The organism is Paenibacillus sp. FSL R7-269 (assembly GCF_000517865.1).
Lineage (GTDB): Bacteria > Bacillota > Bacilli > Paenibacillales > Paenibacillaceae > Paenibacillus_AQ.
Genome location: NZ_ASPS01000147.1, coordinates 57672 through 115342, shown reverse-complemented (window position 1 = coordinate 115342; position 57671 = coordinate 57672). Strand labels below are relative to the sequence as shown.

Annotated in this window: 54 protein-coding genes and 1 tRNA gene (1 of these 55 only partly in view); 47 read left to right on the top strand and 8 right to left on the bottom strand. The window is 54.5% G+C overall.

Annotated elements, in window-relative coordinates; genetic code table 11:
• The 7 genes from C162_RS33485 to C162_RS33455 all read left to right on the top strand — a co-directional run.
• On the top strand, positions 1-383 hold the end of the coding sequence (locus C162_RS33485; RefSeq protein ID WP_036702324.1) for a nucleoside hydrolase. It extends 574 nt beyond the left edge of the window; only the last 383 of its 957 coding nucleotides appear in the window; its start codon lies off the left edge, out of view; its stop codon occupies positions 381-383.
• 141 nt (positions 384-524) lie between these two features.
• Positions 525-1775: a stalk domain-containing protein gene (locus tag C162_RS33480; protein ID WP_036702323.1), complete on the top strand. Its 1251-nt coding sequence runs from the start codon at positions 525-527 to the stop codon at positions 1773-1775.
• 160 nt (positions 1776-1935) lie between these two features.
• The gene (locus C162_RS33475) at positions 1936-2889 is read left to right on the top strand and encodes a radical SAM protein (protein ID WP_036702321.1); all 954 of its coding nucleotides are present in this window, start codon (positions 1936-1938) and stop codon (positions 2887-2889) included.
• A gap of 79 nt (positions 2890-2968) precedes the next feature.
• Positions 2969-4003, top strand: coding sequence for a bile acid:sodium symporter family protein (locus tag C162_RS33470; RefSeq protein WP_051494125.1), 1035 nt, complete (start codon positions 2969-2971; stop codon positions 4001-4003).
• Between the two features lie 252 nt (positions 4004-4255).
• The gene (locus C162_RS33465) at positions 4256-6289 is read left to right on the top strand and encodes a methyl-accepting chemotaxis protein (RefSeq protein ID WP_036702320.1); all 2034 of its coding nucleotides are present in this window, start codon (positions 4256-4258) and stop codon (positions 6287-6289) included.
• A 360-nt stretch (positions 6290-6649) separates the two neighbouring features.
• On the top strand, positions 6650-6925 hold the full coding sequence (locus tag C162_RS33460; protein WP_036702318.1) for a CD3324 family protein: 276 nt from the start codon (positions 6650-6652) through the stop codon (positions 6923-6925).
• 393 nt (positions 6926-7318) lie between these two features.
• A complete protein-coding gene (locus tag C162_RS33455; protein ID WP_051494124.1) occupies positions 7319-8308 on the top strand; it encodes a phosphotransferase enzyme family protein in 990 nt (329 codons plus the stop codon).
• Here C162_RS33455 and C162_RS33450 read toward each other — a convergent pair.
• Positions 8287-9567 (bottom strand): histidine--tRNA ligase, encoded by a 1281-nt coding sequence (locus C162_RS33450; RefSeq protein ID WP_036702315.1) that lies wholly within the window; start codon positions 9565-9567, stop codon positions 8287-8289. The genes C162_RS33455 and C162_RS33450 overlap by 22 nt on opposite strands.
• 286 nt (positions 9568-9853) lie before the next feature.
• Here C162_RS33450 and C162_RS33445 point away from each other — a divergent pair, with 286 nt between their 5' ends.
• From C162_RS33445 to C162_RS33430, 4 genes are all read left to right on the top strand, one after another.
• Positions 9854-10507, top strand: a complete 654-nt coding sequence (locus tag C162_RS33445) for an HD domain-containing protein (protein WP_036702313.1) — start codon at positions 9854-9856, stop codon at positions 10505-10507.
• A gap of 90 nt (positions 10508-10597) precedes the next feature.
• The gene (locus tag C162_RS33440) at positions 10598-12049 is read left to right on the top strand and encodes a DEAD/DEAH box helicase (protein WP_036702312.1); all 1452 of its coding nucleotides are present in this window, start codon (positions 10598-10600) and stop codon (positions 12047-12049) included.
• Positions 12050-12247: 198 nt separating this feature from the next.
• A complete protein-coding gene (gene catA / locus C162_RS33435) occupies positions 12248-12907 on the top strand; it encodes a type A chloramphenicol O-acetyltransferase (protein ID WP_036702310.1) in 660 nt (219 codons plus the stop codon).
• A gap of 1 nt (position 12908) precedes the next feature.
• A complete protein-coding gene (locus tag C162_RS33430; protein ID WP_036702308.1) occupies positions 12909-13310 on the top strand; it encodes a hypothetical protein in 402 nt (133 codons plus the stop codon).
• A gap of 73 nt (positions 13311-13383) precedes the next feature.
• Here the strand turns inward: C162_RS33430 and C162_RS33425 are convergent, their stop codons facing one another.
• Positions 13384-15099: an ABC transporter ATP-binding protein gene (locus tag C162_RS33425; RefSeq protein WP_036702306.1), complete on the bottom strand. Its 1716-nt coding sequence runs from the start codon at positions 15097-15099 to the stop codon at positions 13384-13386.
• A 220-nt stretch (positions 15100-15319) separates the two neighbouring features.
• On the opposite strand from C162_RS33425, the gene C162_RS37270 reads away from it, so the two are divergent.
• From C162_RS37270 to C162_RS33380, 10 genes are all read left to right on the top strand, one after another.
• Positions 15320-15424 (top strand): YjcZ family sporulation protein, encoded by a 105-nt coding sequence (locus C162_RS37270; RefSeq protein WP_218639650.1) that lies wholly within the window; start codon positions 15320-15322, stop codon positions 15422-15424.
• Between the two features lie 253 nt (positions 15425-15677).
• Positions 15678-16898, top strand: coding sequence for a CynX/NimT family MFS transporter (locus C162_RS33420; protein ID WP_036702304.1), 1221 nt, complete (start codon positions 15678-15680; stop codon positions 16896-16898).
• Positions 16899-17225: 327 nt separating this feature from the next.
• Positions 17226-17309, top strand: a tRNA-Leu gene (locus C162_RS33415).
• A gap of 502 nt (positions 17310-17811) precedes the next feature.
• A complete protein-coding gene (locus C162_RS33410) occupies positions 17812-18441 on the top strand; it encodes an RNA polymerase sigma factor (RefSeq protein ID WP_036702302.1) in 630 nt (209 codons plus the stop codon).
• The gene (locus C162_RS33405; protein WP_036702300.1) at positions 18404-18697 is read left to right on the top strand and encodes a hypothetical protein; all 294 of its coding nucleotides are present in this window, start codon (positions 18404-18406) and stop codon (positions 18695-18697) included. Before C162_RS33410 ends, C162_RS33405 begins: the two co-directional genes overlap by 38 nt.
• A 31-nt stretch (positions 18698-18728) precedes the next feature.
• Positions 18729-19604 carry an ABC transporter ATP-binding protein gene (locus C162_RS33400; RefSeq protein ID WP_036702299.1) on the top strand — a complete coding sequence of 292 codons (876 nt, stop codon included), beginning with the start codon at positions 18729-18731 and terminating at the stop codon, positions 19602-19604.
• Positions 19601-20833 carry an ABC transporter permease gene (locus C162_RS33395; RefSeq protein ID WP_036702297.1) on the top strand — a complete coding sequence of 411 codons (1233 nt, stop codon included), beginning with the start codon at positions 19601-19603 and terminating at the stop codon, positions 20831-20833. The genes C162_RS33400 and C162_RS33395 overlap by 4 nt, the downstream gene beginning before the upstream one ends.
• On the top strand, positions 20830-21462 hold the full coding sequence (locus C162_RS33390; protein WP_036702295.1) for a hypothetical protein: 633 nt from the start codon (positions 20830-20832) through the stop codon (positions 21460-21462). Before C162_RS33395 ends, C162_RS33390 begins: the two co-directional genes overlap by 4 nt.
• A gap of 373 nt (positions 21463-21835) precedes the next feature.
• Entirely contained in the window at positions 21836-24919 is a 3084-nt protein-coding gene (locus C162_RS33385; RefSeq protein WP_036702293.1) for a PAS domain S-box protein, read from the top strand.
• Between the two features lie 146 nt (positions 24920-25065).
• Complete coding sequence (locus tag C162_RS33380) at positions 25066-25461, top strand: NusG domain II-containing protein (RefSeq protein WP_036702292.1); 396 nt, start codon at positions 25066-25068, stop codon at positions 25459-25461.
• Here the strand turns inward: C162_RS33380 and C162_RS33375 are convergent, their stop codons facing one another.
• From C162_RS33375 to C162_RS33365, 3 genes are read right to left on the bottom strand one after another with little or no spacing between them, the layout of a single operon-like run.
• Positions 25462-26319, bottom strand: a complete 858-nt coding sequence (locus C162_RS33375; protein WP_036702290.1) for a TIGR03943 family putative permease subunit — start codon at positions 26317-26319, stop codon at positions 25462-25464.
• Between the two features lie 37 nt (positions 26320-26356).
• Positions 26357-27346, bottom strand: coding sequence for a permease (locus C162_RS33370; protein WP_036702288.1), 990 nt, complete (start codon positions 27344-27346; stop codon positions 26357-26359).
• Positions 27347-27377: 31 nt separating this feature from the next.
• Positions 27378-28418 (bottom strand): CobW family GTP-binding protein, encoded by a 1041-nt coding sequence (locus C162_RS33365; protein WP_036702287.1) that lies wholly within the window; start codon positions 28416-28418, stop codon positions 27378-27380.
• Between the two features lie 215 nt (positions 28419-28633).
• Between C162_RS33365 and rpmG the strand changes: the two genes are divergently transcribed.
• The 8 genes from rpmG to C162_RS33325 all read left to right on the top strand — a co-directional run bounded on the left by rpmG (position 28634) and on the right by C162_RS33325 (position 34797).
• Positions 28634-28783, top strand: coding sequence for a 50S ribosomal protein L33 (gene rpmG, locus C162_RS33360; protein ID WP_036702285.1), 150 nt, complete (start codon positions 28634-28636; stop codon positions 28781-28783).
• Between the two features lie 48 nt (positions 28784-28831).
• Positions 28832-30040: a GTP-binding protein gene (locus C162_RS33355; protein ID WP_036702283.1), complete on the top strand. Its 1209-nt coding sequence runs from the start codon at positions 28832-28834 to the stop codon at positions 30038-30040.
• 525 nt (positions 30041-30565) lie between these two features.
• Positions 30566-31273, top strand: a complete 708-nt coding sequence (locus C162_RS33350; protein WP_036702282.1) for a metal ABC transporter ATP-binding protein — start codon at positions 30566-30568, stop codon at positions 31271-31273.
• Positions 31219-32079 carry a metal ABC transporter permease gene (locus tag C162_RS33345; protein ID WP_036702281.1) on the top strand — a complete coding sequence of 287 codons (861 nt, stop codon included), beginning with the start codon at positions 31219-31221 and terminating at the stop codon, positions 32077-32079. Before C162_RS33350 ends, C162_RS33345 begins: the two co-directional genes overlap by 55 nt.
• The gene (locus tag C162_RS33340; protein WP_235218605.1) at positions 32076-33260 is read left to right on the top strand and encodes a metal ABC transporter substrate-binding protein; all 1185 of its coding nucleotides are present in this window, start codon (positions 32076-32078) and stop codon (positions 33258-33260) included. The genes C162_RS33345 and C162_RS33340 overlap by 4 nt, the downstream gene beginning before the upstream one ends.
• Before the next feature lie 21 nt (positions 33261-33281).
• A complete protein-coding gene (gene rpsN, locus C162_RS33335; RefSeq protein WP_036702280.1) occupies positions 33282-33551 on the top strand; it encodes a 30S ribosomal protein S14 in 270 nt (89 codons plus the stop codon).
• Positions 33552-33703: 152 nt separating this feature from the next.
• A complete protein-coding gene (locus C162_RS33330) occupies positions 33704-34123 on the top strand; it encodes a DUF6157 family protein (protein WP_036702279.1) in 420 nt (139 codons plus the stop codon).
• A 50-nt stretch (positions 34124-34173) separates the two neighbouring features.
• A complete protein-coding gene (locus C162_RS33325; protein WP_036702277.1) occupies positions 34174-34797 on the top strand; it encodes a class I SAM-dependent methyltransferase in 624 nt (207 codons plus the stop codon).
• 115 nt (positions 34798-34912) lie between these two features.
• On the opposite strand, the gene C162_RS33320 is transcribed toward C162_RS33325, so the two are convergent.
• Positions 34913-35497: a helix-turn-helix domain-containing protein gene (locus C162_RS33320; protein ID WP_036702276.1), complete on the bottom strand. Its 585-nt coding sequence runs from the start codon at positions 35495-35497 to the stop codon at positions 34913-34915.
• A 199-nt stretch (positions 35498-35696) separates the two neighbouring features.
• On the opposite strand from C162_RS33320, the gene C162_RS33315 reads away from it, so the two are divergent.
• The 17 genes from C162_RS33315 to C162_RS33235 all read left to right on the top strand — a co-directional run bounded on the left by C162_RS33315 (position 35697) and on the right by C162_RS33235 (position 53750).
• Positions 35697-35984, top strand: coding sequence for a Dabb family protein (locus C162_RS33315; protein WP_036702274.1), 288 nt, complete (start codon positions 35697-35699; stop codon positions 35982-35984).
• Positions 35985-36203: 219 nt separating this feature from the next.
• Positions 36204-36644, top strand: coding sequence for a DUF86 domain-containing protein (locus C162_RS33310; protein WP_036702273.1), 441 nt, complete (start codon positions 36204-36206; stop codon positions 36642-36644).
• Between the two features lie 44 nt (positions 36645-36688).
• Complete coding sequence (locus C162_RS33305; protein WP_036702271.1) at positions 36689-37354, top strand: helix-turn-helix transcriptional regulator; 666 nt, start codon at positions 36689-36691, stop codon at positions 37352-37354.
• 99 nt (positions 37355-37453) lie between these two features.
• Entirely contained in the window at positions 37454-37933 is a 480-nt protein-coding gene (locus C162_RS34920) for a YtxH domain-containing protein (RefSeq protein ID WP_084649125.1), read from the top strand.
• A 224-nt stretch (positions 37934-38157) separates the two neighbouring features.
• The gene (gene racE, locus C162_RS33295) at positions 38158-38964 is read left to right on the top strand and encodes a glutamate racemase (RefSeq protein WP_036702270.1); all 807 of its coding nucleotides are present in this window, start codon (positions 38158-38160) and stop codon (positions 38962-38964) included.
• A 253-nt stretch (positions 38965-39217) separates the two neighbouring features.
• Entirely contained in the window at positions 39218-40426 is a 1209-nt protein-coding gene (locus C162_RS33290; protein WP_036702268.1) for a M14 family metallopeptidase, read from the top strand.
• A gap of 466 nt (positions 40427-40892) precedes the next feature.
• On the top strand, positions 40893-42269 hold the full coding sequence (locus tag C162_RS33285; protein WP_036702266.1) for an FAD-dependent oxidoreductase: 1377 nt from the start codon (positions 40893-40895) through the stop codon (positions 42267-42269).
• The gene (locus C162_RS33280; RefSeq protein ID WP_036702264.1) at positions 42266-43204 is read left to right on the top strand and encodes a carbohydrate ABC transporter permease; all 939 of its coding nucleotides are present in this window, start codon (positions 42266-42268) and stop codon (positions 43202-43204) included. The genes C162_RS33285 and C162_RS33280 overlap by 4 nt, the downstream gene beginning before the upstream one ends.
• A 25-nt stretch (positions 43205-43229) precedes the next feature.
• Entirely contained in the window at positions 43230-44066 is an 837-nt protein-coding gene (locus C162_RS33275) for a carbohydrate ABC transporter permease (protein WP_036702263.1), read from the top strand.
• A gap of 102 nt (positions 44067-44168) precedes the next feature.
• Complete coding sequence (locus C162_RS33270) at positions 44169-45548, top strand: ABC transporter substrate-binding protein (protein ID WP_051494122.1); 1380 nt, start codon at positions 44169-44171, stop codon at positions 45546-45548.
• A gap of 82 nt (positions 45549-45630) precedes the next feature.
• Complete coding sequence (locus tag C162_RS33265) at positions 45631-47379, top strand: sensor histidine kinase (protein ID WP_036702261.1); 1749 nt, start codon at positions 45631-45633, stop codon at positions 47377-47379.
• Complete coding sequence (locus C162_RS33260; RefSeq protein WP_036702259.1) at positions 47360-48964, top strand: helix-turn-helix domain-containing protein; 1605 nt, start codon at positions 47360-47362, stop codon at positions 48962-48964. The genes C162_RS33265 and C162_RS33260 overlap by 20 nt, the downstream gene beginning before the upstream one ends.
• Before the next feature lie 154 nt (positions 48965-49118).
• The gene (locus tag C162_RS33255) at positions 49119-50471 is read left to right on the top strand and encodes an FAD-dependent oxidoreductase (RefSeq protein WP_036702257.1); all 1353 of its coding nucleotides are present in this window, start codon (positions 49119-49121) and stop codon (positions 50469-50471) included.
• A gap of 24 nt (positions 50472-50495) precedes the next feature.
• Positions 50496-52637, top strand: coding sequence for a family 16 glycoside hydrolase (locus tag C162_RS33250; RefSeq protein ID WP_084649123.1), 2142 nt, complete (start codon positions 50496-50498; stop codon positions 52635-52637).
• A 151-nt stretch (positions 52638-52788) separates the two neighbouring features.
• The gene (locus C162_RS33245; protein ID WP_036702253.1) at positions 52789-53040 is read left to right on the top strand and encodes a hypothetical protein; all 252 of its coding nucleotides are present in this window, start codon (positions 52789-52791) and stop codon (positions 53038-53040) included.
• 125 nt (positions 53041-53165) lie between these two features.
• Positions 53166-53468, top strand: a complete 303-nt coding sequence (locus C162_RS33240) for a HesB/IscA family protein (protein ID WP_036702251.1) — start codon at positions 53166-53168, stop codon at positions 53466-53468.
• A 42-nt stretch (positions 53469-53510) separates the two neighbouring features.
• Positions 53511-53750: a DUF1450 domain-containing protein gene (locus C162_RS33235; protein ID WP_036702250.1), complete on the top strand. Its 240-nt coding sequence runs from the start codon at positions 53511-53513 to the stop codon at positions 53748-53750.
• Positions 53751-54434: 684 nt separating this feature from the next.
• Here C162_RS33235 and C162_RS33230 read toward each other — a convergent pair.
• Complete coding sequence (locus C162_RS33230; protein WP_036702248.1) at positions 54435-55568, bottom strand: THUMP domain-containing class I SAM-dependent RNA methyltransferase; 1134 nt, start codon at positions 55566-55568, stop codon at positions 54435-54437.
• 170 nt (positions 55569-55738) lie between these two features.
• On the opposite strand from C162_RS33230, the gene C162_RS33225 reads away from it, so the two are divergent.
• On the top strand, positions 55739-56368 hold the full coding sequence (locus C162_RS33225) for an O-methyltransferase (protein ID WP_036702246.1): 630 nt from the start codon (positions 55739-55741) through the stop codon (positions 56366-56368).
• A gap of 19 nt (positions 56369-56387) precedes the next feature.
• On the opposite strand, the gene C162_RS33220 is transcribed toward C162_RS33225, so the two are convergent.
• Positions 56388-57608, bottom strand: a complete 1221-nt coding sequence (locus C162_RS33220; RefSeq protein WP_036702244.1) for an MFS transporter — start codon at positions 57606-57608, stop codon at positions 56388-56390.
• Positions 57609-57671: the final 63 nt, after the last annotated feature.

The following is a 57671-nucleotide window of genomic DNA, read 5'->3' as shown; positions in this document are numbered from 1 at the left end:
TGATCGGGCTGGATGTGACACTTCAGACGCGGATCACTTCAGAGCATGTGGAGCTGCTGAGGCGGCATGGACGGGAAGAGAATAAGGCGGTCATTGACTTTATGGAAGAGTCGCTGGCGTATTATTTTAAATTTTACCGCGAGGCGAACTATCTCATTAACAGCGCTCCGCTGCATGATCCGCTGGCCCTGATGGCTGCCTTGCAGCCGGATCTGGTAACCTGCCGCCGGATGAAGGTCCGTGTAGAGCATCAGGGGGCGTTCACCTCCGGTATGGTCGTAGCAGACTTGCGGGCACAGCCCAAAGAAGGAGAATTCATCGAAGTGGCTGTAGAGGTGGATGCTGAACGGGCTGTTGGTGTCTTTTTGGGCGTGTTCATGTAGGTGTAAGGAGAACCCCGGACGGGTGAATCTGCAATGGTTACAATCTCTTCATTTGCTATATTTATCTAGTTTGCTAGAATAGTAGGGGATGTAAGGTTGAGAGATTCACAATCTATCTAAGAGGATGGGGAACTTACTTATATGAAGCATTTGGCCAAAATAGTATTATGCGCAGCGATCTCACTCGGCAGCCTCTCGGTACTTCCGGCAAGTGCGGTCCATGCTGCACCTGCGGGTGTCAGTATCATGCTGGACGGTTATCCGTTGCCGTTCCCGGTAGAGCCGGTGATGATGAACGGAACGACCATGGTGCCCTTCCGCGCCATCTCTGAAGCCCTGGGCATTCAGGTGGAATGGGATCAGAAGGCCCGCAAAATCACTGCCACCCGGAAGGCCGCAGCTGGTGCCGCTCCAACTGTAGTCGTCCTGACGCTCGGCAGCAAAAATGCCGTCGTGAACGGGGCGGTAGTGAAGCTGGAAGTAGCGCCGCAGGATATCCGCGGAACGACGATGCTGCCGCTCAAATTCTTCAGCCAGCAGTTCGGGGCGGCAGCCTCCTGGGATCAGGCGTCCAAGACCGTGTCCATCACCTCCCCGAAGCGGGACATGTATACCTTAGGCTTCTACGCACAGAAGGCGTACAGTGAGGTCTCGCTTATTCCAAGCTTTGATGCGGTTGCTTTTGGCTGGGCGCGGATTGACAAGGACGGCCAGTTCACCACCACAGGCAAGGATTTCTGGTGGCCGGAGGCGGCAGGCGAGGTTACGCCGGAGTCGATTGTGCAGAATGCGGCGGCGGGAGGGACCGCTCCCTACCTGATGGTCTATTCCAGTGACTCAACACTTGAGCTGAGCAAGAATCTAGAGGACCCGCAGCTTCAGCAGCAGACGATTGCCAGTATTGTCGATTTGGCCTCGCAGAAGGGATTTAAGGGCATCGGACTGGATCTTGAAGGACTGGGGCTGACGGGGGATAAGGCCCTGGTGCAGAGTCAATATAACGCTTTTGTCAAAAATCTCTCCACAGCCGCCCGCGCCGCCAGCCTCAAGCTGACCGTCATTCTGCATCCGCTGAACAGCTCCTACAAGGGGTATGATTATAAGACGCTGGGGACACTTGCGGACGATCTGGTTATCATGGCTTACGCCTATGAAGGGGAGACTGGGCCGGAGCCGATGAATAAGGTCGATGAGAGCATCCGCCTGGCCTTGAAGCAGGTCAGCAAGGAGAAGCTGATTCTCGGGATATCGGTCTACAGTGAGAACGAAGCCTCCGTCAATGCCAAGATCGGCCTGGCTAAGCGTTACGGCCTTAAGGGAATTGCGATCTGGCGTCTGGGGATCATCGGCCAGCCGGTGCTGAGCCGGATGGGAGAAGCTATCGAGCTGTAATAGGTACATCTATTAATGAAGACTGCCGTATGGTGAGCCTTAACCCATGCGGCAGTCTTTTTGCAAATATCAAATGTCACATTAACCTCGCGGGCTTACCTGTATAATTCTATAGTTAACTTATTGCGAATGTTTGCACATCCAAGGAGGACTATAGAATATGAGTACAAAATATAAAGCACTGGAACTGGATAAGCCGATGACGTATGAGCTGGAAGGGCTGGAAGTCGGCGTGACCTCGAACTGCAATTTCCGCTGTGATTACTGCTGCGCTTACAATAGAAATGACGGCCAGACCCTTGACGGTAAGGAGGTCATCCGCATTCTGGAGGAGCTGCCTAATCTGAAGCGTGTGCGCCTGTCAGGCGGAGAGGTTACACTGAAGTTTCAGGATTGCGTGGAGATTGTCGCCTACTGTACCTCCAGGGGCATTCAGACCCAACTCAACTCGAACGGCAGTCTGCTGAATGAGCAGCGGATCGGACAACTGGTGGACGCAGGTCTGACGACGATTCATATTTCTTTTAATTTCACCACGGCTGAGGGCTTCTCGCGGTATTATAATATTCATCCGAGTATCTACCACAAAATTAGAGAGAACATCACCATGTTCGCCAAAACAAATGTGAATGTCGTCCTGGAGACGCTGCTGTTCAATGAGACGCAGGACCATATGCAGGAAATCAGCGAGCATGTCTACTCTATGGGCGTAAGAACGCATGAAATCCAGAATAGTATTATCATGGGACATACCGGCTGGAAGGCGATTGCCGCCCGGGAACAGCTGAAGAATGCCGTCAATGAGCTGATTGCGCGGAAGCCGGCGGATACCACCCTCTACTTCACCTGTATGGACCGGTTCATGGACGCAATGGGCTTCGAGGAGCAGCCGGGCGTCTATTTCCCGCATTGCATTGAAGGGATGAAGCAGCTTCATCTGCACGGCAACGGCGACATTCTGATCTCCGAGCTGTGCCACCCGGTCATTATCGGCAATATCTATAACGGAACGTCACTGAAGGACTTGTACAGCAACATGCCGGCACCGCTGTCGGACTATCTGGAGAAACGGCCTTGCCCGGCGCTGGACGCTTTGTTCCCGCAAGGAGTATAGCTCATTTACCGGATCTGGCAGCAGAGAGAGTCAGTGCAGCGGTGTATGATGGCATAGTTAACATGGAGGGATGAGAACCATGCTTGGTGCAGTAAGACGCGGATTAATATCATCCAACCGTGTGCTGGAGCGGATCATGCCGCTGCTAACACCCGCAGCCATCGTAGTTGGCGTGCTTAATGAGGTGTCCCTGCTTCCTTTAACGTGGCTGGTGCCTTGGATCTTCGCCGGTATGACGCTGATCGGCAGTTTGAAATCGAATTTCCGGGATCTGCTAGCCGTGCTGGTCAAGCCGCAGAAGCTGATTATTCTGCTGGTTATCCTGCACGTTGTAATGCCGCTGATCGGCTGGCTGGCCGCGATGCTGTTCTTCCCGGGCGATCCTTATACGGTTACAGGGTATGTGCTGCTGTTCGCGATTCCAACCGGGGTGGTCAGTGTAGTCTGGGTATCCATGCATGGCGGGAATATTGCACTTACGCTGGCTCTGATCCTGATTGATACGCTGTTATCGCCATTGATTGTACCGGCTACCTTATATGTCCTGATGGGGGCAAGCGTACAGATGGACGCCGGTGAGATGATGCGGGGCCTGCTCTGGATGGTGGTGCTCCCCTCCGTAGCGGGAATGCTGCTGAATCAATTCAGCAAAGGCAAGATCAGTGCTGCCTGCGGGCCACCGCTGGCCCCGTTCGTCAAGGTGGGCTTGTTCACGGTGGTGTCAATCAACGGTGCCAGCATTGCCCGGTACCTGAAGCATCCGGACGGCAAGCTCGTTCTAATTATCGCGGTTACCTTCGTTACGGTTGCGCTCGGCTATGTTATTGGAGCATTCGTCTCGCGCCGCCTCCATTATGACCATGAGAGCTCCGTGGCCGTGCAGTTCAACTCCGGCATGCGTAATCTCAGTGCAGGCGCAGTATTGGCTGTTAGCTACTTCCCGCCAGCCGTGGCGCTGCCTGTGATCTCCGGTATGCTGTTCCAGCAGATTCTGGCTGCCTGTACCGGCATGTTCATCCGCAGCAGGGTGAGACGGCGGCAGCAGGCTGATCTGCTGGCTGACGGGCTCGTCGCTCCAGCTTCATCCGACATTCGCAGATCTCTTACTAAATAGAATGTGTGTATATGAACCCGCTTTTCCTGTTTATGCCGTAGTCTGCGGCGGTACCGGAGGGCGGGTTTTGTAGTGTTTGGAATGAAATGTAATTTTCATGCTGTCATTCGACAAAAAGTGATAATATTACTGAAAATGCTACAAGGAATATTCATTATTTTCGAGGGAAATCCGATAATAATTGTAATAAAGTAAGCTATTTGGCTGATTAGAAGCTAGAGGATAAGAAAAGGGTGGAAGGAAGTAGAAATCATGAAGATTCGTATGAAGCTATCGGTTATGATGATTGTCGTTACACTTATTTCTACAGCATTAATGGGGATTTTTACGTACACTAAATCCACGGGCACCATCATGAATCTGACCGAATCCTCCATGGAGCAGGCTAACACCAACAAAGCGCAGACCATTGCCGCCATGATTGATAAAGAGAAGCGGAGTATGCAGCTGGTTGCCGGGGACAGCGAGATTGTGCAGCTTCTGACCCAGGCTGGTAATAACGGCTTGAGCGGCGGGAATCCCCTGCAGAGTCAAGTGAATGTGAAGCTTCAGGGTCTGGTGAAGGATGCAGGCAACCTGGAGCATATGTTTGTGGTTGATCTGAAGGGAACGGCGGTAGCGGACAGCGATACCAAGCTGGTCGGCGCCAACTTCAGCGATAGAAATTATACGAAGAATGTCTTGAAGACCGGGATGCCTGTAATCAGCGAGACGCTGAAGTCTAAGTCAACAGGGGCCTATATTCTGGCTTTTGTCCATCCGGTGATGAGTGGGGAGAAGATGGTCGGATTCGTCGCTTCGGCAGTCAGGGCGGACAGTCTGGTGACTTATCTGGCAGATGCCAAGGTGGCGGGTGCGCCTTCCTCTTATGCTTACTTGGTGGATGAAACGGGGAATACGCTGTATCATCCCAACGAGAAGAAGATAGGTTCACTGGTGGAGAACGAATCCATCAAAGCCGTGGTCGAGCGGGTGAAGGCGGGGGAGAGCGTTGCGGATGGCATTGTGGAATATACCTTCAATGGGGCCAAGAAAAAAGCGGCCTACACCGTGCTCCCGGAGACGAAATGGACCTTGGTGCTGAGCGGAGATGTGGACGAGGTGCTGCAGCCGGTGAACGAGATGACGAACTTCATTATGCTGCTCGGCCTGGGAAGCCTGCTGCTCACCCTGCTGATTGGGACTACAGTGGCTACCCGTATCTCCTCGCCGATCATCAAGCTCACGGAGCTGGTGAACCGCACGGCAGAGCTGGATCTCAAGTATGATAATCAATATGAATATTTGACTAAAAATAAAGACGAGACAGGAACTATCGCCAAGGCTATGTTCCGTACCCGTGCGGCGCTGCGTGAGATGGCGGGCAGTCTGATTGCAATCTCCTCCAAGGTGCTGGATAATGCCGAGACGCTGGAGAAGCTGTCGAACGAGGTCAGAGAGAATGCGCATGATAATTCAGCCACGGCAGAAGAGCTGTCCGCAGGGATGGAGGAGACGGCGGCTTCTACCGAGGAGATGACGGCGGCCATTCACGAGACCCTGAGTAATGTCAGAGTGATCAGCGCTAAGGTAAAAGAAGGCTCCGGGGTATCGGGCCAAATTACGCAGCGGGCCCTGGAGCTTCAGCATGATGCAGTGACGTCCACAGAGAACGCGAAGCAGATCTACAGCTCCGTCCGTAGTGAGATGCAGCAGGCCATTGAGCAGTCAGAAGCGATCCATGAGATCAACGTATTGGCCGATACGATTCTCTCTATTACAAGCCAGACCAACCTTCTGGCCCTGAATGCAGCGATTGAAGCCGCGCGGGCAGGTGAGGCGGGCCGGGGCTTCGCTGTGGTGGCCGGGGAGATCCGCAAGCTGGCAGAGAAGTCCTCCGAGACGGCCTCAGGCATTCAAGAGGTTGTGCGGAATGTGTATGCCTCCGTGGAGCAGATGACCCGGCATTCCGAGGCCGTGCTGAGCTTCATTGACCGCAATGTGCTGGGCGATTATGAGCGCCTGACCGAGGTCAGCCAGCAGTACAATGATGATGCTTCCACGATTAACGGGCTGATGAACCAGTTCGAGGCGGCGGCCGATCACCTGAACGAGACCGTCTCCAGCATCGCCATCGCTGTCAATGAGGTGGCGGCTACCGTGAACGAGGGAGCCATCGGGGTGCAGGATATCGCCGAGAAGACGGCGGATATTGTGGAGAAGACCTTCCATGAAGCCACAATGGCCGACGAGAATACGCAGAGTGCTAAGGAAATGCAGCAGCTGGTTGAGAAATTCAAAATCTAAAATTCGTTTCAGCAGATCTTTATCTGGGCTTCATCTGTTTTTAAGCTTGAGGGGGTATAGTACTCACATACCCCCCTTTAATATAACTTTTGGCCCCGCCGGACGCTGGCGGGGTCCCTTTTTTTTGAAAGACCGGAGACTGGTATGCTATAGTCAATATAAGCTATGTTAGATACTGGAAGGAGGACGCATCATGACAAGATTAATGCTCAGCTCTACGCAAAGTCTATGGATCAACAGACAGCGGTTATTGTGTAGAGCGGATAGCTATTCTCCGCTGCAACGTTTGGCCGGATAAGGTTCTGTGCTATAGACTTTGCTGCCTTGATAAGTTGAATAACTTAAGAGGAGCGGAGCTATATGAAATATGTAAATGCAGACCTGGTATTACCACAGCAGCTGCTGCAGGAGGTTCAAAAATATATGCAGGGCGGGATGCTCTATATCCCTAAGCCCCAGGGACAGCGCAAGCGGTGGGGGGAGAATTCAGGCGGCAGATCCTACTTAAGCGCCCGGAACCAGTCCATTCGTGAGCATTATGCCAGCGGACTAAGCGTAACCGAGCTGGCGGAGCAATTCTGCCTGTCGGGCGACAGCATCAAGAAGATTGTGTATGGAAGCAAGCAGAGAGGATAGAGGTCTTAGGGCGCGCAACCTTAAGGCCTATGATGTTCACCCCGAGAGCTGGCTTCGATTGCATTATGTACACTAGATTCCTCTAAAACCCCTCGAAAAATAGCATCTGCTGCACTCTGTACAGTAGAATTTTGCACAGGCGGAATTTTGGAGCATAAATGCAGAAATCTAGTGTATGAAATACAATCGCAGCGTTCATAGACAAGCGCCCACGCCTGGCACTCAAGCTGATCCACACTTAACAAAGAAGGCTGTCCCAAGAAGTCGTGTCATGACTCTTGGAGCAGCCTTTTCTTTTTGTGCAAAAGTCAGGTTATACCTGTCTATTATCTATGTCCGCCGCCTCCGCCGACCCTATAATGAATGTAGACATTCATAGGAGGAGACAGGCAGATGACAATAGAAACAGCAACAAGAAATATAGTATTCCGGGCGCTCAAGGCATACGAATTAGTTTGGACAAAAATTGAATATATAAAGGAATCCGATAGTATCACGTTCAAGATAGAGACGGAAAACAAGCAGAAGCTGCTGCTGCGGATTCATGGCGGACGGTGCAGCCGGGAGGAGATTCTGTCGGAGCTGGAATGGCTCAGACATCTCAGTCAGACAGCAGACCTGATTGTTCCTGAAGGGCTGCCCGATTCAAGCGGCAGTTATATTCTGGAGACTAGAAGTGAAGCTGGCGGTGAAGCACAGCCACTTAACTATGTTACCCTCATGCGCTGGGTCGAAGGGGAGCATTCAGAGGGCAATCTGCTGGATGAGCAGCTCTACGCTGTAGGCGTTATGCTGGCCGGGATACATGAGGCGGGCAAACAGTTTGTTCCCTCTGGAGAGTTCACCCGTCCGGTATGGGGAGCAGACAGCTTTCGTAAGGAGTGGGACAAGCTGGAGAAGCACCATGAACTTATGGTCCCGGAAGCTTGGTGGAAGCTTTATCAGGCGGCTGCCGTGAAGATCCCGGGTGAACTCAATGCTATGGCGCCGGACCCCGGTAACTATGGTCTGATTCACGGTGATTTGCACGGCGGGAATGTGGTGTTCGCTGCAGGCAAGCCGCGTGCCATCGATTTCGGCCGCTGCGGCTACGGCTTCTACCTCTATGATCTGGCAGCTGCTCTGCTGGAGCTGTCCCCGGAGCAGCGCAGGAGCCTGATCGGGGGCTATAGCAGCGTCCGTGCGCTGGAGCCGGATTACGAACGGAAGCTGGAATGCTTCTTCATTATGATCATGATCGGGAACTACAGCCACCACATCTCTAATCCAGACGAACTCCCCAGCTTGAGGGAGGAGCAGACGTATGCACTGGCCTATCTTAGAGAGTATCTGGCGGACTCCAGGTTTCTGTTCGATAGAATTCAGCCCATCGAAATCAACTGAACCGCCTCCGCCGCTGTAACCAGTTCCTCGCTCCCCAGCTCCATATCCTTCAGCCGCAGCTTCTGCACTGCGGCTTCGCTCTCTCCGACCATGATCACGTAGCGGATGCCTTTGGCTGAAGCTGCGGCCAGCGTTTTTTTGAGCCTGCGCAAGCCGCTGTCTACGGTGGTGCGGATGCCGGCGGACCGCAGGCTAGCTGCAGCGATGAGAGCCTGCGGCATATACCCGCCTACAGGAACGACCAGAACGCCGGAGCGGTCTGCCGGTTCTGCCGGGCGCTCGTCCAGTAGGGCCATGATCGACTCCATTCCGAAGGAGATCCCCACGGTAGGATATTCTATATCATCACGCCCCACAAGCTTGCCGATGATCGCATCATATCTGCCTCCACCGCCCAGACTGGACGTATAACTGCCTGTGGCATCGAAGATTTCATAGACCGTTCCCGTGTAGAACGACAGCCCGCGTGACAGAAAAGGATCGAAGACGCACACATCCGCAAGTCCAACTGCATCAATCAGCTGCTGCAAGGCAAGCACTTCGAGCGTGCCGGGCTGCCCTTCCAGCTTATGCCGCTCCACCAGTTCCGCGAATCCCGGGTTCGCCAGCTCAAGCAGCTCCGAGATTAGCGTAACCGTCTGAGCGGTTAGCTGTTTGTCCGTCAGCTCAGCCAGCACCCCGGCGCTGCCGATCTTGGCCAGCTTGTCGAGGGTCAGCATCACGGAGAGCTGCTCCTGCTGCGGAACACCGACTGCACCCAGAATCTCGCCGAGGAAGCGGCGGTTGTTCCACTTCAGCATCACTGGAATTTCCAGTCTGCGGAACACCTCTGCGACGAGCTGCATCAGCTCTGCTTCCGCCTGCGGTCCGGCAATGCCGACGACATCGGCGTCACATTGCAGGAATTCGCGCAGTCGGCCTTTTTTGACCGGACCATCCCGGAACACCTTGCCGATCTCATACCGCCGGTAGGGGAATTCAATCCCCGGATTTAAGGCAATCACCTTGGCAAAAGGAATCGTCAGATCGTACCGCAGCCCCAGCCTGCGCCCGCCCTGATCGGCCAGCTTGTACATTTCGCGCAGAATCTCATCGCCTCCGGCGTATTTGGAGGTCAGCAGCTCCAGCTCATTCAGCAGGGTCGTCTCCATCGGCTCGAAGCCGTACAGCTCGAACAGCTCCTGCAGCGTAGTCCGTACCTTCTGGCGGATGGCTTGTTCCCGGCCGAAGTAATCATAAGTTCCTTTAATATTTTGCATCCTAAGCAGCTCCCTTGAATATGAATTCGGTGAAAATAAAAAACGCGCCGGACCTCATGGTCCCGCGCGCTTATCTATGCCGCAGGGAGGTCAAACGCGAAATGCGTTAGCCCGCCCTGAATCAATTCAGGTGTGCTAACGCTGCTTGTGATGATGAAGTTGATTCGTTATGATGGACAAGCGGTTCATGTGAATCAATTCCTTTCCATCTGGATTACAGCACATTATAGCGGATCAGGAGCAGCGGCGCAAGACCTGCATTATTTATCACGAAGGAGCAAACCTAATGAGTGATACACAGCTGATCACAGCAGCGGAGAATTTCGCCAAAGAACAATTAGGAAGGGACACCACCGGACATGACTGGTTTCATACCAATCGGGTGCGGAATACGGCAGCCCTGATTGCCGGAATGGAAGGGGCGAATGTGGTGATCTGTTCGATAGCCGCCCTGCTGCATGATGTAGCAGACGAGAAGCTGAATCCTTCCAAGGAGGCGGGGCTGCTCAAGGTGAGTGACTGGCTGGACAGACATCTGCCGGATGAAGCTGCTCGTAAGCATATTATGGAGATTATTGCCACGATGTCCTTCAGCGGCGGCGGGGGCGAGCCCATGTCAACGCTGGAAGGGCAGGTGGTCCAGGATGCGGACCGTCTGGATGCGCTGGGGGCTATCGGCATTACGCGGACCATGGTCTTTTCGGGAGCCAAGGGCCGTCCGGTCTATGATCCGCAGCTCCCTCCGCGTGACGAATCGCTGCAGAAGGAATACCGGGACTATTCCAAGGGGACAGCGGTCAACCATTTTTATGAGAAGCTGCTGAAGCTGAAGGATCTGATGAACACCGCTTACGGCAGGCAGCTTGCAGAGGAGCGGCATCAGTTCATGCTTAGTTTTTTGGAGCAATTCTATAAGGAATGGAATCAAGGGGCAGAGTAGCTGTTATAATGAAGGTATGCGCAAGATGGATGGAACGCGGGAGATCCCGCCTGAACCGGAACAATCGGCATAGAAGAGGTAGAATATAATATGAGTGAAGTACAAGTACAGTTTAGTGATTATGGTCTGGATGAGGAGATTATCCGTGCGCTGGAGGTTCTGAAGTACACGGACCCTACAGAGGTGCAGCGGAAGGTTATTCCGGTGGCGCTGAAGGCGCAGGATTTGATCGTCAAGTCCCAGACCGGCAGCGGCAAAACCGCAGCATTCGCCATCCCGCTCTGCGAGCTGGCCGATTGGGCGGAGAACAAACCCCAGGCGCTGGTGCTGACCCCCACCCGGGAGCTGGCCCAGCAGGTACGAGAGGATATTACGAACATCGGGCGCTTCAAGCGGATCAAGGCGGTAGCGCTGTTCGGCAAGCAGCCGTTCGCCCCGCAGAAGCTGGAGCTGACCCAGAAGACACATGTCGTTGTAGGCACGCCGGGCCGTGTATTCGATCATATTGAGCGCGGTACGCTGAACCTGAGCCGCATTCAATATCTGGTGATCGACGAAGCGGACGAAATGCTCAGCATGGGCTTCATCGAGCAGATCGAGAAGATTATTAAGCAGTTGCCCAAGGAACGTGTAACGATGCTGTTCTCGGCGACACTGCCGGATGTGATCAAGAATCTGTGCCGGAAGTATATGACGGACCCGGTGGACATTGAGATTGAAGCCAGCGGAATTACGACAGCATCGATTGAGCATGCACTGATTGAGGTTGTACAAGCTGCCAAGTTCGGGTTGCTAAGCGATCTGCTGACGGTGGAGAACCCGGATAGCTGTATTATTTTTTGCCGGACCCAGGAGCAGGTGAACGCCCTCTTCCGCGGGATGGCTGACCTCGAATATCCGGTGGACAAGATCCACGGCGGCATGGAGCAGGACGAGCGGTTCGAGGTAATGAATGCCTTCAAGCGCGGCCAGTTCCGTTATCTGATCGCCACCGACGTTGCAGCCAGAGGAATTGATATCGAGAACATCACCCATGTCTTTAACTACGATATCCCGCTGGAAAAAGAGAGCTACGTCCACCGCACCGGCCGCACCGCGCGCGCAGGCAAAAGCGGCAAAGCGATCACCTTCGTGACTCCAAACGAACACAAATGGGTCAGAGAAATCGAAGGCTATATCGGCTTCAGCCTGCCCGTCATGAAGGCTCCTTCAGACGATGCCGTGGCCTATGCCAAACCGGCCTTCGACCAGAAGTTGGGCAAGCAGCAGGTCCGCAAAACGGGCAAAACCGAGGTCATGAACCAGGACATCATGAAGCTGTATTTCAATGGCGGCAAGAAAAAGAAGCTCCGCGCGGTGGACTTTGTCGGCACCATTGCGAAGCTTGAGGGCATTACGGCTGAGGACATCGGGATCATCACGATTCAGGATAATGTGACCTACGTCGATATTCTGAACGGTAAGGGACCGCTTGTACTCCAGACGATGAAGGAGACCACGGTCAAGGGCAAGCTGCTGAAATGTCATATTGCCAAGAAATAAGCCGGAGCTGCTGCTATTGCAGCCGGGTATCGAACGCTGTCACACTGGGTAACAAGGCCGGGGTGACAGCGTTTTTTTGAAATAGTGATGTATGATACAATAATATGAACTCTTTTTAAAGGATGGGCTTCTAATGAAGAAAGCAGACAAGTCAGCCTCCTAAATTCAGTTTACACAAACATTTAGGAGGCATAGCCAATGATTTTTAATCTGATTGATAGGGATAACTGGAAGAGACAAGAGATCTTTAATCATTATCTGAACCAGGGTACGACCTTTAGCCTGACAGCAGAAATCGAGATTAGCGTTTTATACCGAATAATAAAACAACAAGAATATAAGCTGTATCCTGCCCTTCTATTCTTAATGACCCGTGTGGTCAACTCCAATATTGCGTTCAGAATGGGATACAATTGTACGGGGGAATTAGGGTATTGGGACAAGGTAGACCCGCTGTATACAATTGCCGACAGTGTCTCAGAATCCTTTTCGGCGATTTGGACGGCGGGCACGAATGATTTCAAAGCGTTCCATGTTGCTTATGTTTCTGATGTGGAGAATTATAAGGATTCCGGGAGATTGTTCCCTAAGACACCTATACCTGAGCATACCTTTTCTGTATCTATGATTCCGTGGACTTCCTTTACGGGATTTAACCTGAATATCAGCAATAACGGGAATTACCTTCTGCCCATTATTACCGCAGGTAAATTCACGACCACAGGCGATTCAATATACCTGCCACTGTCGTTGCAAGTCCATCATGCAGTCTGTGACGGCTATCATGCAGGATGGTTCATGAACGAGGTCCAGGCCATGGCAGATCGTGCTGAGGAATGGATTGACGGAGGTTGTTAATTTGGCTAAATTACAAGACTATTATAAGAATGATAAATCTTTGAATATAGAATTTGTCTATCGTGATAAGAGACCTGATCAGGGCTGTAAGTTTATCGTTACAATTACAGAGAATAGAAGCATCGTTGTGAGTGAAGTAGGGTGGACGAATTTTACATTAAATAAATTTGTTGAGATGCTTAATAATTTCCCGATGGATATATATAATGGTTATTTTTCGCATTATGACGAATCCTTTGAGTGGAAATGGATAGAACAATCCGATCATCAACAGTTGTTTCTAATCACCGTTTTTACTGCGGGCGATGGATTTTCTTACACCAGTAGTATTCAAGAGATTAGAGCCCTTGGTGCAGCGATCCTTGAGGAAATTAATTATGCACCACATTTTGATTCAAAATAAAGAAACCTTCCGGTATACGGCTTAAGCCGCATTTCGGAAGGTTTTTAGTTTGAGTCCGTATCAATAGAAATGTCTACGCATTATACTGCGCCTGATACAACCGGCTATAAGTGCCTCCGGCATTCACCAGCTCCTCGTGGCGGCCTTCCTCGGAGATGCCGTCCTCATTCACCACAATAATGCGGTCGGCATTCTTGATCGTCGTCAGGCGGTGGGCAATAACCAGTGTGGTGCGGCCCACCGACAGGTCGGCCAGCGACTGCTGGATCGCTGCTTCGGTCTCAGTATCGAGTGCCGAGGTAGCCTCATCCAGAATCAGAATCGGCGGATTCTTCAGGAACATCCGGGCAATCGCCAGGCGCTGCTTCTGTCCGCCGGACAGCTTGACGCCGCGTTCGCCGATCACAGTGTCCATGCCACTCGGCAGGCTGTTAATCAGCTCCTCCAGGCGGGCCTGACGGGCAGCCTGCCAGATTTCCGGCAGCCCTGCATCAAGCTTGCCGTAGGCAATATTCTCTCGGATCGTGCCGGAGAAGAGGAACACATCCTGCTGCACGATTCCGATCTGCTTGCGCAACGAGCTGAGCTTCATATCACGGATGTCGATCCCATCGATGGAGATTGCGCCGCCGGTCACATCGTAGAACCGGGGGAGCAGGCTGCAGATGGTTGTTTTACCTGCACCGGAAGGGCCAACGAATGCGATGGTCTCCCCGGCGTTAACCTCCAGGCTAATATCCTCCAGTACCTTCCGGTTCGCTTCATAGCCGAAGCTGACATGGCTGAAAGAGATGTCTCCGCGAAGCTGGCCTGCCTCTACGGCATCCGGTTTGTCGGCAATGTCCGGTTCAGTGTCGATGACTTCAAGATAACGTTTGAATCCGGCAATCCCCTTCGGATAACTCTCAATAACCGCATTGATCTTCTCAATCGGCCGGAAGAAGACATTAGACAGAAGAATGAAAGCGACAAATTCCCCGATTTCCAGCTCTCCTTTGATGAAGAACCACGCCCCGCAGACCATCACGACAATGGTGATCAGACGGGTCATCATATAGCTGACCGACGAGCTTTTGGCCATCAGCTTATAGGCCATTAGCTTGGTCTCACGGAACTTCTGGTTGTCCACAGCGAACAGCTCTTTCTCGAATTCTTCATTGGCAAAAGACTGGACCACGCGGATTCCGCCGACATTGTCTTCAATCCGGGCATTGAAGTTCCCTACATTGCCGAATAGACGATGATAGGTTTCAGTCATGCTGCGCCCGAAGTGGATAATGACCCAGGCCATAATCGGCACGATGATGAACGTGATGACGGCCAGCTGGAGATTGATATCGGCCATCAGTATAAATGCGCCGACCAGCGTCATGACCGCAATGAACACATCCTCCGGCCCGTGATGCGCAACTTCCCCGATATCATTTAGGTCATTGGTAATTCTGCCAAGCAGATGACCGGTTTTGTTATTGTCGAAGAACCGGAAGCTGAGCTTCTGGATATGATCGAACATTTTTTTGCGCATATTGGTTTCAATATTAATGCCCAGCATATGCCCCCAATAGGTAACCACATAGTTCATGGCTGTGTTAAGTGCATAGATCCCGAGCAGAACCACGCAGGCAATCAGAATCAGGGGCCAATCCTGACCCGGCAGCAGATCATCAATGAATTTATTGACAGCCACCGGAAAAGCAAGCTCCAGCAGACCCGCACCCACCGCACAGGTGAAATCAAGGATAAACAGCTTCTTGTAGGGACGGTAATAGGAGAAAAAACGACGCAGCATCTCTTGTTCACTCTTTTCTATAATATGTTATGTATCTGGTTACTGAGAGTGATTCTCAATTAAACCTTCTGCTTAGGATACTAAAGATGGTTACATGTTTTGTCAACGGTGAGAATCGTAAAAATTGAAATATACTGCGGAATTGATTGCCGTTTAACCCAAACCAAGATCGTGATTTATACATATTTTAACAGTATTCAGGCATAAAGGAGGAGTTAACATGGGCGAAAATGTTGGAGGATACGGCGGAGTTTTCACTTCCACTGGCGCAATCCTGGTTCTGTTCATCCTGCTCGTAATCATCACGAAATCCTTCTGTCTCTAATTTTGTTCACCTGCCGCTGGTCGCTTGACCGGCGGTTTTTTTAAGAATTGGGGCCCCCGCAAAGTGCCTGAATTATCTTCGAAGCTAAATCCCCACTTTGTATGGTTATATTCTGGGCCCGGGAGGCTGCTCCGGCAAGCGATATGATATAATGAAATAATGCGCCTTGGATGAAGGGCGTAATACATATAGCGGCTATTCCCTGACAAGCTCCGGGCTTGACGGGTGTTTTGCTGCGACCTGGAGGTACCACATGAAGCTCGGCCGTGAAAATAACAAGAGGACAAGCCCGGCCTTGTCCTCATCTGCTGCGGATGTCCGCAGCAGATGGATGCTCGTCACCGGAATCATCTGTGTGGCCGCTGCCCTGCGCGCCCCGTTCACTTCCGTCGGACCGCTGCTGGAGATGATCCGGGATGACCTGGGGTTGTCTAATACTCTAGCGGGGGCGATTACGACTTTGCCTTTACTGGCTTTTGCTCTACTGTCACCCTTCGCGCCGCGGCTAGCCCGCAAGCTGGGACTGCCCAATATCCTGGTGCTGGCCATGCTCACACTGTCCATGGGAATTCTGGTCCGTTCGGCTTCCGGCACGGTAACCTTCTTCGCAGGTACGGCCATGATCGGTTTGTCGATTGCCGTCTGTAATGTGCTGCTGCCGGGACTGATCAAGGGGAAATTCCCGCACCGCATCGGTCTGATGACCGGAATCTACACCGTGTCTATGAACATATGTGCAGCGGCTGCCTCGGGGCTGAGTGTTCCCTTAGCCACCCGTGCAGGGCTGGGGTGGAGAGGAACGCTGGCGCTCTGGTTCATGATTGCTGCACTGGCTACGATCTTCTGGATTCGGCAGCTGAAGAGTCTGGGCACGGGACAGGCAGGCACTGTATCCTCATCAGCGGCACGGGTCTGGCGCTCCCCGCTCGCCTGGCAGGTTACGCTGTTCATGGGACTGCAATCCCTGCTCTATTATGTGCTGATCGCCTGGTTCTCAGTGATCCTCGGAGAGCGGGGGATGTCTGCCGGCCATGCCGGCTGGATCCTCTCGCTGATGCAGCTGGCCCAGCTGCCGTTCACATTCTTCGTGCCGCTCTGGGCCGGAAGGATGAAGAACCAGCGGCTGCCGGTGGTGATTACTTCTGTTCTGTTTATCACCGGTATCCTTGGCGTCTGGCTGGGCAGTACCGCACTAATGGCGTTATGGGCTATCTGCATTGGGATTGCCGGGGGCTTCGCCTTCGGTCTGGCAATGATGTTCTTCAGCCTGCGCACCCGGACTACGCAGGAGGCCAGCGAGCTGTCCGGCATGGCCCAATCGGCAGGTTATCTGCTCGCCGCGATGGGTCCTGCGCTGTTCGGCCTGCTGCATGATGCTGCGGGGAGCTGGAATGTACCGCTTGCGCTGCTTGCTGTAGCCAGTGTGTTGCTATTCGCAGCCGGTATGGGGGCCGGACGCGACAAATATATCTAATTGTTGAAGTCAATGATTAGATTACATACTGCTTTAACAATCGGGTGTTATATTGAGTGTGCCTCAGCTTGTATGTGTGATTATATCTGGTGAACTCTGGACCCTGCCTGCTGGCAGGGTCATTTTTTTGAAATATAAGAATTTATATGTTGCACATGATAAATTATCCTTCTATTTCTCGCTGAAACGGTACCGTCCTTTAAAAGGACGGCAAAGCCGTTTCTACTTGTTGACCGTTAGATTTCTTGACAAAAAAGAGCTTGCAATTCCCCAAAAAAGAGAGTATATTCTTAATTACGGTGATTGAATCACTGAACTACATAATATGCGGTCATGGCGGAATTGGCAGACGCGCTGGCTTCAGGTGCCAGTGATAGCAATATCGTGGAGGTTCGAGTCCTCTTGACCGCATCCGCATTACTCAATAGCCCTTCTTCGGAAGGGCTATTTTTTGCGTTTCTACTCCAGTTGACGGGAAAGAGACTTATTTCCCAGAAGCGATGCAAAGGAATGCCGAAACAGGTGTAACGTAAGAGTGCTACAGAGGCATATGGACCCAATGTATGCCAAAAACAGCATACATTATGCTCACATGCAGGTACGTGGCCGGAATGTATGCCAAAAACAGCATACATAATGCTCGCAAGCAGGCACCTGGGCCAAATGTTTGGATTTCCATGCTGCTCATGTTTCATGCTATATGCCGCCAGAAAGCAGAGTGGATGGAGGCGCGTAAAGTACTGCCTACACGTGGCAGGAGGTACCGGCATCATTCACCCGTTGGGGTGATTTTATTTTTTCACGGACAAACTGTAACCTTTTGCCTTACTTGAACGAATAAGCAGTAGACGGCTGGGCAGGAGAGGAGGCGTGTGAGACGAACGGGAGCGAAAGGGAGCGGGGAGAAGGTCTTGTGGCAGTGGACCAGGAGACGGCAGATGAGGCGGCAGCTTCTCTGCTGGATGAAGAGGCGGTGCTAATCAGGTTCAGGGAAGGGAGCCGGGATGCGTTTGGATGGCTGGTCCGGCAATACCGGGAGTCTGCTGTGCGGTTTGCGTACCACTTGACCGGGGATTATCATACCGCCGAGGATCTGGCGCAGGACTGCTTCGCCTATCTGCTGGTGTACCCGGAGAAATATGATTATCGGGCGTCCTTCAAAACCTATCTGTTTACCATCCTCCGCAACAAGAGCATAGACTCGGTCCGTAAGCGTGCAAGGCGGCAAAGCTTACCGTATACGGCGGAGAGCAGCAGCGTACATAACCCGGATGAGGGAAATCCTGAACAGCTGGCTATCATCCGGGAAGAGGATGTGGAATGGCGCAGAAGATTGTATCAGATGAAGCCTGATTACGGGCAGGCGGTCTATCTGGTGGATGTGGGACAGATGTCTTATGAACAGGCGGCCGCAGTGATGGGCCGGAATCAAGTGAGCTTCAAGGTGCTGCTGCACCGGGCGCGCAAGAAGCTGAGGCAGATCTACGAGAAGGAGGAGTGGGATTGTGAAGTCAACGGAACAAGAACAGCTATTTCTGGATGAAGTCTACCGCAAGGCCCGTCTGCTGGAATACGACAAGTGTGAAGCACAGAAAGTACTGCATAACCGCAAGGTGCTGGCCAGACGGCAAATTCTTACAGTTTCAGGTATCACAATCGTTACAGCCGTATTCGCCCTGATGATTTGGGTCGGCAAGGTGGATCAGGGGTTGTGTGTTGCGCTGTCGCTCCTTCTGATTACAGCAGGTCTGTTGATCGAGAAGCTTGAATTGCTGTGGAGTCTGGAGAACGACGGTTGAACAGGATTTGCAGGAAAGGGAGAGAACTGAAATGGAGCTAATCATTAACCATTTGACCAAGACTTACGGAAGCAAGACGGCACTGCAGGATATCAGCTTTCGGGTAGGCGAGGGCATTCACGGCCTGCTGGGGCCGAACGGGGCAGGCAAAACTACGCTGATGCGGCTGCTAGCCACTCTGCTGACGCCCAGTTCAGGAACGGTAGAGATAGGCGGGGTTTCCTTGCAGGATAAAGCCCGGGTACGCGAGCTGGTTGGCTATCTGCCGCAGGAGTTCGCCTTCTATCCTGGAATGACTGTCTATGAGGCTATGGATTATCTTGCGCTGCTGTCCGGAATAGGCGGCCGCTCCGAACGGAAGCGGAGAATAGATGATCTGCTGGAGCAAGTGAACCTTACGGAGCAGCGCCGGACCAAGGTCAAGGCGCTGTCCGGCGGCATGAAGCGGCGGCTGGGCGTAGCCCAGGCCATGGTGCATGAGCCGAAGCTGCTGATTGTCGATGAGCCGACAGCGGGGCTGGACCCCGAGGAGCGCATCCGGTTCCGGCGGCTGCTGGGACGGTTCGCCGAGGGCAGGATTGTTCTTCTGTCCACGCATGTCGTTGAAGATGTGGAGTCCACCTGCGAGCAGATGACTGTACTGCATAAGGGGAGTCTGCGGTATCACGGCAGAATAGGTGATCTTACCGCCGCTGCGGCCGGCCGTGTCTGGATCGCTGAGCTGGACCGGGCGCAGTGGGAGCGGGACCGCGACCGCTTCCCGGTACTGTCTGCCGTGCCGGAAGGTGCAGGCATGCGGGTCCGGGTACTCGCTGAGGAGCAGCCGTACGAAGGGGCACAGCAGGCCGCGCCATCGATTGAAGATGCGTACCTCCATTTGATGCGCAGGGAGGAATCCTACGTATGATGGCATTGATCGGCAAGGAGATTCGCATGACTCTGCGCAGCCTGGTATTCTATCTGTTTGTGATTGCCAGCATATTCTTCTATTTCACTTCGTATGCTACGGAGGAGACCTGGGGAGCGCTCGGTCCTCCTGTAATAAGTAAGCCGCAGAATATGGGAACTGCGGAACAACCTTATTACGGTTGGGCCACTCCGAGGGATACCCGCAGCTTGGCTGAACAGATGAAGATCCAGATGAAGCGGGATCTGAATGCGGGAGTCATCGAGAAGATCAGGCTGGGCTTCCCGATGGAGGTGGAGCTGGATGCCGGAGAGAAGGCGGCCTTGACCGCTGCAATCTCACAGCTGGCTAAGATCCTGAAGGACCCCAGCCAATATAGCATGGATGAGGTTTATCGTGTCGCTGAGGCATTGAACAGTAGATTGGGCGGGAACAGCATGTACCAACAACAAGGACTGGATGGTTACAGTTATGTTATAAAGTCTGTGGACGAAGCAGAGAAGGCACAGCAAGCGCAGCTTGCGGACTATAATGCCAAGGTAGACGCTGGGGAACTGCTTCCCGGAGCCGCCCGTTATTTCAGTGATTATCTGTCGTTGCCCGCAGGGATTTTCCCGGTCTTTCTGTCCGCCTTCCTGCTGCTGCGGGACCGCTCCAGCCGGATGAATGAATTGATCTACAGCCGCAGGGTCTCCCAGTGGGTATATGTCGGGTCCAAGTTTATCGCCCAAGGGATTATGCTCTCCCTCGTCTACCTCATTCTCGCTGTCATTGGGGGCTGGCAGACGGTGGATAAGCTTGGGCTTACTGGTCAGACGGGACAGGCTATATCAGTCTTTCTCAGCTATACCGCCTGGTGGCTGCTGCCCACCTTGTGGATCTCTGTCGCCTTCGGGATGTTCGGCTCCATGCTGTTCCGCCGGGGCATTGTGCCTATCGCCCTGCAGATCATCTGGTGGTTCGTATCCGTACTGCCGCTTATGGGCTCCTATGGGCTGAACCGGCTGTTCATCCGCTTCAATTCACCTAATGACTATAATCTGTACCAAGGCTGGGCAGATGAGATTGCCCTTAACCGCAGCATCTACCTGCTGTTGGCCGTTCTTCTGACCGCCGGGGCAGCCTGGCTGTGGGAAAGAAACCGTAGCCGTATGGATTCTGCACAGTCTCTTGGCAGGAAGAAGACGAAGCGGACTCCGGCGGTGCCCGCATCTGGAGCACTGAGATGAGCCGGCAGATCATCGCTCCGCTCGCCCGTTATAATCTTAAGCTGACAGTGCATTATTCCTGGCTGCTGTCAGCGGTACTTTTGGCAGCCGTACCGGTATTCATAGACCCTGTATTCATGGACAGGCTCCAGGTTGCGAAACTGGGAGAATTCCTCGTCAGCCTGCTGGGACTGATAGTCTATCCGCATCTAGGTCTGTTGGAGGATGGCGGCATCCAGGAGGTGCTTTATGCCAAGCGGGTACGTCATCTTCCGTTATTTCTGTTCCGCTGGCTGCTTACCGCTCTTTATATCTTCCTTGCGGTCGCTGCTTTGTTCACCTGGATACATGAAAGAGGTGCAGATTTTGAGCTATGGCCGATGGTGGGTGGGACGGCAATCACCGCCATTGTGATCGGATCAGCCGGTCTGACGGCTACTCTTCTGGCCGGTAACCTCTCGGCTGGATATATTACCGGATTCTCCTGGTATCTGCTGGATTTCACCACCAAAGGCAAACTGACCGGGCCCTTTTACCTGTTCGGCCTGCTTAAGGAGCCATGGGATAACGGCAAGTGGCTGCTTGCCGGTCTATCGCTGACGCTGGTACTCTTCTGTGCCTTCTGGCTGCCGCGCAGGAGACTGGACTAACCTATAACCCACCGCCTTGACGTCATGAAAGTGACCAGGGCGGTGTTTTTGAAAATATAAGACTTTATATGTTGCACACGATAAAGTATCCTTCTATTTCTCGCTGAAACGATACCGTCCTTAAAAGGACGGCAAAGCTGTTTCCACTTGTAGAATGTATATGTTTTGGGGTCCCCGCAAAGTACCTGAGTCATCACCTGCGCTAAAGCCCCACTTTGTGGGGTTATTTTGTGTGTGAATATGCACCGTTTCCAGCGGCAGCTTGTCCTGCACACCATCATTAGCGGGACTTTAGGTCTGGAGCATAAATTCCGAATAAAAGGTATAATGTTACTAAATTATGTCCCCCATTTTCTCAGAGGAGGCTCTAGCTTTGTCCGACACACTATTTAAGCACTTGTACATGCGGTCCTCAATAGGATATGCGGCAGTATCCATTACGGATGGAACTATGCTCATGGCCAACCCTGCGCTTTGCGGGATGTTGGGATACACCGAGACCGAACTCAAGGAGCTGCGTTACCAGGATATCGTCTTTCCGGATGAAGGGTATACCCTTCATCACGGGCAGATTATGAATGATTTAATAAGCAGTCCCGATATGGCTGTAGATACCGAAAAGCGGTTCGTACATAAGAATGGCGAGATGCTCTGGGTTGCCCTGCATCTTTTTCTGATCATTGATGAACAGACTGGAAGTCCATCCCATCTGGTTGCGGAGATGACGGATATTACCGCGTGCAAGATCGCGGAGAAGAAGATAGAGGAGGACCACCAGCTCTACGAGCTGGTTACGGAGCACACTCCGGATATGATTTCATTCTCCGATCCTGACGGGACGCTGCGCTACGTCTCCCCGTCAGTCGAAACGCTGCTCGGCTATCCGGCAAGCGGCATGATCGGCCGCAACAAAACGGAATATTACCATGAAGCGGATGCGCTGGAAATGACTGAGCCGGGGAAGCTCTACTCTGACAGTGACACCTTCACACGCAGGGTCAGGCATAGGGACGGCCATTATCTTTGGATTGAAAGCTCCCTTCAGGTGGTGCGGAACCGTGAAGGCGAAGTACGGCAGATCCTGACGATTGCCCGTGACATCACCGAGCGGAAGAAGGTTGAAGATATGCTGGCTGCCGCGCAGGAGCTTGGACAAATGGGCTCCTGGGAGTGGAATTCCATCTATGAGCAGCTGATCGTCTCCGGCCAGCTGATGGCTATCTTTGAATTAGGCGGGAATTGCGGAAATCATACCGTGGTCCATTATACTCAGTTGCTTGACTGTGTAGTGCCGGAGGACCTGGACAGATTGCGTGAAGAGCTGCATTATACGCTGAAGTCCGGGGCTAAGGGCGAGGCGATTTTCAGAGTGAAGGGTAGTGAGGATCGTAAGTCTCTCTACGCACACTGGGAAGTGATCCTGGATGCCTCCGGCAAGGTTCAGCAGATCCGCGGTATGGTGCAGGATGTGACCGAGCGTGAACGGATGGAGGAGCAGCTGCGTGAGAGCGAGAACCGCTACAAGTCGCTTTTCGAATACAATCCGTCTGCCATCAGTGCCATGGATCTGCAGGGGTACATTCAGTCAATGAACGCCAGTCTGGAGCAGCTGACTGGATACAGCAGGGAGACCCTAATACATTCCAGTTACTGTGAGATTATTGAAGAGGATGAGCTGGAGCATGTGAATATGCGGTTTCTGGCGGCAGCCGGAGGCATGGCCCAGACCTTCGATACCCGGGTGATCCGTCACGACGGCGAGCGGGTGGAGGTGGGGATGATTTATGTCCCTATGCTGATTGATCATGAAGTGGTCGGCGTATTCGCCATTACCAGTGATATTACAGAGCCTAAGCGGTATCTGGAGCAGATTGAGAAGCTTAGCTATGAGCATGCGCTGATCCTGAACTCTGTGTCGGAGGGGATTTTTGGCATGAATCTGGAGGGGGAGACCGTATTTATTAATCCCGCTGCCTCTGTCATGCTCGGGTATAATCCGGGGGAGCTGGCCGGTAATATCAAGCTGCATACGATCGCGCAGACCTGGATGGACGGTGAGCTGTATCCCGGGGGACACCGGACGCTGGCGGAGCTGCTCAAGACCAAGCTCTCTTATGAGCAGGAGCAGGAAGGGATTTTCTGGCGTCAGGACGGCTCCAGCTTCCTGGTCAAATACCGGATGACGGCACTATATGATAACGGAGAGCATAAAGGGGCGGTGGTGGTCTTCCGGGATATCACCGAGGAGAAGGCTGTGGAGCGTGCCAAGGAATCTGCGGAGAAGGCTGACCGGGCCAAGTCGGAGTTCCTGGCGATTATGAGCCATGAGCTGCGTACACCGATGAATGGAATTATCGGGATGGCGGATCTTCTGTCGGGAACAGAGCTTACGGAGGAACAGCAGTATTACACCCAGATTATTAATAAAAGCGGCGCCGCGCTCGTACATATTCTTAACGAGGTGCTGGATTTCAGTAAAATTGAATCCGGCATGATGACGCTGGATCTCCAGCCGGTCGATATCCGGCAGGTTGTTCAGAACGTCTGTGAGCTATTCTATCCGCGTATCCAGGAGAAAGGGCTGATTCTGCGCAGCCATATTGAGCCGGATATTCCGGCTGTTGTCATCACCGACGAAACCAGGCTGAGGCAGGTGCTGGTGAATCTCGTCGGCAATGCGGTCAAGTTCACGGAAGAAGGCGAGGTCGGCGTCTGTGTGAAGCTGGAGGCTGCCGGGGAGCCGGGCTCGCTGATTCTGAGGTTCACGGTAACTGATACCGGAATAGGCATTCCGCAGGGCAGCCAGAACCTGTTATTCCAGTCCTTTTCCCAGCTGGACCCTTCGATCAACCGTAAGTACGGCGGGACGGGACTGGGGCTGGCGATCAGTAAGAAGCTGGTCGAGCTGCTGGACGGAGCTATCGGTGTGAATAGCGTCGAAGGGGAGGGCTCGGAATTCTACTTCACCATCGGCGTGATGTATTCGGTGGAGGAGCCGGGCCAAGCGCTGCTGGCAGGAGTTGCTGCCACTCAGGAGTATAAGGGCGGGATCTTCAACCTGGATCATCCCGAGGGCCAGTACGGACCGTTGTCTATCCTAGTCGCAGAGGATCATCAGGTGAATCAGCAGATCCTGCAGACTTTTCTCAAAAAGCGCGGCTACTCCTCAGACCTGGCAGTGAACGGGGAACAGGCGGTAGAAGCTGTACGTTCCCGGCATTATGATCTGGTGTTCATGGATATTCAGATGCCGGGCATGGACGGAATTGAAGCGACCCGGCAGATCCGCGAGGCGATGGGGCTGTCTCCGGTTATTATTGCCGCCACGGCCTTTGCACGTAAGGAAGATGAAGAGATGTGCCTCCGGGCAGGGATGCAGGACTTTATCCCCAAGCCAATCCGTGGGGAAGAGCTGGACAGAGTGCTGAGGGAATGGTCGGGCAGCATCCGCAGGTAGTCTTGTAATATAGAAGGCCGGATAGCTGGCAGGCAAAGCGAGCGCTATTCACGTTGACAGCTTTTCCTTGTCTGCATTACTATTATATAAATCGTAAATATTACGAATGAATAACGGCAAGCGAAAGGGTCAATAGAGTGAAAACGATGAAGCGCGGAGATTTCCTGCTGATTCTCATTGTATTGCTGGCCGCCGGTTCCATCTACGGTTACAAGTGGTTCTCTAACCACAATCATCCGTATAAGCAAGGGGAGCTGGAGGCAGTAATCACAGTGAACGGCAAAGCCTACAAGACTGTGCAGCTGACCAAGGAAGAGCAGATTATTGATATCCGCACCAGGTATGGCCATAACACGCTGAAGGTATACGATTATGGTATTCAAATGACCTATTCCGATGCTCCGCTGACCATTGCGCTGGACATGGGATTCATCTCCCGGCCGAAGCAGCAGATTATCTGCATTCCGGCCCGTCTCCTGGTGGAGATCTCGAACCCGGGGGCTTCGCTGGAGGATGACGATGCGCTGGACGCAGTCATCTAGTTATGGCTGCAGCTCTTTCCATGCCTCTGCGGCATCGGCGTTCGTGTACACATAAGGTGTGGACGGTGCTGCCATAGCGGTTATGCTCTGCGGAGCGATCTGCAGAGTCTCTACGCCCTCACGGAGCGTCACATGAAGCTTGCCCCGAACCTCAATCCAGGTATCGGCGGGCAGGCTTATTTGTGTACCCGGCGCCAGGAGAATGCCAAAAGGAGTGGCATCTGCCGTACAGCACTGCACCAGGAAGCGGCTGACGGCATAGCCGGATTGGCCGGACCCCTGCGGCTCACGGTACAGGAAGCCGGATACGGAGATTTCCTTGCCCTCGAACTGCGATTTATACAGGTTAAGAGCGCCCAGCGTTTCCGAGAAAATCTCAGGGAACACAGGGATGATGGGCTGCCTGTAGAGCTGGCCGGCCAGCTTTGCAAATTCGGCCTCATAGGGGTTGGCCGGAATGAACCTTCCCCCGTTGCCGGACTCAACCGCAGTGTAAGACAGGGCAAGGCCCTTCTTGGCCGCTGCGGCACTGCCGAGTGCCCGGTCGGGCAGCAGGAACCCGAGCAACAACGGGAGCAGGAACAGGCTGTACAGCGCGGAGCTGCCCAGGAATGAACGGGGCAGGCGGTGCTCGCAGTCGCAGAGGGCAGAGCTTCTGCCAAGCACAGCTTGGAGCCCGAGGCTGAGCGCCATCAGGGAGAGCGGAACCGGGCATAATCTGATCCAGCGGGCCAGCTTGGGAGCAACATAATAATGGAGGGCGTCCTGCTGGACCAGATGTCCGATATAGAGGGCGAAGGCGAGCAGAATAACCGCCCTGAGTACATAGTGAAACCGGATGCTTCCGGAGCTATTCATGCAGATTCTCCTCCAATTAATCGGATTTTCAGGGCAGCTACAGCCAGAATGAAGCGAGCACGGAGCCGGTGAAGACGGCCGCGGCAATGAGGAAGAACAGGTACAGGGCGAATCTGGTCTTGAACAGCGAGAGCAGCATCAGGGCGTTCTTGAAATCCAGCATTGGTCCCAGCACCATGAAGGCTAGCAGCGCTCCTGCCGGGAAGGTATGCAGGAAGGTGGACGCAACGAAGGCGTCGGAGGTGGAGCAGAGTGAGAGTGCGAAGGCCAGCCCCATCATGAATATGTAGGAGCCGAGCGGACGGTCACCAATGGCGGACAGGCTGCTCTGATTCATGAAGGTCTGGATGCCCGCAGTCAGCAGACAGCCGATGATCAGGAACTTGCCCATCTCAAAAAATTCATCCGACGTATGCACCAGGACCGCCGCCGCCCGGCCCCCGCGTAGTGTGCCATGCTGCTCTTCGCTTCCCTCCCGGCGGATGGACAGGCGCAGCGGCGATCTGCGGATGGTCCCGTAGATGATCAGGCCAATACATGCCGCGACGGCAAAAGCCAGTCCCATCCGGGTGTAGGCCAGCTCCGGATGGGAGCGGAAGGCCGTCAGGGTGGCCCCGTAGACGACCGGATTGAGGATCGGGCCGGACAGAATGAAGACGATGGCAACATAGAGAGGCATCCCCTTATGCATGAGGCGGCGGACCAGTGGAATCATTCCGCATTCACAAACGGGGAAGAGGATTCCGAGCAGGCAGCCGAAGAGAATAGCCGGAACCGCGCGGCGCGGAATCCAGCGCGAGATCAGCTCGTCCGGCACGAAGACGCGGAGCAGGGAGGAGAGCAGCGCGCCCAGCAGGACAAACGGCAAGGCCTCCAGCAAAATGCCGAGGAATGCAGTTTTGAACGTGTCGACATAGCCGTTGTCCAGCAGGCTTAGATGCCCGGGCAGCCACAGGCTGCCCGCTGTAAGCAGAAAAGCGGCGGAAAAGAGCAGCGGCAATATTTTAAACGGAGTAAAGGTGGTCAAAGGTTTATCGGCTCCTTCCCGCACAAGGTTCTTAGCTGAATAACGCCGCCCAGCTGCGGCTGATCGCCCTCTCGTCCAGATTCAGGCCAATGCAGACGATGTAAGGCTGGCCCGGGTAACTTGAAGGCTCCCAGGAGATGCGGTTCCCCGCGAGCTGCACCAGCTGCACGGAATCCCGGCCTGCAAGCCGTACATGGCCCTTTGCCCGCAGTAGACTGTAGCCCCATTGCCGCAAAAATTGCTCCAGCTCCTCCTGCCGGAGGCTTCCGGTCCATGCCGAGGGAACGGTTAACGTCACTGCTGCCACTTGGGAAAAAGAGCCGTCCGTCCCGGATTCAGGCTCATGTACTGCCGTTGCGCTGCCGCCGCTGCTGCTATTGTCCGTGTTCATCCGCTGGAGGGTAGCGCCGCTGATATTGCCGGGGCCGCGCCGGGGAGAAGAGCCCTTGAATCCGCGTGCTGCGATACCTATCAGCAGCGGAGCGAGATTAATCTGGCTGTAGTGGGTGAAGACAATCTCGGATTCCGAATTTTGCTTGTAGACCATCTTCTCAATCTTCCATAGAGTCTCCGGTTCTACCAGATCGCTTTTGTTGACGATGATGAGATCAGCGGTGGTGATCTGCTTGCGCAGGGTGCGGACGAGCTGCTTGTCGGACGAGAAGCGGCTGCTGTATTCCAGTGCATTCTCGGCATCCAGCAGCGTAATGGCGTGGTGCAGCTGCAGCCGGTCTGCCAGCGCCGGAGCCAGCAGCGACTTCGCGATCTCATCCGGGTCAGCTACCCCTGTAAGCTCGATGTAGATGATGTCCGGGCGGCGTGCCAGCAGGGCGATCAGGCTGCGCGGCAGCTCCTCCTTGCGGCTGCAGCAGATGCAGCCGTCCAGCAGCTTTTCCACACTTGTGCCGGTACTCTCCTGAAGGATATAGCCGTCCACATCCTTTGCGCCCAGCTCATTCATGATTACTCCCGGGTTCAGCCCTCTCCGCTGGCTCTCCTTCAGCAGACTCAGCAGCAGGGTCGTCTTTCCGCTCCCCAGAAATCCGCTCAGTATAATCACAGGTATCTTCATGGCTCACTCTCCCGCTCCAATAGTACCGTCCCCATAAGAAGGCGGCCAAGCCGCTTCCGCTTGTAATTCCATCTATACGTCAAGCTTATTCAGGAAAGAACACTAATCTAAGCGAGCTGAAATGTTCGGGGACAGCTGTTGACAGCGGAGGGCTGGAGCGTGTAGAATGTGTAAATCGTAATAATTACGATTAAATAGAAAGGAGCAAGATGGAGATGAGAGTAATCGTTACCTTGGCCTGTACGGAGACGGGCGACCGCAACTATACCACCACGAAGAATAAGAGAACGACACCGGAACGCCTTGAGATGAGAAAATATTGCCCGCGCCTGAAGCGCATCACGCTGCACCGGGAGACCCGCTAAGCTGATTAGCCGCGCTATTCTGAAAATATAATATACAAGGAGACTACAATGGACAAAATTCCTGTAACAGTGCTAAGCGGATACCTTGGCTCCGGCAAGACTACCCTGCTCAATCATATTTTGCATAACCGTGAGGGCTTGAAGGTAGCCGTTATCGTCAATGATATGAGTGAAGTGAACGTGGATGCGAATCTGGTAAAATCCGGAAGTAGCCTCTCCCGCACAGAGGAGAAGCTGGTGGAGATGTCCAATGGCTGCATCTGCTGCACCCTCCGCGATGACCTGCTGCGCGAAGTGAATCATCTCGCCTCGGAGGGGCGTTTTGATTACATTCTGATTGAATCCTCCGGCATCAGTGAGCCGGTCCCGGTGGCCCAGACCTTCACTTACCCGAACCCTGAGCTGGATATCGACCTGACCGAGCTGGCCCGGCTGGATACGATGGTGACGGTGGTCGATGCCAATCGCTTCTGGCATGATTTCGCCTCGGGCGACAGTCTGCTGGACCGCAATATGACGGCGGGTGAAGGCGACTTCCGGGATATCGTCGATCTGCTGATCGATCAGATCGAGACCTGTGATGTGCTGCTGCTTAACAAGTGTGATCTGGTGGAGGAGGTGGAGCTTAACAAGCTGGAGGCGGTTCTGCGCAGACTTCAGCCGCGGGCGAAGATCATTCGCACGGTGAATGCACAAGTGGAGCTATCCGAGATTCTGAATACGGGATTATTCGATTTCGAACAGACTAGCCAGTCATCCGGCTGGATCGCTGAGCTTGCCAAGGAGGAACACACACCGGAGACTGAGGAATACGGCATTACCTCCTTCGTCTACCGCCGGAGAGCGCCGTTCCAGCCGCAGCGGCTGAGCTTCTTCTTCAGTAACTGGCCCTCTGAGGTCGTCCGGGCAAAAGGACTGGTCTGGCTGGCGGCCAGCGGTGATCTGGCAGCGACCATCAGCCAGGCGGGGCCGTCCATCCAGTTCGGTCCCGCCGGTTATTGGCTGGCTACCCTGCCGGAGGAGCAGCAGCAGGAGGTGCTGGCTGCGGAACCGGATGTGCTGGCGAAGTGGGACGGGCAGTGGGGAGACCGGCTGAACGAGATCGTCTTCATCGGAGTCCAGATGAACCGTGAGGATATCGAAGCCCGCCTGGACCGCTGCCTGCTGACTGCAGAGGAGATGCAGCAGGACTGGACGGCATTCAACAACCCGCTTCCTTGGCCCGTCGAGGAACTGCTTGCGGCGGGGCAGGAATAACTGCTTCTGTAATTGATAGTCTGAAAAGCCGGAATCCGCACAAAGGATTCCGGCTTTGTGCTGGTTAGGGAGTAGTTGCCGCGAAGGTAGGTGGAGCAAATGCGAATGTATGCGAAAAACCAAATACATTGTTTAGGCGCAGATGCGCATAGGCCGAATGTATGCGCTCTGAATGGCTTGGAGTTTGATGTTTTGCCGCACACTGGATTAAGTCGAAGAGGGTTAATCAGTGCGATTACGATTAATTTGAAGATTTGGGTTTACAAATCGTAATGATTACGATAATATCAATGGAGTTGAAATATAAATCGTAAATATTACGAATAAAATCAATGCCTAATTTCTTTGTTTAATCCGTGGAACATACTTGGACCAAACCAACAAGTGGTCCAACACCAGACGCAGCAATAACTACGGCAGCAGCCGTAGGACCAAGCTCGAAACCAAGCACAGAATTAGGAATAGAATCAGGCACGGGAGCGTGATTACAGCGCACGGCGGGCCGACAAGAGAGGGGGAGGAATAATGATTTTGTCATCCATCAGGGATGTGGTGTTCGGTTACGGGGATGAGCCGGTCATTGACCGCTTGTCGCTGGATCTGGAGGCCGGACAGTTCATAGGGATTACCGGACCGAACGGAGCAGCGAAGACTACGCTGCTGAAGCTGATGCTGGGCCTGTTGAAGCCCTGGAGTGGAACGGTCACTCTGAACCGGGAAATTACCGGAGGAGGCAGGCTCAAGGTCGGCTATGTGCCGCAGCAGGTAGCCTCCTTCAATGCCGGATTTCCGAGCAAGGTGATTGAGCTGGTCCGTTCCGGCTGTTATTCAGGGCTGGGATTGTTCCGCCGCTTCACTAAGGAGCAGGAGGCGCTTGTAGAGAGCAGCCTGCGGCAGGTGGAGATGTGGGAGTACCGTAACCGGAGAATCGGCGAGCTGTCCGGCGGACAGAAGCAGCGGATCTGTATCGCCCGTGCGCTGGCCCAGCAGCCGCAGGTGCTGGTGCTTGATGAGCCGGTAACGGGGATGGATGCTGCCAGCCGCATCGGGTTCTACGAGCTGATGCGGCATTATGTCAGCCGCCATGGCTGGACCGTCATTATGGTTACACACGGCCTGGAAGAGACAAGTTCTTATCTGGATACCGTGATTACGCTAGAACGCAAGGAGCAGGAGGGTTGGACATGCTTGGTTACGAATTCATGCAACGCGCATTTTGGGCAGGAGGCCTGATCGGACTAATCGGACCTTTGCTGGGAGTGTATCTGATGCTGCGCAGGCAGGTGCTGATGGCGGATACATTGTCTCATGTCTCCCTTGCCGGAGTTGCCCTGGGTTCCGTACTGGGATGGAATCCAGCTCTTAGCGGCTTTGTTGTAGCTGTAGCAGGAGGGCTGATTATTGAACAGCTGCGCCGCTCTTACCGTACATACAGCGAACTTCCGGTAGCCATTATTATGACCTCCGGCCTGGCACTGGCTGTCGTGCTGATGAGTCTGAAGCAGAATCTGACCAAGAGCTTCAGCTCTTATCTGTTCGGCTCCATCGTTGCCGTAAGCGATACTCAGCTTAAGCTGATTGCCGTGGTGGCCGCAGCCGGTCTACTCTACTTCATCATTCTGCGCCGCCCGCTGTACAGCCTGACCTTCGACGAAGAGACCGCCGCTATCAGCGGTGTCCATACCGGGTGGTTGTCCTTTTCGTTCGCTGTCCTAACCGGCATGACCGTTGCCGCAGCCATGCCGGTGGTGGGAGTACTGCTTGTATCGGCTCTGATTGTGCTTCCCGCCTCCATTGCGCTGCGGATGGCCTCAGGCTTCACGGCAGCTATCATAATCTCCGTCAGCGTGGGGCTGACCGGTGTGTTCAGCGGACTTACAGCTTCCTACTATATCAACACGCCTCCAGGAGGCACGATTGCACTTATTCTGCTGTTATTTCTGCTGTTGGCCATTGCGGTGCAGAAGCTGATCAGGCTGCGCAGCCGCAGCCAGTATTCATCTCAAGCTAATGAAGAAAAGGGGTCTCACAACATATGATGAATTTCAAATCCATAGCAAAGTCCAATTCGGCAGCACCGTCCACATTCAGAATCCGTCATCTTGCCGCCTTGTCCCTGACCGCCATGCTGGTGATCTCCGGCTGCGGCAACAATACTGCGACTAAGTCCGCTTCTACCAGTAGTCCGGCGGCAACACCAGCGGCTACGGCCGAAGCTTCGTCTATACCGGCAGCGGATAAATTGAACATTAAGGTCAGCTTTTACCCGATGTATGAATTCACAAAAAGCATTACCGGCGATCTTGCAAATGTGGAGGTACTGGTTCCGCCCGGGGTCGAGCCGCATGACTGGGAACCAACCGCGAAGGATATGGCCGATATTTCGGATGCAGATGTGCTTGTCTATAATGGGGCAGGCTTGGAAGGCTGGGCGCAGCAGGTTGTGGACGGTGCGGACGGAGGCGCTCTGATTACGATAGAGGCGAGTAAAGGACTCCAGATTACTGAAGGAACAGAACATGAACATGAGCACAGTCATGAGGAGGAAGCTGCGGGTGAAGCGGACCATGATCATGACCATCATGATGAATCCACAGCCGAAGGAAGCGGTCACGGCCATTCCCATAATGATTCCGCTGCCGGCGAAGCAGACCACGATCATGACCACGGCCACGACCATGACCACGATCATGGCGGGCTTGATCCTCATGTATGGCTGGACCCGGTGATGGCTATCCGGGAGGTTAAGACCATTGAAGCAGCACTCTCCGCAGCTTTTCCCGGAAATGCAGCGGCCTTCCACGCTAACAGCGATGCTTATATCGCCAAGCTGGAGAAGCTGGATCAGGATTTCAGAGCCGGGCTTCAGAACACGAAGCGCAAGGACTTTATTACCCAGCATGCCGCCTTTGGTTATCTGGCACAGCAATATGGCTTGACGCAGGTGCCGATTGCCGGACTGTCGCCGGAGCAGGAGCCGTCTGCTGCACAGATGGCTAAGATTGTGGAGTTCGCCAAGGCGAATAAGGTGACTACGATCTTTTTTGAGACCTTGGTCTCCTCCAGTGTCGCCGATACTATTGCCCAGGAAATAGGAGCTAAGACCGCTGTTCTGAATCCAATCGAAGGATTAACAGAGGAAGACGCTGCCCGTAATCTAGATTACCTAGGTCTGATGCGGCAGAATCTTGAAGCGCTGATCCAGGCATTGAACGAATAATAACGAAGGAGCTGATCTATAGTGGCCAAGAAATCCAAGGTTGTGAAGGAACTGAAGCGGCAGGAGCTGGTGGCGAAGTACGCTGACAAGCGCAGAGAGCTGAAGGCGGCAGGCGATATAATTGCACTGCAGAAGCTGCCCCGGGATTCCTCAGCCACCCGCCAAAAGAACAGATGCAGCGTGTCCGGCAGACCGCGCGGCTATCTGAGTACATTCAAGGTATCTCGGATCGTCTTCCGCGAGCTGGCGCATAAGGGGCAAATTCCGGGCGTTACCAAGTCCAGCTGGTAGGCTGTTAACTTCATAGATGCTATAACGGCAAGGCGGCTGATCTCTCTGTGCTACAGGAGCCAGCCGTCTTGCTGTGTCCATAGACTTTGCCGGATCGGGTAGAGTGGACTATGATAGGAGGATAGTATTGTCCTACAGAAGGAGGCTTACCTATGAGCTATACCGATACTTTTATCCGGATTGCAGATGATTGCCCGGTGGAGACCGGAACCATCCCTGTCTCTGATCGTCCGCTCCCGCCTGCTCATGTTATCCAGTATCATCTGCTGGCCGGCTCACCTTACCGTTATAACCATGAAGAACTGCTGTACCAGGTGTATGTGCGGCACAAGGCCATTCCCGAAGAAGAGCGTGAATCGCGCCTGGAGGAGATCTGGGCAGCGCTGTTCTCGAAGAATCATCCGTGCCTGCGGGCCTCCATGCTGCCCAAGAAATACGGCTGGGGTGTCCACTACGATGCTGAGGGGAAGATCGCACTCTATGCCAAAGAGTCCCCAGAGTATGATTATTACACAAGTGGGGATGAAGCCGGAGTGAAGCTGCTGAATGCCATGCGGAATAAGCGGCGTTAATCTTTGGACCACGCAGGATCATATTCAGAACCACAGAAAGAAGGAGCTGCATGACAGAATATTGGAGTAAAAGATTTGCCCAGGAGGGGATGATCTGGGGGAGTGAGCCCAGCCCGTCGGCAGAATGGGCGAAGCGGAAATTCCAGGAAGCAGGAGCATCCACGGTGCTCGTTCCGGGTGCGGGGTATGGGCGGAACACCAAGGTGTTCTCTGCTGATTTTATAGTATACGGCATAGAATTAAGTGAGCCGGCGCTTGAGCTGGGTACAGCATGGGACCCGGGAACGAGCTTTATTGCAGGCTCGGCACTGGAGCCGCAGCTTGGGCAGCCTGTAGATGCTGTCTACTGCTACGATGTTCTGCATTTATTCCTCGAAGAGGACCGCCGCAGGCTGATTGAGGCCAGTCTCAGTCAGGTCAAGACCGGAGGACTGCTCTATTTCACCAGCTTCTCCGATGAAGACCCCAATAACGGCTGCGGAAGAGAGTTGGAGCCGGGCACCTTTGAATACAAAGAGGATAAATATGCCCACTTCTTCAGCGATGCTGATTTGCGGGAGCATTTTGCAGGGACGGAGATTCTGGAGACAGGTTCCTTTAGCGAATCACTACAGAGCCCGCAAGGCGGGACTCATGAATACATACTAAGAACGATCCTTGCGCTCAAACGGTAACTGCCTTCTGCGTAAGAAACGTCAACATGGCCCCTCTCTGAGGCGAGAAGGACCTTACTGTGAAACTGATGCTGTGCGTGTTCCCTAATCATTCTGCGGCTTCCTATTAATGAAGTTAATGCAGCTCGCAGTCGGCGAACAGGATATGCCGCGGAATGCGGAAGAAATTCTCGGCTTTCTCTTGCAGGGCCAAGGTAGGCAGATGACAATGATGCAGCCACTTGCGGAAGGTGCCGGGATGGACGCCGATCCAGATGCTGACATCGGTTACAGAGAAATCATAAACCATGCAGAGTCCGGTCAGAATCGCGTTATGCTGCGGTGAATGGGCGAGCGTTCTTTTCATGAAACGGGATGGGGTCGGCTGGCACACAATCGGACTTTGCCGCAGAAGAGCTTCGTTGAACAGGATATGGGGCGGATAGCCTAAATGGCGGCAGACCTTGTCCAGATTGGTTCTGGAGGGAATACGTCCTTCATATACCCATGCGCTTACGCTGCGTGAGGAAACGGAGAGCTCTTCTGCAAGCCGGGAGAGCTTCATGTCCTTGGCCATCAGGATGGCCAGCAGAACGCGGTTGCGGATCTGGCTGCGTTTGGGGCGGCGAAATCTTTTGACCCGTACGCCTTGTCCAAGATATTTGCGGTTGATCAGAGACCAGGCCTGAATTTTATGTGTTTCTTGCTGATTTTTAGCCATAATACCTCCGGGTGTACTGATTTAATGAAGTGACGGATCATCTAGTTTAGCTGTAATGACTTTACCATTTCATCACGGCATTCGTCCAGAGTACAAAGCTCCTGTTTTGGTCATGAACCAAGATTGTTTCAGTAATGCTGCGGTTTATGATATATTTTTAGTAATCAATTTCACATTAAACAGGCTGGGAGCGGGATAGATGATCAAGCATATTGTTTTCTTCAAATTAAAGGACCGGTCCCCGGACAAGGTCGCAGAGACTGTTGCAGTCCTCCGTAATATGGAAGGAAGAATTCCGCAGCTGTTGTCCATTGAAGTCGGAGCCGATCTGATTCACTCGGAGCGTTCGTTCGATATCGCCCTGGTCACCGTTGTGGCCTCGATGGAAGATCTGCAGGCGTATCAGGTGCATCCGGCCCACAAGGAAGTCATTGCCCATATTAACGAGGTCAAGGAACTGTCGGTAGCAGTCGATTACGAGATCTGAGACTGCATGTACTTGGAAGGCTGGAACCCATTAAGCACGGAAAGCGGTGAGCGGAATGCGCGAGCTTGAGTATCCGATGGAAGCATTGACGTATCTGATTGTTTTTATGGCGGCGTGTGTCGTGATGGTGTTCTGGCTGAAGCGCCGGGGCAGGCGGGGGAAATAACGGCAGTTCATGTTAGGGAAGGTCACTAAATACCGCAGGGTGGAGGGTCAGCTGTGTATTATGTCAACCGGAAGCAAATAGAAGTTATTCTTGAACAGATCCCTGATCTTAATGAAGGTCTAGCACATGCAGCTTCTTCCTGGGACGGCAGTACGCTGCTGGGTCTGGTGCAGGAACGGTGCTTACATCTGGCCGTTGAAGTCGTGACGGATGTGGGCAGCTGTCTGATTGACGGGTTCATTATGCGTGATGCAGGAAGCTACGAAGATATTATATCTATTATTCATGAGGAAAAGGTGCTGGGAGACAGCGGGATCTACGAGGATTTGACTTCGCTTGTGGCTTTGCGCAAGCCGCTGGTTCAGGATTATTTCGTGTGGGAACGCAAGAATCTGCACCCCATGACCCGGACGCTGCCGGATATTCTGGACAAATTCGCCTGTGAGGTGCGCCGGTATCTGGATCAGGAGCTGGGCAGCGGAGTCACGGGCTAGCTGAAGCCGGAGCCGTGTGCAATCAGACAGAAAGGAGGTCCTTTATGGCGAAGAAGAGTCAGGAGAGCGGTTCAACCCGGCGGATGATTATGACGCTGCTGAAGATGAGAGGTCCGCTGACGATCAGCGCTCTTGCTGAAGAGTTGGGAATTACCGAGATGGGTGTCCGCCGCCATGTGCTTCAGCTGGAGCAGGAGTCGCTTGTAAGGACCAAGGTCGTGCGCCAGGCCATGGGACGTCCGATGCATGTATATTCGCTTACCGAGCGGGCGGAGGATCATTTTCCCAAAAGCTATCACAATCTGGCGCTGGAGCTGCTGCGGGAGCTGGACCACGGGAGCGGTGTGGATGCGGTCAATATGCTGTTTGAAGGCCGTAAGCGGCGGATGCTTGCCCAGTACAGCCCTATGATGCAGAGCCGTGAGCTGGAGGAACGGGTTGCGGAGCTGTCAACGATTCAGAATGCCGGGGGCTATATGGCGGAGTGGAGCAAGGAAGAGGACGGCTCGTACACACTGCGGGAGTATAATTGTCCCATCCGTCAGGTAGCTGCCCAGTACCGCAAGGCCTGCCAGTGCGAGCAGCATTTGTTCGAGGAGCTGCTGGAGGCGAAGGTGACCCGCAGTGAGTGTATGGCGGAGGGCGGCCAATGCTGCCGGTATGCTATCACGCCGAATCCCAAGCAGAAAACTTCCGAAATCAAGGGCTGAGCAGTCACAGGACATCCTCTCTATGCTTATGATATAGCAGAAATAGGCGATCGCCCGGGTGGCCGGGCAGAGGCACAATAGAATCCAAAGGAGAGATTGATGATGAAAAAAGATAGCAAAAGCTTGCTCTGGGGCGTACTTGCCGGCAGTATTGTAGGATCGGTGACAGCGCTGCTGTTCGCCCCTAAGCCGGGTAAGGAGCTGCGTAAGGATATTGCCGAAGGCACAACGGAAGCGGTGGATAAGGTTCAGGTGATTGCCGGCCAAGCCAGCGAGAAGACTACAGAAATCTATGGTAAGGCTAAAGAAGCGGTTGTCTCGGTGGCGCATGAGGTGAAGGAATGGAGCAAGTCCGCTAAATGTGCGGTGGAAGAAGCCGATGTAGCCACAGTAAGCGGTATTGCTGAGCAGGCTGTAGAGGTCACAGATGCAGTGGAAGCTGTAAAAGATGAGATCGCTGCTTATGAAGCTGCGGAGCAAGCCGCCGTGGCTGACGCTGAGATCGAAGCTGTGACTGGTACAGATACAGCTGTAGCTGAAGCTATCGAGGATGGCAAGACCGCAGGGAAGCTGTCCTAAGCTTGATGTAAAAGATATGGAGCCGTTTTCCGCTGAACAGGCGGGAGGCGGCTTTTGCGTGTTACGGCAGGCTTCGGGTGGGTCTGTATTATGGCTCCTCTAGCTCCCTACTTGAACTGAACCGGCAAATGGGGTATTATCTGCAATTGGGGCTGAAATCCTGGTACACATTATTCCAGCCTTACATAAGCTACACAAAACGAGTTAAAGGATGCGGTGTGTTCGTGCAGCAGGCAATAGCAATATTAGACTCAGGTGTAGGAGGATTGACCGTTGTCAAGGAAGTGATGCGACAGCTCCCCCGGGAGAAAATCATCTATTTCGGCGATACGGCAAGAGCCCCGTACGGACCCCGTTCCACTGAGGAAGTGAAATTGTTCACTGAACAAATCGTGGACTACTTAATTCAATTTAATCCTAAAATGATCGTCATTGCTTGCAACACAGCAACAGCAGCAGCTCTTAATTATATCTCCGCCAAGGTAGCTATTCCTGTGATCGGAGTCATTCACCCCGGTGCCCGCGCTGCCATCAGCGCATCCAAGAGCGGACAGGTCGGCGTGATCGGCACAATTGGTACGATTACAAGCGGTGCCTATACGGCGGCGCTGAAGCAGCTGTCTCCCTTTGTTCAGGTGGTCAGCCAAGCCTGCCCGGCGCTTGTGCCCTTCGTAGAGCAGGGGTTATTCCGCTCGGAGGAGAGCCATCTGGCGGTGGCCGAATCACTGAACGGCATCAAGTATGAGCCGATTGACACGCTGATTCTCGGCTGCACTCATTATCCGTTCCTGGTCGAGCCGATCGGTAAGGTGATGGGACCCGGCGTCAAGCTGATCAGCTCGGCGGATGAGACGGCACGGGAGATCAGCACCATCCTCTACGATAAAGGCCAGCTGGCGCGCGGGGATGAGAGTCCGATTCACCAGTTCTTCTGCAGCGGAGATGCGGAGATCTTCCAGCGGATCGCCCGGGACTGGCTGGGCGAGCAGATCAGCCGGACACCTGTTGTATGGCAAGTATCCACTCTGTAGGATGAGAGCATTACAGCGGCGAACTGAATAGGGACAAACCCCTTGCAGGGAATGTCCGGAAGATGAGACCGGGAGGGCTTCCCGGTCTTTTGCTGCTGGATTCTTCGTGGACAGTTCTGCACACCTCCGAGTTGTTACATTTCCACATGACACGTTGCTGCTGCTCATATACTAGGCGTGAGGGCCGGTTCCCGCATGTCATCACGCAAGATGTAAGGGACGCAGGCACAAGAGGGCCAGGAGGATGAGACCTATGCAGCAATACATTGCCCGCAGGGGAGACACCGTAAGCCGTATCGCCGCAAGACACGGATTGACACCGGAGCATGTCATACAAGGAAATCCATGGGCTGGAAGCCAGCCCTACTTATATCCGGGCCAGGTGCTGTTCCTGCCGTCTGCACCGCGCAAGCGGTATGCGGTGCAGACGGGGGACGATGCGCAGAGCATCGCGTCCTTGTTCGGGGTGGGCGTAGATGAGCTGGAGATGCTGAATCCCGGGGTAAGCTCGGGACGCGTCTGCCTGCCGGGTAAGGTGCTGGTAATTCCGGCAGTCACCCGGGGGACAGCGGTCTATCTGCGCGGGGAATACGGCCCGGCTGAGGTAGAGGCGGATGCTGCAAGGCTTGCGGCCCGCTATTCTTGTGCCGGCAGCGAAGTTATAGGCCACAGTGTACTCGGCAAGCCGCTCCGCCTGCTGCGGATCGGCAGCGGCCCGCGCCACCTGCATGTGAATGCCGCGCTGCATGCCAACGAATGGCTGACGGCCCCATGTCTGATGCGCTTCATAGAAGAATATGCTGCCGCGTATGAATCAGGCAAGGACTGGCACGGACGTCAGCCTGCGGACTGGCACCGGGACTGGACGCTCTGGGCTGTGCCGATGGCGAATCCCGACGGCGTCGAACTGGTGCAGGAAGGGGCGATGCCGGACCATCCTCATTATGCGCAGCTGATGAGGTGGAACAGCGGCAGGCGCAGCTTCCGGCACTGGAAGGCGAACATCCGCGGCGTCGATCTGGGGGACCAGTTCCCCGCACACTGGGAGGAGGAACGTGCCCGGCGGCAGGTGCCCGGCCCGGCTCCGCGCGATTACAGCGGCCTTGCGCCGCTTAGTGAGCCGGAGGCGGCGGCGCTGGCGGCGCTGGCTGAGCGTGTTCCGGGCGATGCGGCCGTCTCGCTGCACAGCCAGGGGGCTGAGATCTACTGGAACTACCGGGGCTATGAGCCGCCGGAGAGTAAGGATTGGTCAGTTAAGCTGGCAGCGGCCAGCGGCTACCGGGCGGTGGAGTTGACCGGCAGCGACGCCGGGTACAAGGACTGGTTCATCGAGCGCTTCCGCAAGCCGGGCTTCACCGTCGAGCTGGGAGTGGGTAAGAATCCGCTGCCCCTGGCTGATTTTGAGGATATGGCGCTGGACACAGGCCTAATTCTCAGTGCGATTCTGTCAAATTTGAAATAAAAATGAAACAATCTCTGCAAATTTGCGTAAGATAACAGCAAAGGGCACGGCCGCAATCCTGACCAACTGATGCTTTGCGGCTGTATCCTTTTTTTGCGTGGGAATGAAGAGCACAAATGCCCCTGATATCGGCAAAAGTGGGCTAGGTGAGCAAATGAAGAGCAGAAGTGCCCCTGATTCCCGCCTCGCGCCGATTTTCTGCGGATTCAGGGGTATAAATCCCCCTGAATTCCTCAAAAGTGGGCCAGGTGAGCAAATGAAGTGTATAAATCCCTCTGAATCGGCTGATCATCCAACTCAGCCCCATCAGCCCGCCCACATCACCCCCGAAGAGTCAAAATAATACACATCAACCCGTATGAAAGCTATACCGTACTCACAAAAGTCTCTTGCTAAAATTAGTACATAGAAGAGTGGCAGACGGCTTCAGCACAAGAGGGATGTCTGCCGGGAAAGTGAGGGCCTTATGGAGAACGGAACATATACACTTAAAAGTAAACCCATCCCGCTGAATACCGCCTACGACGTCATTGTTGTCGGAGGCGGTCCGGCGGGCTGCGCCGCCGCAGCGGCGGCGGCAAGAGAAGGGGCGCGGACCCTGCTGGTTGAAGCGACCGGCAGCCTGGGCGGAATGGGAACCTCAGGCCTGGTACCGGCCTGGTGCCCCTTCTCAGATAAAGAGAAGATGGTCTACCGGGGTCTGGCGGCCAAGGTGTTCAATAATCTGAAAGCACAAATGCCGCACGTGCCGGAGGAAGCGATGGACTGGGTGCCGATCGAGCCGGAGAAGCTCAAGCGGGTCTATGACGATCTTGTCACGGAGTCCGGTGCGCATATCCTGTTCCTGACCACCCTTGCGGATGTGGACAGAGACGACAACGGCAACATCACCACCCTCCTCCTCCTGAACAAAGGAGGTCTGCAGGCCTTCCGCGCGGCTGTCTATGTCGATTGCACGGGGGACGGTGATGTCGCCGCATGGGCCGGAGCCGAGTACCAGATGGGGGACGAAGCGACCGGCGAGCTTCAGCCGGCGACCCACTGCTTCATCCTTGGCAACGTGGATGATTACGCTTATCAGAATGGGCCGAAGCTGCATGCGGAGAACCCGCACAGCCCGATCCATAAGGCTGTCCGGTCGGGGGAATATCCGGCAATTCCGGACACCCATTTGTGCAACAATCTGGTTGCTCCGCGTGCCGTAGGCTTCAATGCCGGGCATCTCTGGGGAGTCGATAATACGAATCCCTTCTCCGTATCCGGGGCACTGGTAGAGGGGCGTAAGCTGGCAGCTGCCTACCGGGATATGCTGGCCGCTGTGCACCCCGCAGCCTTCAGCAATGCGGTTGTCATGAGCACGGGTACACTGATCGGAACACGGGAATCCCGGCGGATTACTGGCGATTACGTTCTGACGGCGGAGGATTACATCTCCCGCCGGAGCTTTGAAAATGAGATCTGCCGCAACAGCTACTTCATCGATGTGCACGGCACACAGAAGGAGCAGCAGAGCGGCGTCGGGTCGAGCCAAGCCATTACGCTCTACGGGCCCGGAGAATCACACGGCATACCGTACCGCTGCCTTACGCCGCGCGGGCTGCGCAATGTGCTGGTCGCCGGCCGCTCGATCTCCTGCGACCGCAGGGTGCTCGGCAGCGTCCGGGTGATGCCAGTCTGTCTGGCGATGGGCGAAGCTGCCGGACTCGCTGCAGCCCTGGCTGCCGCTCATGGCGGCGGCGATGTGCATGCCGTGGATGTCTCCCGGCTGCGCAGCCGTCTGAAGGAAGAGGGCGGCTATCTGCCGGATATGGAAGCAGAAACTGCAGGGGAGAGAATACGATGAGTGAATCTGCGGTTACGCGAAAAACGGCCAAGCCCGCAGCCGGCACGTATTGGACGCGCAAGAGACGGGAGCAGCTCGCCGGATGGCTGTTCATTGCGCCGGAGGTCATCGGGATGCTGGTCATCGCGGTGTTCCCGCTGCTGTTCAGCCTGTTCCTCAGTCTGACGGAGTGGAATCTGGTCGGCGGGTTGTCGGCAATCAACTTTGTGGGCCTCGATAACTTTATCGAGCTGTTCAGGGACAACCGCTTCCTGCTGGCCCTGAAGAATAACGTACTGTTTACCGTGGGCACCGTGCCGGTCACGATGCTGTTGGGTGTAGTGCTCTCAGCGCTGATTCATAAGAAGCTGTATGCCAAGACGTTTTTCAAGGTCGCTTTTTTTGTACCGTATATCTGTTCCACGGTAGCCATCGCGGCAGTCTGGCAGGCACTCTACCATCCGTCCAAAGGGCCGGTCAATCAGATTCTGATGCAGCTTGGGGTCTCCGAACCGCCGCGCTGGCTGGTCGATACCAGCTTCTCGCTGATTGCCATTATGATTATCTATGTCTGGCAGCTGCTGGGCTATCAGATGATTATTTTCCTGGCGGGAATGACGAATATTCCCGAGGAGCTGTATGAGGCGGCGACAATTGACGGGGCCAGCGGGATCGGACAGTTCCGGCGGATTACGCTGCCGCTGCTGGGGCCGACTACCTTTTTCCTGGCGATCACGAGCACGATCTCTTCCTTCAAAATCTTCGATATGATAAAGTTCCTGACCAGCGGCGGTCCCAACTATTCCAGTACTGTTATCGTGTACCAGATCTATGAGGAAGGCTTCGAGCGCTTCAAAATGGGCTATGCCTCGGCAATGTCCTGGGTGCTGTTCCTGATCATTATGCTGGTGACCTCCATTACCTGGATGACCCAGAACCGTAAAGTCCATTACTAGCCCAAGGCGAAAGGAACGAAAGGCAATGACAATGAAAAAACTTAAGCCCGGCAATCTGATCTTCACGGTCCTGTTCGCTCTGTGCTCGGTATTCTTCCTGATGCCGCTGGTGTGGATGCTGTCGGCCGCCTCGAAGACGGAGAAGGAGGTCTGGACCTTCCCGATTCAGTGGATTCCTACGGACTGGAATCTAATCGCCAACTTCAAGGCGGTCTGGATGGGTGATGTGGCATTTGGATTATTCTATATGAACTCGCTCAAAATCGCCCTGATCTCCACCCTGGCGACCATCGTCATCTCGGCTATGGCCGGTTATGCGCTCGCTAAGCTGGATTTCAAAGGCCGGGCGCTGATCTTCACCCTGATGCTGGCATTCATGATGATTCCCGAGCAGGCCACGCTTGTTCCGCGCTATATTATGATTAAGGAGCTCGGCCTCTACGACTCTCATGCCGCGCTGATTCTGATGGGGATGTTCTCCAGCTACTTCACCTTCCTGCTGCGCCAGTTCATGATCGGCATTCATAATGATATGCTGGAAGCGGCCGAGCTGGACGGCGCCGGGTTCTTGCGCATCTTCTGGAGTGTCGTGCTGCCGCTGAGCCGCCCGATTCTGGCGACGGTTGGGATCATCAAGTTCATCTGGACCTGGAATGATTACCAGGGGCCGCTGATCATGCTGAATTCGACCAAGCTGTACACCATTCCGCTGGGGATGCAGTTCTTCAAGGAGGAATTCGGCACGCAGATCTCCGTCATGATGATGGCCTCCGTGGCTGCAATTCTGCCGCTGCTGGTCCTGTTCCTGATCCTCCAGAAGCAGGTCATTAACGGGATTGCCATTGGAGGCGTCAAAGGATAAAGGTCAAAAAAGTGTACGCGCACACCGCATAGCTGTACACGGTGTGCGCGGGGCTTCAATTGTATAATGAGCTTGCAAAACATAAAACTAGGGGGAATTGCTGTGAAGAAACTATCAATCATGCTCGCCAGTGTGATGCTTATGCTCTCGGTCACTGCGTGCGGCGGAAATGGCGGGAACGGGGCGGGCAGCTCAGCGGCCACCGATGCGCCGGGGTCTGCGTCAGCTGAACCGGGTACTGGAAGCAGCGGCACAGACGGGACGGCTGGCAAAGCCAAGATCAAATTCTACACCTTCAAAGCCGATAAGCCGGAAGAGCCCATCTACCAGGCCGTTCAGGCATATAACAAAGCTCAGGATAAAGTGGAAGTGGAATATGAATCCCTGGTCCAGAACAGCGACAGCACGGATTTCATGAAGAAGCTGGATATTCTGGTCGCAGGCGGTGAAGTGGTCGATGTGTTTATGACCGGGAACGAGGATGAGCTGCTGGAGCGTGCTTCGCGGGGAGTTGTGGAACCGCTTAATTCTTTTTTTGAACAGGAAAAGATCACTCCCGAGGATGAATATTCCAAGCTGCTGAAGCTGGAGGATAAGGTCTACGGCATTCTGCCCAGTTCCACGCAGTGGCTGACGGTCTTCAACAAGGATCACCTGGAAGCCGCAGGGCTGACCCTGCCTGAGATGGGCTGGACCTGGGATGATTTCCGCGACTATGCCAAGAAGCTGACCACTCCGGAGCATTACGGAACGTACTTCCACACTTGGGGCGAATATCCGAACATTATCGCATACACCGAGAAGCCGCATCCGCAGCTTAGCGCCGACTTGAAGCCGATTTTTGACGATCCGTCCTTCGAATACTTCTTCAACCTCCGCCGCACGATGGAGAAGGAAGATAAGAGCGCGGAGCCGTATGCCGATGTGCTGGCCTCGAACTATCATGTGCTGCAGCAATTTTTTGCCGGTAATGCCAGTATGCTTGCGGTGCCAAGCTATGCTGTCCGGGCGGCGCTGAATCTGGAGAAATTCCCGCATGAGTTCCAGAGCATGTACGCCCCGCTGCCGCGTTCGGTGGACAGTAAGGAGCTGGGCATGACGAATATTTCCGGCGGAGGCCTGGCCATGGGCGCGAAATCAGCGAACAAGGAAGCCTCGTACGACTTCATCCGCTGGATGTCGAAGGAATCCTACAAGTTCACCAAGGAGATTCCTTCGTTCAAGGGCGTGGACGGAGCGGAGCTGATCAACAGCTTTTTCGGGGAAAATACAGACCTGATCGATACCGCCTCCCTCACCAAGACGCTGTTCGATCCGAATATTAAAATGCCTGACTCCTTCAGCGTGCCGTACGGCAGCGAACTGAAAGCGATTGTGGAGAACGGCTTCGCCAGCTTCATTCTGGATAACCGCAGCTTCGATGAGGTCAAGAATGAGATGACAGCGGAAGTCGAGAAGGTAGTTTCTGCCAATCAGAAATAACGGATGAAGTGCAAGGGCAGCAGTGATTTTGGATTATAATAGGGACGTTGAAGCTTTCATTACAGTGCGGGGTGGAATTCTTATGAAATGGTTAAGCCGTTTTTCCTTCCATCGCAGACTGCAATACACGTTCCTGATCCTGATCCTGCTGCCTTTTGTTGTCGTTACGTTCTGGTCCTATACCTCTGTGCGGGAGAATGTGAGCGAGAAGATCACGCGTTCCAATGAGGAGACCCTGAAGGTCATCGGCAGTCAAATGGAAAAAACGGTGGACAGCATCTCGTTTGTCTCGGTGTATTTCTCTGAGGCATATGATCCGGCCGTGCTGGAGAGTCTGCGTTATCTCAAAAATACCGGGAACTTCGGAAATTACGGAGTGTATACCCATTACAACAAGCTTAAGACCACGGCCAATATCCTGTCGGTGCAGTCGCTGGATGCCGATCTGCAGATCATGCTGGTCAACCGGGAGAACCGGATACTGATCGGCAATCAGAATATTCCAGTGTTCTCTGTGCTGCCGAAGACTCTTCTTCAGGAGAGCAGCAGGCTGGATGAGCGGGAAAAAGTGTCGCTGCAATGGTTCCCCTACGGCGGCACCCCCGCTGCACCGGATTATTATTATGCTGTACGCTTCATTACCGACCCGCTGAATCAGGACAAGCTGGCCACGCTGTACGTGGGCATTCCGAGCCATTACTTCCGCAGCCTGCTGGACACGGGCAATGCGGTGAGCAGGCTCACGCTGATTGATCAGAAGGGTCGGAGCATTGCTGTCACCGGAGAAGCGGCTAATGCGGATGAAGGCCCGCTGCTGGTCAGTGAGGTCCGTATTCCCAAGGTGGGTTGGCTGCTGACCAGCAAGACGCCCCGCAGCTCCATCGACAGCCATATCAACCGGGAGTTTCTGGTGTCAATCTCGCTGATTGGACTGTTCTTCCTGGCGTTTCTGGTCCTGTCTATGCTGTGGGCCGGATATATGAACAAGCCGATCAGCCTGCTGCGGGCCAGCGTCAAGCAGTATGTCGGCGGCAACCGCGCGGTGCGGATACCCGTCAAGGGCAAGGATGAGGTGGCGGTGCTGTCGGCGGCCTTCAATCAGATGCTGGAGGATATGAACGGGCTGCTGCAGCAGGTCGAGAGTGAGCAGGAGGAGAAAAGGCGGCTTGAGCTTCAGGCGCTGGCGGCGCAGATCCGGCCCCATTTTCTGCTGAATACGCTCAATTCGATCAAGGTGGATCTGCTCTTAAGCGGTGATCCTGGACACGGGGCCATGATCGATGCGCTGATGAAGCTGCTGCGGGTGTATGTGCATGTGGATAAGCCGCTGGAGCTGGCGGAGGAATGCAGGGTGCTGGGCAGCTATGTCCAGGTGATGCAGATCCGCAACCGTCTGGATATCGCCTGGGAATGCGAGGTAGGCGAGGAGGAAGGTGCGGTGATGCTGCCCCGGCTGCTGCTCCAGCCCATTGTTGAGAATGCAATCAGCCACGGCTTCTCCGCCCGTCCGGACCATCCGGCGATCCGGCTCGAAGCAGCGTTCGAGTCAGATCTGCTGCGGATCAGCATCAGCGATAACGGCCGCGGAATGCCGGAGGACAAGCTCCAGCGCCTGAACCGGCGTCTGCAAGGAAGTGAAGACCCGGCGCTCTGGCCGGAAAAAGGAGTCGGGCTGGTCAACACAGCACGCCGTCTACAGGTGTTGTACGGATATCGCGCACGGCTGAGCGCACAGGCAAGAGAAGACGAAGATGGCATGACGTTCACCCTATATATCCCCGTGACCCGGGAGAAGGAGGCGGTTCCCCTTGATGACCCTGATGCTGATTGACGATGATGTCCCGATGCTGGAATATGTGGAATATCTGCTCGGGTCCTTGGGGCTGGATCTGAAGCTGGTGGCTTCGGCGTTTAGCAGTGAAGACGCGCTGGAGCAGTTCCATACAGCACTGCCGGATATAGTGATTGTGGATATCGGCCTGCCGGGGATGGACGGGCTGGAGCTGGCGGATGCCTTCAGGATCACGAAGCCGGAGGTGCGCCTGATTTTCCTGACCTGCTATGAGGATTTCCATTACTCGAAGCGGGCAATCCAATTGGAGGCCGATGATTATCTGATCAAGGATGAGCTGTCGCCTGAGCAGCTTAAGAGCAGTCTCGCCAAAGCGATGAGCCGCTTCAAGACCCGGGAGGAACTGCTGGAGCGCTACTCTTTCCGCCAGGCGATTGAGCGCAATAAGGAAGTGCTGAAGCAGAGCTTCCTGAAGCAGCTGTTGTCGGGTGCAGCGGGCCAGGAGAACACGCTGGAGTTCGGCGAACGGTTGGGTATCTCCTGGAAGCACCCCTTTCTGCGTCATGGATTCCTTCATATGGATGCCGCATCTGTCACCGAGCGTTACCGGTACAAGGATATCCCGCTGATCCATTCAGCCGTGAACAATATTGCACTGGAGCTGTCTGCTGCTGCTGAGGCTTCCATTACACCGATTATGAGCCGGAACGCCGATATTTATCTGGTCTGGAATGTGGCGGACCCCCGCCTTACAGAGAACAAGCTGGCTGAATTCATGCAGGCGGTACAGGATAAGGTGGAGCAGTATCTGAAGATTACCCTGCGGGGGTTCTATTCGGAGTCCTGCGCACCGGTCCGCAGCTTCGATGTGTTATACAAGACACTGACGGATTGCCGTGAAAATAACTTCTATCAGTCAGTGACGCCTGTATCTCTGCTTGAGGAGCATGCGGATTTCGGGCAGACATTAGAACGGCGCGGGGAAAAGGAACGCGGCATGCTGTCCTTGGCACTTCTTGATCAACAGGCCGCCTGGATTGATCTGGCCGTGAATCAGTGGACACAGCAGGCTATGGCGGAGCGGCTGCTGCCGCGGCTGGTGAAGGAGACCTGCGGGGATCTGGTGCGCCAGCTGGCCTTCGAAGCCGGAGGGCTGGCCGAGGAGGACTTCTTCACGCAGCTGGAGCAGACGGTGCATATCGGGGAGGCTGCCAGCTTGACCAAGCGGGAGCTGCGGAGTCTGTGGCGGCAGCATACTCTGGCACCCGCAGCTGCTGAGGAGAAGGATGTCCGGCTTCAGGCGGTGGATAAGTATCTGGAGGAGCATGTGGACCGGATGGTCACCTCTACCGATATGGCAGAGCATCTGCATCTGAATGCCAGCTACTTCTCCCGCTATTTCAAGAAGCTGTCCGGCGTGAACTTCACTGATTACGTGAACCAGTACAAAATGAATATGGCCATCACCATGCTGGCCCGCCCGCACGAGACCGTCGAGAATGTCGCCTACACCCTCGGCTTCTCGGACCGGGCTTATTTCTCCAAGGTGTTCAAGAAATACAGCGGCCGGAATCCCAGCGAGTATAAGGCCGGGCCGGCGGAGGAGGACGGCAGAGAGCCGTAATCGAACGAAACTTCATACATGATCTAATAGAACGGCACGAAGCCCTATAAGTCAAAACTGTCCACCGTAACAGGCAATCAGTCTGCACGCTGTTGCAGCCCCCGTCTCACTATAATGGTGAGGAGTCTAAGTATAGCTTCAAGGAGGAACAACGATGAATAGAACTGTATTTACCTTGCCTGCGGAGGAGATCACGGTATCCCGTGAGGTGGATGTGCTGGTTGCGGGCGGCGGGCCTGCGGGCGTCGCAGCGGCAATAGCAGCTGCCCGCAGCGGGGCGCGGACGCTGTTGATTGAGCAGCGCGGCTTCCTGGGCGGCATGGGCACGGTTGCCCTTGTACCCGCCTTCTGCCCTTACAGCGACGGGGAGAAGGCCGTGGTACGCGGCATCGGCCTGGAGCTGCTTGACCGGATGAAGGCCGGATGTGAGCCGGAGTTCCGCGAGCGCTTCGGGGCGGAGCTGGACTGGGTGCCGATCGACCCGGAGGTGTTGAAGCGTGTCTACGATGAGGCGGTTACGGAGAGCGGAGCGGAGGTGCTGCTCCATACCGTGGCTAGCCAGACGGTGATGGATGAGACCGGCCGAAGCATTGAGGGCGTGGTGATCGTCAACAAGTCAGGCCGGAGTCTGGTCCGCGCCCGAACGGTTATTGATACGACTGGCGACGCCGATCTGGCCGCCCTGGCGGGTGCACCGTTCCATAAGGGCGGAGAATCCGGCGAGCTTCAGGCCGCGACCATGTGCTACCTGCTGGCGAATGTGGACCGGCAGCGTTTTGAAGAATACCGGAATGAAAGCGGTGACACCGATCAGATTCACCAAGCCGTCCAGCAGGCGCAGGCGGACGGGAAGCTGCCGCAGGGCCGGGACTCCGTCTCGGGCCTCGCTTGGATTGCCGATTATCTGGTCGGTGTGAATTTCGGCCACGTGTTCGGCATTGACGGCTCCCGCGCAGAGGATCTGACCCGGGGCGCCATAGAAGGACGCCAGCTGGTTCACCGCCAGCTGGAATTCTTCAAGGCTTATGTGCCCGGATTCGAACAGGCCCATCTGGTATCCACCGGCGAACAGATCGGTATCCGCGAGACGCGCCGGATTGTCGGCGATTACGTGCTGACCCAGGAGGACTTCATGAATATGGCTTCCTTCCCGGATGATATTGCCCGTAACAGCTACTTCATCGATATCCATATGGCCCGCAGCAGCGGGGCGATGCATATCCACCATCTTCCGCCCGGGAAGTCGCACGGTGTCCCTTACCGCTGCATGCTGCCGGTGGGCCTGGACAATGTGTGGGTGGCGGGGCGCGCCGCCTCCTCGGACCGTGTCGTGCAAGGCTCCCTGCGGGTGATGCCCAACTGCTTCGCCATGGGCCAGGCGGCGGGTATGGCGGCGGCGATGGCAGCCGGAGCGGAGGGGCAGAGCCGGAGCGTGGATCTTGCTAAGCTGCAGAAGGAGCTGGTGCAGCAGGGAGCATGGCTAGGGGAATCCTTAGCTGCTTTATAAATATTCTGCGGGAGCGTGATCCGAATGACAACAAGAGGGTATCGCAGTGGAGCTATGAATCCGGCACAAGGCAAGCCGCGCAGGTGGCTATACCGTTTCTGTATGCCGGGGCTAATTGGCTTGCTGCTGTTCAGTTTGCTTGCAGGCATGTCAGCTCCGGTGGCTAACGCGGCTGGAACCACCTATTACGTCGATGCTGCCCAGGGCAGCGACACCAACCCAGGCACTGGAGAAACGGCAGCCTGGAAGACGCTGGGCAAGGTGAACAGCATGACCTTCAGCCCGGGGGACCGGATTCTTTTGAAGGCAGGCAGCGTATGGAATGATCAGTATCTGGACCTGCATGGCTCCGGGACGGAGGGGAATCCGATAACCGTGGACCGCTACGGTAGCGGGGACAAGCCGTTGATCAACTTCGGCAACATAGCGGTGGGCGGGGAGGGCTTCGGTGTCCGGCTGCGCAATGTCTCCTATTGGGAGATTAATAATCTGGAGATCACGAGCGGGCAGCATGCCACAGATATGCGCAGAAGTGGAGTGCTGGTGGTCGGTGAAGGCTCAGGAGCCGGGGATTTCCGGCATATCACCATCCGCAATCTCGATATTCATGATATTTTCGGCACGGACCGCCGTACAGGGGGCATTAACTTTCATGCGCGCGGAGCGGGTACCGCACCAGAGAGCACCTGGGATGGCATCCTGATCGAGAATAACACCATTACGAATGTGGCGGATACGGGGATTCAGACGATGACGGATGCTTTTCTGAATAGTGCCTGGACCCATAAGTTCGACGCCTTCCGGGGAGTGGTCATCCGGGGCAATACCGTGGAGCGAATCCACCGGGACGGCATCCTGGTCAGAGCCGGGGTATCCCCGCTGATCGAATACAACAAAACGAAGTCCATCGGCGAAGCTTGTGATATTGACACGGCTGTGGTGAACTATCTGGACAATATCGCTGTCGTGGCGGCGCAGTGGGCCTATTATACAACCGGTGCGGTCTTCCAGTACAATGAGGCCTCAGATACCCGGATGCTGGAGGGGGACGGTCAGCCCTGGGACTTCGACGTTGAAGTGCATGACAGCATCTACCAGTACAATTACAGCTATAATAATCAGGGCGGCACTTTGCTCGTTATGAATAACACGAACAATAATATTTTCCGCTATAACATAAGTCAGGATGATCTGGACGGCAACGGGGCGTTCCATCTGGTGAGCGGCGGGGGTAACCTGCAAATCTACAACAATATCATCTACCGTTCCGGTACACAGAACCGGGCGCTGACTCATGCGAGCAATACGGGAATGGTTAATAATACGAATAATATTTTTTATAATACAGCCGCAGGCCAATACACGAACAGTCCAAGAATGACGTACAGCCATAACAGCTTCTACGGCGCGAATGCCAATGTCCCAAGCGATCCTTACTCGATCACCGGCAACCCCGGGCTCGTCAGCCCCGGCACCGCAACCGGACGCGACTCGGCAGACGGCTATAAGCTGCTCCCGTCCTCTCCGCTGATCCATGCAGGTATAGCTGTGCTGGACAATGGGGGTCTCGACTACTTCGGGAATCCGCTCTATAACGGTGCGCCGGATGTAGGGGCGTTTGAATTCCAGGGTACGGTTACACCGCCTGCGGTGCTGTTCCAGGAGGATTTCGAGGATAATGATTACGCCGGCTGGACTACCTCCGGGGGAGCATGGAGTGTGGCCGATGACGGGACCAAGGCGTTGTCGCAGAACTCCGGGACAGGCGAAGCGCTTGCCTATACAGGCGATGCTGCCTGGAGGAATTACACCTATTCGGCCAGAGTCAAGCTGCTGAATGCTTTTGGCAACGTGGGCTTGCTGTTCCGTTATGCTGACGCTTCCAATTACTATATGTTCCGGCTGAATGATTCAGGCGACAAGGCGGAGCTGTTCAAAAAAACTGCCGGCACGCTCACCATGGTCAGCAGCACGACTACTTCCGTTACGCCCGGCCAGTGGACGGAGCTGAAGGTAACGGTCAGCGGCAGCACGGTTACCGCCTACGCTGGAGGTGTCCAGCTGCTTCAGTGGACGGATACGGCGGCACAGCCGGCCGGAGGGAAGATCGGTCTGCGGATGCATTCCAGCACCGCACGGATCGACGATATTAAGGTGACGGAGTAAACATAGGGTATGGTTCGGGAGGATTCGATTAAATTTTACTTAAAAGTGAAACGAATCCTGCGCATTCGCGTAAGATAACAGCAAAGGGCACAGCCGCAATCCTTTTACAGGTGATTAGCGGCGGTGCCCTTTTCTAAAGGAGGCATAACTCATGAAATTCAGAAAACTGTTGTCGCTCAAACAATGGTCTCATATATTCCGCAGCTCCTGGCATTATATCGTTTCGCCTAATGTGGCTATGGCTGACAAGCTGCTGTTCACTATTCCGGCACTGCTGTACTGGGTGCTGCCCGATTTCATGCCGTTTGTACCAATTGACGATATTGGCGTAACGATGCTGCTGATGGGCTGGTTCGTCTCGCGGATGGACCGTAAATACGCGGCGCTGCACAGCGGAAGATGACATTTTAGCGACGATTGCACCTTTAACTGTGGATGTCCATCTCCTAATGGTTGCTTTATCCTCCCATATTCCTTAAAATGAATTATTGAGTATTTAAAATATAGAGGCCTGGGAGATGGAATCGAATGAACGTCAAAATTACCCGCAACGCGGCTAAAGTGATAAAGAAGACCATGGAACTTGAAGGCAACAGCGAGCTTAAACTTCGTGTAGCGATTACACATGCCCATGGCGACCATGCCCACTATGGACTGGATCTGGACACGCCCAAGGAGAACGATGTAGTGGTCTCCACCGACAAGGATATCGATGTTATTCTTGATCCGAACCAGCCGCTGCTGGACGGTGTGAAGATTGATTATCTCTACTTGCCGGAAGAAGGCTTTGTGATTACTAATCCGTCTAAAGGAAATCATGGCGATCACTAATTGATCCGCCCGTATTTTACGGACATAAAGAAGGGTTGCTTCATGGCTAACGATATAAGATTATGTGACGAGTGCAATCATATCAAAATGAAAAGCATCGTGCCCAAGCTGCTGAAGATGGCACCGGATGCCGAGATCAAGACAGGCTGCATCTCCTACTGCGGACCGTGCGGGAAACGCCCGTTCGTCTACATTAACGGCCGCTACATCAGCGGACCGACGGAAGACGAGGTGCTGGCCAAAGCGGAAGCCTTCGTCAAACGGCCGGCGGAAAAGAAGTAATTCAGATCTGCTGCGCCTGCAGCATCGTGCAGCCCCCGCGTGATTTGCGGGGGTTGTTTATTTTTTTTTGAAGGCCCCGGACACCCGGAGGATGATTCTGAGAAAGAAGGATGTTAGAGTAGCTGACGATGATTAGAGTAATAGGTGGATTTTGTCCAATTGCTTACCAGCGATGCGCTGTCGTGTCGTGATATGCTCCCGCCAAACTCCGCTCATCAACTTCGCTTACCATCCCATGCGATCATCTACACTTGGGCCTTCGGGTACCTCTACGGCTTCCAGGCACCGGCGTTGTCGAACCTTCCGCTATTCTGCTGCTGTCCGTCACCTGCCCCGGCTTGCTGTATTCCTGCATAATATGCAACAATTGTACTCTTCAAAGAAGCTTTTAGCTGAAATCCTGTCTAAAATGCAACATTCTAAGTTACTGCGGCGTCATTTCGGCAAAAATTCTGCAAAATATGCAACAATCGGTCTCACCGCTACCTCTTTAACTGGGGGATTATGCATTTTGAGCAACAATCCGCAATCCTGCACCCAACCCAAACAAGCCTTAAGTCCGCAGTATAATCGTCTGCGGGACTTAAGGCTTGTTGAGGGTAAGTTAGTTTTATACTTTGCTCCAGCAGGCAGATGCAATCGGAAATCTCAGCCTACGTTGCTATTCCAATACCTCCGCTCGTCCTATTTCCGTGGAGGCAGCGGCCCCAGGTATTGATAGTATTGGCATTCGATCCGGCCGTTGTAGAGCTTGCGGCGCTTGTCCGCCTTGCGGCCGTAGTATTGCTCGAACTCCTTGTACGGGCTGATGGCGAAGAAGGACCAGGTGGGCAGATAGAGCATCATCTCGCCGAACTGGCGGGTCAGCTTCTCCACTTCCTTGTCATTGCTGATCCGCTCACCGTAAGGCGGATTGGTGATGATGCAGCCGTATTCGCCTTCCGGCCGGGCCTTCGCAGCGGCCATATGCTTGAAGGTAATCTCACCGGAGAGTCCGGCGCTCTTCGCCGCCGCTTCGGCGATCTCAATCGCTGCCGGATCGATATCCGTTCCGGTCAGCTGCAGCGGGTAATCGTCACGCACCGCATCGAAGGCTTCTTCGCGGGCTTCTTCCCATAGGCGCCGGGGAATCTCCGGCCAGTGCTCGGACGGGAAGGAGCGGCGCAGGCCTGGCGCGATGTTCCAGGCGATCATCGCGGCTTCGATCAGAATTGTACCTGATCCGCAGCAAGGATCATAGAGCGGACGATGGCCGTTCCAGCGGCTGAGCTGGATCAGAGCCGCAGCCATCGTCTCCTTCAGCGGCGCTTCCGTAGCCTGGCGGCGGTAGCCGCGCTTGTGCAGGGCCGGTCCGGTGGTATCAAGGGTGATCAGCGCGATATCATTCAGCAGGATCACTTCTACCACATACCGGGGTCCGTTTTCCGGGAACCATTCGGTGTGGTACGACAGCTTCAGCTTCTCAACAATGGCTTTCTTAACGATCCCTTGGCAGGCAGGTACGCTGGTCAGCTGAGATTTATGCGAGCGGCCCTCTACCGGGAATTCGCCGTTCTCGGGAATCCAGTCCTCCCAATTTATCGCCTTGACTCCTTCGAACAGCTCATCGAAGGTCCGGGCCGGGAACTGGCCCATCTTAACCAGTACACGGTCCGAGGTACGCAGCCACAGATTGCAGCGGCAGATGTCGATGTAATCCCCGCTGAACAGGACCCGTCCGTTCTCGATCGTGGTCTCATAACCCAGCTCGTTTAATTCGCGTGCTACTACAGCCTCCAGCCCCATGGGGGCGGTGGCGATCAATTGTAATTTGCCCAAGTGCGCTCAACTCCGTTTAACTTGTGGATAAATACGTATAGCCAGTACAATAAGAGTAACTGGTTTGTCATCTGAACCTGTAGAACGTTCAGCTTACAGTATAGGGTAAGGAAGAGTTCTGCACAATGCCTGTCCGCAGGCGCACACACCCATTCAAGAGGAGAATACATATGCAGAATCAGGAAGAGTACAGCGAACAGCTATATACAGAAGATGAATTATTGCTCCAAGTCAAAGCAGCCATCGCGGCGGGCGGCATGCCGGAGGTGTCGATTGCCCCGGGCTACGGCAGATTGCTGACGATGCTGGTGACCCTCTCCCGCTCAGCTAACCTGCTGGAGATCGGAGCGCTTGGCGGTTACAGCGGAATCTGTCTGTGCCGGGGATTGGCGCAGGAAGGCCGTCTGACCTCTCTGGAGCTTAAGGCCGACTATGCAGAGCTGGCACAGAGCCATCTGCAGCAGGCGGGCTTCGGGGACCGGGTGGAATACCGGATCGGCCCTGCACTGGACAGCCTGAAGCTGCTCGAAGCACATGGGCACAGGTACGATTTCTTCTTCATCGATGCCGATAAGGAGAACTATCCGAATTATCTGGAATATGCGATCCGGCTTGCTTCGCCGGGGGCGATTATTGCCGGGGACAATATTTTTCTGCGCGGCCGCACGCTCAATACGGAGAAGAACGGACCGGCCGTCCAGGCCATGCGCCGCTTCAATGAGATGATTGCGGGCGATCCCCGCCTGACCAGCACGCTGCTGCCTGCCTATGACGGCCTGGCGCTGGCGATGGTGAAATAGCTTGTGACACACCAGCCTGTTAACGGAATAGCCGGGGTTCAGTCTTCTTGTACAGCTTGATTCGGACCCAAACCGTATTGATCAGCAGGAAGGCGCCGGAGACAATGAACAGGCCTTCAATTCCGATATAACCGGACAGGAATCCGCCGATCACCGCACCGAGCATATTGCCGAGCGCGAGTGTACTGCTGTTGAAGCCAAACGCCCGGCTCTCCTTGCCGTCAGGCGTATAGGAGCGGATCAGGGCATTGACGCTCGGCAGCAGCCCGCCCATGAAGACGCCCATCAGGAAGCGGACGAGAATCAGCTGCCAGACGCTGGTCACGAACGCTTGCGGAATCAGGAATAGAGCAGCGCCGATCAGCGCAAAGGTCAGTATGCGGTGCGCTCCCACCTTGTCGCTGAGCTTGCCGAGCAGCGGTGAAGCGAGCATATTCGAGATACCGGTGACGGCGCTGACCATACCTGCCCAGAAAGCGATATTCACAGCGGAGCCGTGCAGCTTCTCTACATAGAGCGGCAGCAGCGACATTGGGCTGACCATGGCGAACTGCAGCAGGAAGGTCACGCCGAACAGGGCGGGAAGCTGCGGCACCTTCGCCAGTTCCTTCAAGCCTTCCAGCACGGATACTTGAGGCACCTGTGCTGCTTCTACGCGGTCGAATTTCTCTTTGACCAGGAATAACGCCAGCAGTGAAGCAATGAACAGAAGCGCACCAACCACATAGAAAATCGGGCGGAACCCGATCCAGTCCGCCAGTAAGCCGCCCATCAGCGGCCCGAGAATCGTTCCGGCTACCGCGCCCGACTGCATCAGGCCCATCGCGAAGCCCATCTTCGGTTTCGGTGTGGTGCCTGAGACCAGCGCGACAGAGGCGGGATTGAAGCCGGAGATGGTTCCGTTCAGCAGGCGGAGTAGCAGCAGCTGCATCGGGGACTGGGCGAAGCCCATCAGGACAATAACAATCGCCATGCCGAAGCTGGAGCGCAGGAGCATTATTTTGCGTCCGTATTTGTCGGCGAGCTTGCCCCAGAGCGGCTGAAAGATGAACGAGGTCAGGAAGTTGGCGGCAAAAATAAGCCCGGCCCACATCCCGATCTCCCGGTCACCGGTCACCCCCAAATCTTTGGCGAGATAAAGAGATAAAAACGGGGTAATCATTGTCATTCCGGCATTTACCAGGAATTGGCCAAACCAAAGCACCATGAGGTTGATTTTCCAGGTCTCCCAATTCTTCAAAGTGCTTTCACTTCCTTTCTGAAATTTCTTGCAACAACAATCACGAAAAGACGACATTATATC

Excerpts from the sequence above, each read along its gene's own strand:
- C162_RS33380 (WP_036702292.1), top strand. The coding sequence starts at position 25,066 with ATGAAGCGCGGAGATTTCCTGCTGATTCTCATTGTATTGCTGGCCGCC.
- catA (WP_036702310.1), top strand. The coding sequence starts at position 12,248 with ATGATTTTTAATCTGATTGATAGGGATAACTGGAAGAGACAAGAGATC.
- C162_RS33470 (WP_051494125.1), top strand. The coding sequence starts at position 2,969 with ATGCTTGGTGCAGTAAGACGCGGATTAATATCATCCAACCGTGTGCTG.
- C162_RS33340 (WP_235218605.1), top strand. The coding sequence starts at position 32,076 with ATGATGAATTTCAAATCCATAGCAAAGTCCAATTCGGCAGCACCGTCC.
- C162_RS33260 (WP_036702259.1), top strand. The coding sequence starts at position 47,360 with ATGACCCTGATGCTGATTGACGATGATGTCCCGATGCTGGAATATGTG.
- C162_RS33315 (WP_036702274.1), top strand. The coding sequence starts at position 35,697 with ATGATCAAGCATATTGTTTTCTTCAAATTAAAGGACCGGTCCCCGGAC.
- C162_RS33440 (WP_036702312.1), top strand. The coding sequence starts at position 10,598 with ATGAGTGAAGTACAAGTACAGTTTAGTGATTATGGTCTGGATGAGGAG.
- C162_RS33325 (WP_036702277.1), top strand. The coding sequence starts at position 34,174 with ATGACAGAATATTGGAGTAAAAGATTTGCCCAGGAGGGGATGATCTGG.
- C162_RS33465 (WP_036702320.1), top strand. The coding sequence starts at position 4,256 with ATGAAGATTCGTATGAAGCTATCGGTTATGATGATTGTCGTTACACTT.
- C162_RS33475 (WP_036702321.1), top strand. The coding sequence starts at position 1,936 with ATGAGTACAAAATATAAAGCACTGGAACTGGATAAGCCGATGACGTAT.
- C162_RS33460 (WP_036702318.1), top strand. The coding sequence starts at position 6,650 with ATGAAATATGTAAATGCAGACCTGGTATTACCACAGCAGCTGCTGCAG.
- C162_RS33420 (WP_036702304.1), top strand. The coding sequence starts at position 15,678 with ATGAAGCTCGGCCGTGAAAATAACAAGAGGACAAGCCCGGCCTTGTCC.
- C162_RS33255 (WP_036702257.1), top strand. The coding sequence starts at position 49,119 with ATGAATAGAACTGTATTTACCTTGCCTGCGGAGGAGATCACGGTATCC.
- C162_RS33235 (WP_036702250.1), top strand. The coding sequence starts at position 53,511 with ATGGCTAACGATATAAGATTATGTGACGAGTGCAATCATATCAAAATG.
- C162_RS33225 (WP_036702246.1), top strand. The coding sequence starts at position 55,739 with ATGCAGAATCAGGAAGAGTACAGCGAACAGCTATATACAGAAGATGAA.
- C162_RS33290 (WP_036702268.1), top strand. The coding sequence starts at position 39,218 with ATGCAGCAATACATTGCCCGCAGGGGAGACACCGTAAGCCGTATCGCC.
- C162_RS33350 (WP_036702282.1), top strand. The coding sequence starts at position 30,566 with ATGATTTTGTCATCCATCAGGGATGTGGTGTTCGGTTACGGGGATGAG.
- C162_RS33250 (WP_084649123.1), top strand. The coding sequence starts at position 50,496 with ATGACAACAAGAGGGTATCGCAGTGGAGCTATGAATCCGGCACAAGGC.
- C162_RS33480 (WP_036702323.1), top strand. The coding sequence starts at position 525 with ATGAAGCATTTGGCCAAAATAGTATTATGCGCAGCGATCTCACTCGGC.
- C162_RS33285 (WP_036702266.1), top strand. The coding sequence starts at position 40,893 with ATGGAGAACGGAACATATACACTTAAAAGTAAACCCATCCCGCTGAAT.
- C162_RS33365 (WP_036702287.1), bottom strand. The coding sequence starts at position 28,418 with ATGAAGATACCTGTGATTATACTGAGCGGATTTCTGGGGAGCGGAAAG.
- C162_RS33240 (WP_036702251.1), top strand. The coding sequence starts at position 53,166 with ATGAACGTCAAAATTACCCGCAACGCGGCTAAAGTGATAAAGAAGACC.
- C162_RS33450 (WP_036702315.1), bottom strand. The coding sequence starts at position 9,567 with ATGCAAAATATTAAAGGAACTTATGATTACTTCGGCCGGGAACAAGCC.
- C162_RS33455 (WP_051494124.1), top strand. The coding sequence starts at position 7,319 with ATGACAATAGAAACAGCAACAAGAAATATAGTATTCCGGGCGCTCAAG.
- C162_RS33305 (WP_036702271.1), top strand. The coding sequence starts at position 36,689 with ATGGCGAAGAAGAGTCAGGAGAGCGGTTCAACCCGGCGGATGATTATG.
- rpmG (WP_036702285.1), top strand. The coding sequence starts at position 28,634 with ATGAGAGTAATCGTTACCTTGGCCTGTACGGAGACGGGCGACCGCAAC.
- C162_RS33280 (WP_036702264.1), top strand. The coding sequence starts at position 42,266 with ATGAGTGAATCTGCGGTTACGCGAAAAACGGCCAAGCCCGCAGCCGGC.
- C162_RS33395 (WP_036702297.1), top strand. The coding sequence starts at position 19,601 with ATGATGGCATTGATCGGCAAGGAGATTCGCATGACTCTGCGCAGCCTG.
- C162_RS33265 (WP_036702261.1), top strand. The coding sequence starts at position 45,631 with ATGAAATGGTTAAGCCGTTTTTCCTTCCATCGCAGACTGCAATACACG.
- C162_RS33445 (WP_036702313.1), top strand. The coding sequence starts at position 9,854 with ATGAGTGATACACAGCTGATCACAGCAGCGGAGAATTTCGCCAAAGAA.
- C162_RS33330 (WP_036702279.1), top strand. The coding sequence starts at position 33,704 with ATGAGCTATACCGATACTTTTATCCGGATTGCAGATGATTGCCCGGTG.
- C162_RS33275 (WP_036702263.1), top strand. The coding sequence starts at position 43,230 with ATGACAATGAAAAAACTTAAGCCCGGCAATCTGATCTTCACGGTCCTG.
- C162_RS37270 (WP_218639650.1), top strand. The coding sequence starts at position 15,320 with ATGGGCGAAAATGTTGGAGGATACGGCGGAGTTTTCACTTCCACTGGC.
- C162_RS33245 (WP_036702253.1), top strand. The coding sequence starts at position 52,789 with ATGAAATTCAGAAAACTGTTGTCGCTCAAACAATGGTCTCATATATTC.
- C162_RS33425 (WP_036702306.1), bottom strand. The coding sequence starts at position 15,099 with ATGCTGCGTCGTTTTTTCTCCTATTACCGTCCCTACAAGAAGCTGTTT.
- C162_RS33390 (WP_036702295.1), top strand. The coding sequence starts at position 20,830 with ATGAGCCGGCAGATCATCGCTCCGCTCGCCCGTTATAATCTTAAGCTG.
- C162_RS33375 (WP_036702290.1), bottom strand. The coding sequence starts at position 26,319 with ATGAATAGCTCCGGAAGCATCCGGTTTCACTATGTACTCAGGGCGGTT.
- C162_RS34920 (WP_084649125.1), top strand. The coding sequence starts at position 37,454 with ATGATGAAAAAAGATAGCAAAAGCTTGCTCTGGGGCGTACTTGCCGGC.
- C162_RS33400 (WP_036702299.1), top strand. The coding sequence starts at position 18,729 with ATGGAGCTAATCATTAACCATTTGACCAAGACTTACGGAAGCAAGACG.
- C162_RS33355 (WP_036702283.1), top strand. The coding sequence starts at position 28,832 with ATGGACAAAATTCCTGTAACAGTGCTAAGCGGATACCTTGGCTCCGGC.
- C162_RS33320 (WP_036702276.1), bottom strand. The coding sequence starts at position 35,497 with ATGGCTAAAAATCAGCAAGAAACACATAAAATTCAGGCCTGGTCTCTG.